Source organism: Bradyrhizobium sp. UFLA05-89, assembly GCF_059803475.1.
Map to the genome: position 1 here is coordinate 1 of NZ_JBANBA010000086.1, position 41,517 is coordinate 41,517.

Annotated in this window: 34 protein-coding genes and 1 pseudogene; 14 read left to right on the forward strand and 21 right to left on the reverse strand. The window is 62.5% G+C overall.

Annotation, left to right across the window (positions count from 1 at the left end):
• Both SO139_RS32755 and SO139_RS32760 read right to left on the reverse strand, forming a co-directional pair.
• Positions 1–482, reverse strand: a pseudogene (locus SO139_RS32755) (IS630 transposase-related protein); the annotation flags it as partial.
• Positions 483–658: 176 nt separating this feature from the next.
• A complete protein-coding gene (locus tag SO139_RS32760) occupies positions 659–1,642 on the reverse strand; it encodes an AraC family transcriptional regulator (RefSeq protein WP_449383005.1) in 984 nt (327 codons plus the stop codon).
• Positions 1,643–1,796: 154 nt separating this feature from the next.
• On the opposite strand from SO139_RS32760, the gene SO139_RS32765 reads away from it, so the two are divergent.
• Complete coding sequence (locus SO139_RS32765) at positions 1,797–2,333, forward strand: carboxymuconolactone decarboxylase family protein (protein ID WP_449383003.1); 537 nt, start codon at positions 1,797–1,799, stop codon at positions 2,331–2,333.
• 41 nt (positions 2,334–2,374) lie between these two features.
• Entirely contained in the window at positions 2,375–2,893 is a 519-nt protein-coding gene (locus SO139_RS32770; protein WP_449383002.1) for a YkgB family protein, read from the forward strand.
• Between the two features lie 125 nt (positions 2,894–3,018).
• Here SO139_RS32770 and SO139_RS32775 read toward each other — a convergent pair whose 3' ends face one another.
• Entirely contained in the window at positions 3,019–4,218 is a 1,200-nt protein-coding gene (locus SO139_RS32775; protein ID WP_449383001.1) for an adenylate/guanylate cyclase domain-containing protein, read from the reverse strand.
• 281 nt (positions 4,219–4,499) lie between these two features.
• Here SO139_RS32775 and SO139_RS32780 point away from each other — a divergent pair, with 281 nt between their 5' ends.
• Together SO139_RS32780 and SO139_RS32785 are read left to right on the forward strand one after the other, a co-directional pair.
• Entirely contained in the window at positions 4,500–5,819 is a 1,320-nt protein-coding gene (locus tag SO139_RS32780; protein ID WP_449383000.1) for an aminotransferase class V-fold PLP-dependent enzyme, read from the forward strand.
• 119 nt (positions 5,820–5,938) lie between these two features.
• Positions 5,939–6,181 (forward strand): hypothetical protein, encoded by a 243-nt coding sequence (locus SO139_RS32785; RefSeq protein ID WP_449382999.1) that lies wholly within the window; start codon positions 5,939–5,941, stop codon positions 6,179–6,181.
• A 102-nt stretch (positions 6,182–6,283) separates the two neighbouring features.
• Here SO139_RS32785 and SO139_RS32790 read toward each other — a convergent pair whose 3' ends face one another.
• A complete protein-coding gene (locus SO139_RS32790; RefSeq protein WP_449382998.1) occupies positions 6,284–7,591 on the reverse strand; it encodes an MFS transporter in 1,308 nt (435 codons plus the stop codon).
• Between the two features lie 225 nt (positions 7,592–7,816).
• On the reverse strand, positions 7,817–10,138 hold the full coding sequence (locus SO139_RS32795; protein WP_498541259.1) for a molybdopterin guanine dinucleotide-containing S/N-oxide reductase: 2,322 nt from the start codon (positions 10,136–10,138) through the stop codon (positions 7,817–7,819).
• A gap of 310 nt (positions 10,139–10,448) precedes the next feature.
• Here SO139_RS32795 and SO139_RS32800 point away from each other — a divergent pair, with 310 nt between their 5' ends.
• From SO139_RS32800 to SO139_RS32820, 5 genes are all read left to right on the forward strand, one after another.
• Positions 10,449–12,239: a peptide ABC transporter substrate-binding protein gene (locus SO139_RS32800; RefSeq protein WP_449382996.1), complete on the forward strand. Its 1,791-nt coding sequence runs from the start codon at positions 10,449–10,451 to the stop codon at positions 12,237–12,239.
• 273 nt (positions 12,240–12,512) lie between these two features.
• Positions 12,513–13,970 (forward strand): SLC13 family permease, encoded by a 1,458-nt coding sequence (locus tag SO139_RS32805; RefSeq protein ID WP_498541260.1) that lies wholly within the window; start codon positions 12,513–12,515, stop codon positions 13,968–13,970.
• Positions 13,971–14,010: 40 nt separating this feature from the next.
• Positions 14,011–15,288: a CaiB/BaiF CoA transferase family protein gene (locus tag SO139_RS32810; RefSeq protein WP_498541261.1), complete on the forward strand. Its 1,278-nt coding sequence runs from the start codon at positions 14,011–14,013 to the stop codon at positions 15,286–15,288.
• A 21-nt stretch (positions 15,289–15,309) separates the two neighbouring features.
• On the forward strand, positions 15,310–16,143 hold the full coding sequence (locus tag SO139_RS32815; RefSeq protein ID WP_449382993.1) for a citryl-CoA lyase: 834 nt from the start codon (positions 15,310–15,312) through the stop codon (positions 16,141–16,143).
• Positions 16,140–17,216: an amidohydrolase family protein gene (locus SO139_RS32820; protein ID WP_498541262.1), complete on the forward strand. Its 1,077-nt coding sequence runs from the start codon at positions 16,140–16,142 to the stop codon at positions 17,214–17,216. Before SO139_RS32815 ends, SO139_RS32820 begins: the two co-directional genes overlap by 4 nt.
• Here SO139_RS32820 and SO139_RS32825 read toward each other — a convergent pair.
• Positions 17,170–18,168: a LysR family transcriptional regulator gene (locus SO139_RS32825; protein ID WP_449382991.1), complete on the reverse strand. Its 999-nt coding sequence runs from the start codon at positions 18,166–18,168 to the stop codon at positions 17,170–17,172. The two genes, SO139_RS32820 and SO139_RS32825, sit on opposite strands and share 47 nt — an antisense overlap.
• 129 nt (positions 18,169–18,297) lie before the next feature.
• On the opposite strand from SO139_RS32825, the gene SO139_RS32830 reads away from it, so the two are divergent.
• Positions 18,298–19,605 (forward strand): MFS transporter, encoded by a 1,308-nt coding sequence (locus SO139_RS32830; protein ID WP_449382990.1) that lies wholly within the window; start codon positions 18,298–18,300, stop codon positions 19,603–19,605.
• 121 nt (positions 19,606–19,726) lie between these two features.
• Here the strand turns inward: SO139_RS32830 and SO139_RS32835 are convergent, their stop codons facing one another.
• From SO139_RS32835 to SO139_RS32860, 6 genes are all read right to left on the reverse strand, one after another.
• Positions 19,727–21,724 carry an alpha-glucosidase gene (locus tag SO139_RS32835; RefSeq protein WP_449382989.1) on the reverse strand — a complete coding sequence of 666 codons (1,998 nt, stop codon included), beginning with the start codon at positions 21,722–21,724 and terminating at the stop codon, positions 19,727–19,729.
• Positions 21,725–21,738: 14 nt separating this feature from the next.
• Complete coding sequence (locus SO139_RS32840; RefSeq protein ID WP_449382988.1) at positions 21,739–22,515, reverse strand: SDR family NAD(P)-dependent oxidoreductase; 777 nt, start codon at positions 22,513–22,515, stop codon at positions 21,739–21,741.
• Between the two features lie 66 nt (positions 22,516–22,581).
• Positions 22,582–23,436 (reverse strand): carbohydrate ABC transporter permease, encoded by an 855-nt coding sequence (locus SO139_RS32845; RefSeq protein WP_449382987.1) that lies wholly within the window; start codon positions 23,434–23,436, stop codon positions 22,582–22,584.
• Entirely contained in the window at positions 23,433–24,380 is a 948-nt protein-coding gene (locus SO139_RS32850) for a carbohydrate ABC transporter permease (protein WP_449382986.1), read from the reverse strand. Before SO139_RS32850 ends, SO139_RS32845 begins: the two co-directional genes overlap by 4 nt.
• Before the next feature lie 102 nt (positions 24,381–24,482).
• Positions 24,483–25,727 carry an ABC transporter substrate-binding protein gene (locus SO139_RS32855; RefSeq protein WP_449382985.1) on the reverse strand — a complete coding sequence of 415 codons (1,245 nt, stop codon included), beginning with the start codon at positions 25,725–25,727 and terminating at the stop codon, positions 24,483–24,485.
• A gap of 75 nt (positions 25,728–25,802) precedes the next feature.
• On the reverse strand, positions 25,803–26,876 hold the full coding sequence (locus SO139_RS32860) for an ABC transporter ATP-binding protein (protein WP_449382984.1): 1,074 nt from the start codon (positions 26,874–26,876) through the stop codon (positions 25,803–25,805).
• A gap of 299 nt (positions 26,877–27,175) precedes the next feature.
• On the opposite strand from SO139_RS32860, the gene SO139_RS32865 reads away from it, so the two are divergent.
• Positions 27,176–28,162, forward strand: coding sequence for a LacI family DNA-binding transcriptional regulator (locus tag SO139_RS32865; protein WP_449383004.1), 987 nt, complete (start codon positions 27,176–27,178; stop codon positions 28,160–28,162).
• Positions 28,163–28,276: 114 nt separating this feature from the next.
• Here SO139_RS32865 and SO139_RS32870 read toward each other — a convergent pair whose 3' ends face one another.
• The 8 genes from SO139_RS32870 to SO139_RS32905 all read right to left on the reverse strand — a co-directional run bounded on the left by SO139_RS32870 (position 28,277) and on the right by SO139_RS32905 (position 36,835).
• Positions 28,277–29,452 (reverse strand): Gfo/Idh/MocA family protein, encoded by a 1,176-nt coding sequence (locus SO139_RS32870; protein ID WP_449382983.1) that lies wholly within the window; start codon positions 29,450–29,452, stop codon positions 28,277–28,279.
• Positions 29,453–29,466: 14 nt separating this feature from the next.
• Positions 29,467–30,522: a sugar phosphate isomerase/epimerase family protein gene (locus tag SO139_RS32875; RefSeq protein WP_449382982.1), complete on the reverse strand. Its 1,056-nt coding sequence runs from the start codon at positions 30,520–30,522 to the stop codon at positions 29,467–29,469.
• Positions 30,523–30,680: 158 nt separating this feature from the next.
• Complete coding sequence (locus tag SO139_RS32880) at positions 30,681–31,841, reverse strand: Gfo/Idh/MocA family protein (RefSeq protein ID WP_449382981.1); 1,161 nt, start codon at positions 31,839–31,841, stop codon at positions 30,681–30,683.
• A gap of 13 nt (positions 31,842–31,854) precedes the next feature.
• Positions 31,855–32,616, reverse strand: coding sequence for a sugar phosphate isomerase/epimerase family protein (locus SO139_RS32885; RefSeq protein WP_449382980.1), 762 nt, complete (start codon positions 32,614–32,616; stop codon positions 31,855–31,857).
• Positions 32,617–32,645: 29 nt separating this feature from the next.
• Entirely contained in the window at positions 32,646–33,731 is a 1,086-nt protein-coding gene (locus SO139_RS32890; protein WP_449382979.1) for an ABC transporter ATP-binding protein, read from the reverse strand.
• Positions 33,732–33,737: 6 nt separating this feature from the next.
• Entirely contained in the window at positions 33,738–34,631 is an 894-nt protein-coding gene (locus SO139_RS32895; protein WP_449382978.1) for a carbohydrate ABC transporter permease, read from the reverse strand.
• A complete protein-coding gene (locus SO139_RS32900) occupies positions 34,628–35,506 on the reverse strand; it encodes a carbohydrate ABC transporter permease (protein WP_449382977.1) in 879 nt (292 codons plus the stop codon). Before SO139_RS32900 ends, SO139_RS32895 begins: the two co-directional genes overlap by 4 nt.
• A gap of 75 nt (positions 35,507–35,581) precedes the next feature.
• On the reverse strand, positions 35,582–36,835 hold the full coding sequence (locus SO139_RS32905; protein WP_449382976.1) for an ABC transporter substrate-binding protein: 1,254 nt from the start codon (positions 36,833–36,835) through the stop codon (positions 35,582–35,584).
• Positions 36,836–37,012: 177 nt separating this feature from the next.
• On the opposite strand from SO139_RS32905, the gene SO139_RS32910 reads away from it, so the two are divergent.
• The 3 genes from SO139_RS32910 to SO139_RS32920 all read left to right on the forward strand — a co-directional run bounded on the left by SO139_RS32910 (position 37,013) and on the right by SO139_RS32920 (position 40,823).
• Positions 37,013–38,077, forward strand: a complete 1,065-nt coding sequence (locus SO139_RS32910; RefSeq protein ID WP_449382975.1) for a LacI family DNA-binding transcriptional regulator — start codon at positions 37,013–37,015, stop codon at positions 38,075–38,077.
• Between the two features lie 813 nt (positions 38,078–38,890).
• Positions 38,891–39,295 (forward strand): hypothetical protein, encoded by a 405-nt coding sequence (locus SO139_RS32915; protein WP_449382974.1) that lies wholly within the window; start codon positions 38,891–38,893, stop codon positions 39,293–39,295.
• Between the two features lie 439 nt (positions 39,296–39,734).
• Positions 39,735–40,823 (forward strand): ABC transporter substrate-binding protein, encoded by a 1,089-nt coding sequence (locus SO139_RS32920; protein ID WP_474802380.1) that lies wholly within the window; start codon positions 39,735–39,737, stop codon positions 40,821–40,823.
• A gap of 203 nt (positions 40,824–41,026) precedes the next feature.
• Here SO139_RS32920 and SO139_RS32925 read toward each other — a convergent pair whose 3' ends face one another.
• Positions 41,027–41,371, reverse strand: a complete 345-nt coding sequence (locus SO139_RS32925) for a YciI family protein (protein ID WP_449382972.1) — start codon at positions 41,369–41,371, stop codon at positions 41,027–41,029.
• Between the last annotated feature and the right edge of the window lie 146 nt (positions 41,372–41,517).

The window sequence follows — 41,517 nt, forward strand, 5'->3', positions numbered from 1 at the left end:
GCAAAGGCGCCATATCGGTTCTGGTCCAGGTCTCGTCGATGAAGACCAGCCGCTCAGCTTCGACGCGACCTTGATACTTTGTCCATTGGAGGCGCCGCCGCGCCACCTCGGGTCGATCGCGTTCGCCAGCCGCCACGCTTTTTTTTGAAGCTGAGCTTCTCGGCATGCACGAAGTCCCACACCGAGTGGTAGTCGACCTTCAGGCCGCGTCCGGCAAGCTCGGCAACCAGCCCCCGTATGGTGAAATCGCCGTCCTTGATCCGCTGCGACAGCCAGAGCGCGTGCTCGCCCGAAATTGCCTTCGGCTTGTAGCCGCCTATCTGACCAGGCTCAACGCTGCCGGTCTCATCGACCCGCTTCATCCAGCCGATGGCCGTGCTGATCGCCACACCAAACTGCTTGGCCGCCTGATTGCGGGACATCCCGCCCTCGATTGCCGCCACGACGCGCTTGCGAAGATCCAGAGAGTACGGCTTGCCCATCCATGCTGGCCTCCGTCCAGCCAGCATGGTGAATCAGAAACAAGCTGATTTGGGAATCCCAAATCGATTCAACCTAACCCCATCCCGCTTTAGTTGCTTGATGAGCGTTTCGAGACGCGAGGCCATGTTGACGGCAGGGCCTATGACGGTGAAGCCGGGAGCGCGAGCCGATACAGTTATCCCGAACGGCGGCGCTTGGCTCCATCCGGACTACGGCTTTCGGCAGCCTTCGCCAATCCCAGGTCGGCAAGGTTCGCTGGTTCCTGTGCCGCCTTTCGCCATTGCGCCGGCGTGATGCCCATGTGGCTCTTGAAGGCGCGCTGGAATGCGGCCTCGGATTGATATCCTGCTATCTCCGCAACGCCTGCGGTCGAGATCGAGGATTTCCGCAATTCGTTCGCCGCGCGCGCCATGCGGATGTCCGTCAGGAGATCGCTTGCAGACCGTCCCAGTTTCTCCTGGAATTGACGGGCGAGCGTGGCACGCGACATATTGCACAGGCGCGCAAGCTCGGGCAGCGACCACGCGCGCGCCGGCTCGTTGAACAGAACGGCGACGGCCGGGGCCACGCGAGGATGACCAGCCAGCGCGAGGAGACCCCGCGGCGCATCTTCGGTCTCACTTGCAAGGCGCAGCACGAGCGCGAACATCGCCGTTGAAAGCGCGTTGAGCATTGCACGGCCACCCAAGTGATCGTCCGCCGACTCGCTGCGCATCAGCGCAACGAGACCGCCAAGCTGCGCACCGGTGTCCCTTTGCACCGCGCGCGCGCCGGCATGCACGACCAGGCGTGGAGGGAGATAGCTGCGCAAAAACCGATCGTGCGGGGGCGCGATCGCGAAATGTCCGCACAGCAAGTCAAGCCGTTCGCCTCCGCCAGCGTTTTCACTGATCACGAGATTGAGCTCTCGGCGATTTCGTGCCGGCTTCGGCCGCGCGCCGCTCCCGTCGTGCATCACATGGCGCGGATTGCCGGGAAGCAGCAGGATGTCGCCCGTTTCCAGGTGAAGCGACCGTCCGCCCGCTGGATCTTCGAGCAGCGCCGAACCGCCGACAACCGCGTGATAGGGGATTTCGTTCGCCTCGCCCGGCCCCTGGTCGATGCGCCAGGGCGCACCGTAGGCGCAGCGCAGATCGAGGCGACCGTGCACCGGTATCATCTCGAACAGCCGGCTAAGCCAATCCACGACGACCTCCCGACCGGGAAATGAGATGATTGAGCATATATATGAGTTATTGCGACATTCAAAGACTCAAGCCGCGATCATATTGTCACTCCGCAATCGTTCACGAACCCAACGAAGGAGTGTCACCATGTCTCGTCTTACTGTCCCCAACCTCGAAACCGTCGCCGGCCCGTCCGGTCAGGTCTATGCCCAGATCAAGAAGGCCGTCGGCAGCGTGCCAAACACGTTTGCGGCCATTGCCGCCCACGGTCCCGCTGCGCTCAAGTCGGTTCTCGCCGCCGACGCCGTGCTCGCTGCGGGCAGCCTGACCAAGCGCGACCAGGAAGTGATCAAGCTTGTCATCAGCGCCGCCGGCGGCTGCGACTACTGCGTCGCCGCCCACAATTATCTCGCCAAGCTCGCCGGCGTGAAGCCGGAGGAGCTCAGGCAGATCCGCGAAGGCCAGCCCACCGGCGATGCCAAGCGAGACGCGCTGGTCGAGTTCGTGCGCAAGCTCGCTCGGTCCAGCGGCACCGTCAGTGACGAGGATTTCGCCGCGATCAAGGCTGCCGGCTACAGCGACGCCCAACTGGTCGAGATCAGCCTGGCTTTCGCAACCACCGTCTTCACCAACGTGTTCAACCGCATCAACGACACCGAGATCGACTTCCCCGCAGTCGCGTGAAGCGACCATGCAGTCAGATCTTGAATGAAGGACTCGCGACCATGACCGTGCTTGCCAAGACCACTCAAAAGACCACACAGAATTCCCTTGTCCGTGTGCTGCACAGCTCCGGCCTGCTCGCGGACGATCTCGACTATCACGTCGTCCGCGCCTCGATGGTGATCATGTTCTTCTTCTTCGGATATCAGAAATGGTTTCCGTACGAGTTCGAACGCCTGGTCCCGTTCATCAGCAACGGGCCGCTGATCTGGTGGCTGTACCCGGTGTTCGGCCACGCCGGCGCCAGCTACTTCCTGGGCGTTTCCGAGTGGACGTTCGGGTCCCTGCTGCTCGCGGGCTTCTGGGACAAGCGGCTCGGCATTCTCGGCGCCCTGGGCTCGACCGGCACGTTCATTGCGACGGTCACCATCATTCCGTTCATGCCGGAAGGCTGGGACATGGCCGCAGGAGGTTTCCCTGCGATGACGGGCAACGTGCCCTTCCTGATGAAGGATGTCGTTCTGCTCGCCGTCTCGCTCTACGTGCTGAGGCAGGACGTGGTTCGCCTGACGCGGCAATAAGGTGGCACTCTGCTGATGGCGATGCGTCGCCGGCCAGCTTCCCGCTCGCCGGCGATTGCGCGTCTTCGGCCACGCCGAACCGCGCAGCGAAATCCGGGAGGCCGACGCAAGTGGCCGGTCAATCTTCAGCCGTGATACGCAAACAGCTCGACCGGCTCGTTGAAGCCGCGCACCGGATGCTCGCCGACGCGCTCCAGCTCGAAGTCGTTCTTCACGAGATCGGCGAAGGCGCGCGAGAGCAGCACGGTTCGCCCAAATTGCTTGGTGAGAGTTTCGAGACGCGAGGCCATGTTGACGGCAGGACCGATGACGGTGAAGTCGAGCCGGGTGCGCGAGCCGATATTGCCGTACATGACGTCGCCGACATGGGCGCCGATCCCGTAATGCAGCGGCGCGCGGCCGGTGACGCTGTTGTTTTCGTTCAGCACAGCCATCGCCTGCCGGGCCTCGCTCACGGCCCGCAGCAGATTTGCCCCAGCCGAGGGCTGGCTGAGCGGGAAGATGGCGAGCAGGCCGTCGCCGATGAATTTCAGGATCTCACCGCCATGCCGCACGATCGGCTCGGACATCGCGTCAAAATAGTCGTTGAGGAGATCGATGACGTCGTCGCGCGGCCAGTTGTCCGAGATGCGCGTGAAATCGCGCAAGTCGCAGATCAGGATCGCGGCTCGCACCGTCGTGCCGCTGCCGCGCCTGGTGGCGCCCGCGAGAATGAGCTCGCCGGCATGCGATCCGACATAGGTCTCGAGCAGGGTGCGCGCCAGCCGGTTCTTGACCCGGATCTCGCTGACCAGCGCGAGGACCGGCATCAGTCTCCTCAGGGCTGCGATATGCGTATCGTCGAAACCACCGGGACGATCGGTTGCGAAGGTGACGAGATGCTGCTTGCCGAGCGTATGATAGAGCGGCCACGCCACATAGTCAGTCAGGCCCTTCGCCCGCATCTCGTCGTAGACGGCGTGCTTGCGCCGCTCTGACGGGTCCCGTTCGAGATGCTCGCGCACCTCGGTTGCACCGTCGTAGATTTCGTTGGCGGGACTGCCGATATATTCGGACCGCCCGCGCACATCGTAATCGACCCGCGAAATCTCCGCGCCCTGCATCCCATCGGCCCACATCATGCGCGCGCCCAGCCATTGCGGATGGTTGATCACGACATGCAGCGTCGCCCGCGCGACCGGAATGCCGGCCTGCTGGAGGCGGATGCACATCTCGGCAAAGATATTGTCGATGAAGCGCTGATCGCGCGTCTCGTTGGTCAGCCAGTGCAGGACCTCGCTGCCCGGAAGCGCGGCAGCAGGATCGATGTTTTGCGGCGCGTTCATGAGGTGCTCCTGGGCCGAGGGGCGGGTCGGGGGTGCAGGATATGTCGTGTCTCGGGCAGGCGACGTCAATGGAGGCTGCCAACCCGTAGGATGGGTAGAGCGGTCGCGAAACCCATCGAGGTTTGTCCGACGATGCAGCATGATGGGTTTCGCTAGTGCTCAACCCATCCTACGGGCGCCTGAGCCCTGGATCGACGCCACATCAGTGGACGGTCACCGTCTCGTCATCTCGGCTTCGTCGATCATTGCTCTGGTCGCCGCGCTAAATTTGGGGGCTCAAGATGCATTTGTTCAAGATGTTGTCGTCCGACCGCCGGTCGATCCTGAAGGGGCTCGCGGCCGCTGCGGTTGCGCCGCTGGCGGGGCCGGCCTTGGCCGCCGAAGGCTTGCCGAAAGCGCCGACGGGGCCGGCGGCTGCGATCGCCACCGACAAGGCCTATTGGGACGCGGTGCGCGGGCTCTATGCCGTGACACCTGACGTCGTGAACCTGGAGAACGGCTATTGGGGTGTCATGCCCGAGCCCGTCCGGCGCGAGTTCATCCGCCAGACCGACATGGTCAACTCCCAGAATTCCTATTATGCGCGGCAGCGCTTTGGTGCCGATTTCGAGGCCGTGCGCGTCAAGGTCGCGGAAGCCGTCAGCGCGGCGCCCGAGGAGATCGCGCTGACGCGGGGGGCGACGGAGGCGCTGCAGCTCCTGATCGGCGGCTACAACAGGCTGAAGGCCGGCGACACCGTGCTCTATGCCGATCTCGACTACGATTCGATGCAGTATGCGATGAACGCGCTGAAGGCGCGACGCGGCGTTGACGTCGTCAAGTTCGACGTGCCGGAGCCGGCGACCCGGCAGGCGGTGCTGGACGCCTACGCAAAGGCGATCGAGGCCAATCCAAAGACGAAGCTGCTGCTTCTCACCCATGTCAGCCACCGCACCGGCCTCGTGATGCCGATCGCGGAGATCGCGCGCATGGCAAAAGCGAAGGGCATCGACACCATCGTCGACGCGGCGCATTCGTCGGGGCAGATCGAGTTCAAAGTCGGCGAGCTCGAGGCCGATTTCGTCGGCTTCAACCTGCACAAATGGATCGGCGCGCCGCTCGGCGTCGGCTTCCTCTACATCAGGAAAGACCGCCTCGCCGACATCGACCGCGACATGGGCGACGAGGACTATCCGGAGAGCGATATCCGCTCCCGCGTGCACACCGGCACCGTGAATTTCGCGACCGTGCTGACGGTGCCGACGGCGGTCGCGCTGCATCAGGAGATCGGCGCACCCGCCAAGCAGGCCCGCCTGCGCTATTTGCGCGACTACTGGGTGAGCCGCGCCCGCGCGTTCAGGGATATCGAGATCCTGACGCCGGACGAAGCCGGCTCCTACGGCGCCATCACCTCATTTCGCCTCGCCGGCAAGACGAGCAAGGCAGACAACGACGCCGTCGTGACCAGGCTCCGGGACGGCTTCAAGGTGCACACCGTGCGCCGCGCGGGCGTTGCCAAGGGGCAATGCATCCGCGTGACGCCGGCGCTCTACACCACGGAGGCCGATCTCGACCGCCTGGTCGAGGCGCTTGCAATCATCACCGGCACGAAGGCGGGCTGAGGCCCGCCATCAGGCTTGGGGAACCTGAACATCCATTCAACAAAGTTTCTGCCGCGTTCCTGCAACGGCTGATGCTGGCGGTCGTTGACCCCTGCACGAACGATGCAAAGGAGGAACCGATGAGGAAGCTCACTTACGCGCTTGCAGCGGCAGCGACGCTTGCAATCAGTGCCCCGACCATCGCCAATGCAGCCGGCTTCGGGGTCTATATTGGCGGCGACCGAGACTACTACGGCGACCGCTATGATGGTCCGCGCATGCGCTTCTACGATCACGACCGCGGCTGGCATCATGGCTGGTACCATCATGACCGCGACTACGACCGCGGCGTTGTGATCCGCCGACACTACTGGGACGATTAGCGCAGACCCGGCATGGTCGAACAAGGAAGGCCTCGCTTCGGCGAGGCCTTTTTGTTTTGCGAAGTTTGGTCGAAACTTCTCGGGCGCAGCCCGAACCAGATCTCAGCTGACCGATACCAGCCCCCCGTCGGTCGCCACCATCGAAGCCCTCGTGCGCGGCAGGACGAAGTGAATGATCGCGGTTGCGATCAGGTAAACGCTGGCACAGGCGAAGAACACGAAGGTGTAGTTGTTGCCCGTTGCGTCGAGCACGCGGCCGATGGCCGCGGCGGAAAAGGCGCCCGCCACGGAACTGATGCCGCCTCCGAGCCCGACCGCGGAAGCGACCGCTCCGCGCGGCATGGTGTCGGATACCAGCGTGAACAGATTGGCGGAAAAGCCCTGGTGAGCCGCCATCGCGATGCCGATCAAGACGACTGCGGCCCACATGCTGTCCAACTGTGGCGCGAGAAACACCGGCACGGTGCAGGCTGCGCAGACCAGCAAGGTGATCTTGCGGGCGGTGAACACTTCCGTGCCGCGCTTGATCAGGGTCGACGAGATCCAGCCGCCCGCGATCGAGCCGATATCAGTGAGCAGGTAGATCACCACCAGCGGCAAGCCCACCGCCATCAGCGACACGTGAAACTTGCTGTTGAGGAAGGACGGAACCCAGTTGTTGTAAAACCACCAGGCCGGGTTGGTGAGCACACCACCAACGATGTAAACCCAGGTGCCGGGATAGGCCAGCAACTTTGCCCAGGGGACCTTTTCCGTCGCGACTTCGGGGTCGCTGTTGATATAGGCCAGCTCGCTCGGCGACACGCGGGGGTGTTCGGCCGGGCTGCGGTAGGCGATCAGCCAATACGCGACCCAGATCAGCCCCATCGCGCCGGTCACGTAGAAGGCTGCCTGCCAGCTGGACAGGCTCACGACCAGTGCACCGATCAGCGGCGCCAGCATCGCGCCGACATTGCTGCCGCTGTTGAAGATGCCGGTTGCCAAGGCACGGTCCCGCACCGGGAACCATGTGGCGATCGTCTTGATGCACGTCGGGAAGTTGCCACCCTCACCGAGGCCGAGCACGATGCGGGCGACCATGAATCCGGCGACCGATGCGACCAGGCCGTGCGCCATGGATGCGAGGCACCACAGGATGGCGGCTGCGGCAAGACCGAGGCGAATTCCGATCTTGTCGGTCAGCCACCCCATGCCGGCATAACCGAAAGCGTAGGCGAACGAAAAGCAGAAGATGATGTTGCCGAAATCTGTTTCGCTGAAATGCAGATCGTTCTGGATCGTCGGCTTGAGCACGCCGAGGATATTGCGATCCATATAGTTGATCGTGGTCACGGCGAACAACAAGGCGCAGATGACCCACCGATAGCGGGTGGACGCCTTGGTGAACGCCTGCAGGTTCGACTCGCGCATCAAATCCTCCCTTGAGCTGGCGCCTCGGCATTTTGCCCAGCCTCTGGCCCGGCCCCGGTTTTCCCGCGGCTCGTTCCGCCATCGCCTCGAACCTAGAAGACACCCCGCGTGCGATCGACTAGTTATTGGGCATCGATCAATTCAATTTCGACATTGAATGCAACCGATGGCGGTCGGCGTCTTCCATGCCGATCCGCGGCTTTGACCTGTTGGCAGCGGCGTCCGCTAGATCGGGTCGAACGCGCGGATCGGGGGCAGGTTGCCGGTGAACCGCTCCACCTCGACGGTCGTGAGCTGGCCGGTGCAGCCTTGCGCGAAGGACGAGGTGCCGATGTCGCGGGTGAGCACGTTCGGATTGCCGTGAACGCAAAGCGGCGCTTCTTCCTCCGGATCCATCGGGTCGTACCAGGCGCCGGTCGGCAGCTGGACTACACCGGGCGCGATGCCGTCGGTGACATGGACCGCGGCAAGGCAGGCGCCCCGCGCGTTGAACAGGCGGATGATGTCGCCGTCCTTGATCCCGCGAGCATCCGCGTCACGAGGGTTCATGCGCGCGGCCTCGCGGCCACGATGTTTTGCGCCTAGCGAATGTCCGCCGAAGTCGAGCTGGCTGTGCAGCCGCGTCACCGGCTGGTTGGCGACGAGGAAGCACGGCGAGCCGGGCGTCGGCACGTCGGTCTTCTCGAGCCAGACCGGATGGCCCGGACAATCCGCATCGCCATGGCCTGCGATCTTCGCCGAAAAAACCTCGATGCGCCCGCTCGGCGTCGGCAGAGCGTGTGCGACCGGATCCTCGCGGAAGCGGCGCAGCCTGCCGCCGTCGTCGGGCTGCTGCGGCACGACCAAGCTGCCGCGCTGCCAGAACTCCTCGAAGCTCGGCGCTTCGAGGCCGCGCTTGGCCAGCGAGGCACGGGTCGGCTCATAGAGATGTTGCAGCCATTGCCGCGCGTTGCGCCCCTCGGTGAAGGGTTCGCGCACCCCGAGACGATCGGCGAGATCGGCAAATATCTCATAGTCGTCACGCGCCAGCCCAAACGGCTCGGCGATCCCGTGCATGGCGACCATCAAGGGATCGTTGGCGGAATAGCCGATGTCCTCCCGCTCGAGCGTCATTGTCGAGGGCAGGACGATATCGGCGTGGCGGGCCGTCGCGGTCCAGGCGAGCTCGTGCACGACCAGCGTATCGACTTTCGCGAAGGCCTTGCGCAGGCGGTTGATGTCCTGGTGGTGATGGAAGGGATTGCCGCCGGCCCAATAGACGAGACGGATGTCCGGATAGATGCGCGTCTCGCCATTGTAGCGATAGGTGCTTCCAGGATTGAGCAGCATGTCGGCGATGCGCGCCACCGGAATGAAATCGGCGACACCGTTGCGCCCCTGCCCCAGCGTCGGCCCCGGCACGTCGTTGACGCGCCGGCCGTAATAGCCGATCGCCCCTAACGAATAGGCGTAGCCGCCGCCGGGAAGGCCGATCTGGCCGAGCGCTGCGGCCAGCACCATGCCCATCCACACCGGCTGCTCGCCATGCTCGGCGCGCTGCAACGAATGGGAGACGGTGATGAGCGCCCTTTTTCCGGCAAGGCGACGCGCGAGCTTGCGGATCGTGGGCGCATTGACGCCAGAGATCACGGCGGCCCATTCGGCGCTCTTGGCTTGCCCGTCGCTCTCGCCGGTCAGGTAGCGCAAGAAGACCGGCCAGCCTTCGGTGTAGCGATCGAGGAAGGCCTGATCATGCAAGCCCTCGGCTACCAGCGTGTGGACGATGCCGAGCATCAGCGCAGTGTCGGTGCCGGGCACGCACGTCATCCATTCGGCACCGGCCTCCACCGGCAGATCGTCGCGGAGCGGGCTGACCAGGATGAACTCGCAGCCGCGCCGGCGCGCAGCGTCCATGGCGCCGCGCTCGACGTGCTTGCTGATCGAACCGCCCGCCACCATGGAATTCTTCAGCGCCATGCCGCCGAACGCCAGCACGATTTTGGTCTCGGTCGCGATCTGCTCCCAGGTGACGTTGCGCTTGGTGATGTCTTCGTAGCCCGCCAAAATCTGCGGCAGCAGCACCGAGGACGCGCCTGAGGAATAGGAGTTGACCGACCGCACATAGCCGCCCATCGCGATGTTGAGGAAGCGATGCACCTGGCTCTGCGCGTGATGGAAGCGGCCCGCGCTCGCCCAACCATAGGAGCCGCCGAATATAGCCGAGGGCCCGCGCGTGTCGCGGATGCGCGTCAGCTCGTCCCCAAGGAGGTCTAGCGCCTTCTCCCAGCTGACGGAGACGAACTCGTCGCGGCCGCGGCGATCGTCGGGGCCGGGCCCGCGCTCGAGCCAGCCGCGGCGGATCGCGGGCTGGGCGACGCGCGCCTGGTGGCGGAGCGCGCCGGGGAAATTGTCGATAATGCCGCTCGGATCGGGATCCCCCGCATAGTGCCTGACTTCCAACCCGGCCTCGCCGTTGCGCGCCGAGAACACGCCCCAGTGCGAGGTGTGCGGCTTGAAACCGTCCGACAGGTCGAGGCCGGGATCGGGGTAGCCAATCGTATCATCCATCGCGTGGTCCTCGCCGGGGGGCGCCGAGCAGGCTGCTCCGGTCGCAATTGCCGAGACAATATAATGAAGCGCGGCTGTGAAGGGCAACGGATTAGCGATGTCGGGAACCGAGAGCATAGCGGCCTCGCGCAGATTGCACAGCCTTCATGCGTCCGGTCTCAACGTCGTCATGGCTGCGCGAGTTCACTCATTCGCTGATCGCCGTTTCGCCGCAGGGTTTCCCGGCCTTGTCGGCATTGCCGCCCCCGCCTTGATGAAACATGATGGGATTCAACCGGTGACGGGTTTTCTTTGAGGTGGAGGTCATCCGATGAACGAAAACGAAATCCGCGGGCTCATCTCGGAGGTGAAGCAAGGCACGCTGTCGCGACGCTCGTTCATCCAGTCAATGACTGCGATCGGCATCGCAGCGCCGGCCGCGAGCCAGATCCTGGCCTGGAACGACGTGGCGATGGCGGACGCCACGCTTGACTACAAGCCGACCAAGGCCGGCGGCGGCGGCCCGCTCAAGATCCTGCTTTGGCAGGCCCCGACGCTGCTCAATCCGCATTTCGCGCTCGGCACCAAGGACCAGATCGCCTCGCGCATCTTCTTCGAGCCGCTCGCCGGCTGGGACAAGGAGGGCAACCTCATCCCCTGCCTCGCCGCCGAGGTCCCGAGCAAGCAGAACGGCGGCCTTGCGCCGGACGGCATGAGCGTGACGTGGAAGCTGAAGCAGGGCGTGACATGGCACGATGGCAAGCCCTTCACCGCCGACGACGTCGTCTTCACCTGGACATACGCCGCGGATCTCGCGACCGCGGCGTACACCACGGGATCCTACACGAACATCACCGTCGAGAAGATCGACGACCACACCGTCAAGGTGAAGTTCAAGAGTCCGACCCCGTTCTGGGCCGACCCCTTCGTCGGCGCGGTCGGCCAGATCCTGCCAAAACACCATTTCGGCAACTATGTCGGCGCGAAGTCGCGCGAAGCGCCAGGCAATCTGAAGCCGGTCGGCACCGGCCCATACAGGTTCGTCGAGTTCAAGCCGGGCGACATGATCCGGGCCGAACGCCACCCCGACTATCACGTCAAGAACCAGCCGCATTTCGACACGCTCGAGGTGAAGGGTGGCGGCGACGCGGTCTCCGCCGCACGCGCAGTGCTGCAGACCGGCGAATACGACTATGCCTGGAACCTGCTGGTCGAGGATGAGGTCCTCAAGCGCATGGAGGCCGGTGGGAAGGGCAAGGTCGACGTCACGCCCTCCGGCAACGTCGAGTTCATCATCCTCAACACGACGGACCCGTGGACCGAGGTCGACGGCGAGCGTTCCAGCATCAAGACCAGGCACCCGACGCTGTCCGAGCCGGCCGTTCGCCGGGCGATCAACTTCTTGATCGATCGCGAGGCGATCCAGAAATTCATCTACGGCCGGGGCGGCATCGCGACGGCGAGCTTCGTCAACCAGCCTGCGCAGTTCAAGTCGGGTAAGCTCAAATACGCGTTCGACGTCGACAAGGCGAACAAGATCCTCGACGAGGCCGGCTGGACAAAGAGCGCGGACGGCATCCGCGAGAAGGACGGAAAGAAGCTCAAATTCGTCTTCCAGACCTCGATCAACGCCCCGCGCCAGAAGACGCAGGCCATCATCAAGCAGGCCTGCCAGCGCGCAGGCATCGAGATCGAGCTCAAGTCGGTCACCGCATCGGTGTTCTTCTCGTCGGACGTCGGCAATCCCGATACCTACTCGAAATTCTATGCCGACATGGAGATGTACAACACGACGCAGCCGCAGCCCGATCCGGAGCGGTTCTTGAACCAGTGCGTTTCGTGGGAGATCGCCAACAAGGAGAACAAATGGCTCGGGCGAAACATCTCGCGCTGGTCCGATCCAGAGGCCGACAAGGCCTACAAGGCCGCGCAGAACGAGCTCGACCCGGTCAAGCGCGCCGCGCTGCTGATCAAGGTCGACGAGACCTTCTGCGAGGCAAACGTGTTCCTGCCGCTCCTCTCACGCAACATCGTCGGCGCCGGCGTCAACAACCTCATGGCCGACATCTCGGGTTGGGACGTCACGACGTGGAATCTGGCGAGTTGGTATCGCAGCACGTAGCTCGAGCCGGTATCGCGATCAATCCAACTCAAAGGAGGACTTGACTGCTACCGATCCCATGCCCGGCTCGGATCGCCTCCATCTGCGCGATGACGCTGCCGCACTCGTAGCGGCGAGACATCGGCCGGCCGAGCACATTCCCGCCAGTTATGATCTCCTGAAAACTTGCAATTGGACGCAGGTTTGGTTCGCGAGTTAATCCCACGGCGAAGCACGGCCCCAAATCCGTGATGGCACCGATCCATCGCCGAATGCTTCGACAGGGAGAAACACGTGTCATCTCACGCTCACGCGGCGGGCAGCGAGCACGCGCCTCGATCGCTGGAGGCCACGCTCAGGGCGATCGGCGTTCCCCTCGCCATCGTGATCGCGGCCGCCATCTGGTTCAGTCCCACGCCGGAATCGCTGTCCTTGCAGGGACACAAGGCGCTTGCGCTCTTTGGCGGCATTTTCGTTCTTTACCTGACCGAGGCAATGCCGTTGGCCATTGCCAGCCTGATGGTTGTACCGCTTGCGGTCCTGACCGGAACGGCTACGCTTCGGACCGCGCTTGACGGCTTCTCCGCCTCGCCCGTGTACCTCATCGTGGGCGCCTTCATTCTCGCGACCGCCATGGTGAAGACCCGGCTTGCGGAGCGCATCACTTACATCATTCTGGCGCGGTTCGGCAGTGAACCGACACGGATTACGCTCGGGGTGACGCTCGTCAATATCGCGCTTGCGTTTCTCGTTCCGTCATCGACGGCGCGCACGGCAATCCTCCTGCCGGAGTGCCTCAGCATTCTGACGATCTTCGGAGCCGGAGCGCGTTCGCCATTTGCAATCAATCTGCTCCTGACCCTGACGATGACGAATGCGACGATCGGTGCCGGCGTGTTGACGGCGACGGTGCCGAACCCCGTGACGGTCGAGTTCGTCGCGAAGACGAGCGGCCATACGATCACCTACGCCGAATGGCTGCTCTACGGATTCCCTCCGGCGCTGGTCATGACCATGTTCACCTGGTGGTTCATCCAGCGTGTCTTTCCGCCGGAATTCAAGGCCGGTCATGAGCAGGCCGACGCGCGGATTTCGCAGAATCTCGCCGCAATGGGGGGGATGTCTTCCGCCGAATGGCGCGCCTTGACCGTCTTCGCCCTGGTGACCTGTCTGTGGGCGACGCAGGGCTTGACCGGGCTCGACACGACAGTCGTCTGCCTGATGGGCGCCTGTCTGCTGTTTCTGCCTCGCTTCGGCGTGATCGACTGGAACGATGCCAACAAGGGCGTCTCCTGGCAGGTGCTGCTCATCGCGGGCGGCGGAGTCTCGCTCGGCGACATCCTTCTGAAGACAGGCGCCGCCAACTGGCTGGCCAATTCGATCTTCCTCGCGCTCGGCCTGGCCGGTTCGTCGGCGCTGATCGTCATCGTGGTCGTGATGTTCATCGTGCAGTTCATGCACGTGATGTTCGTCGGCACGACCGCCATGGCGACGGCCCTGCTGCCGATCATCCTGGCGATGGCGGGAACAGCTGGTGTCAATCCGGTCGCGCTGGCGCTGCCGGCCGGCATGATCATCGGCGGCTATCCGCTCCTCATGTTCTACAACACCCTGCCAAGCATCCTCGTCTATGGAACGGGCCGATTGCGCGTCGAGGATTTCCCGAAAGTCGGTGTCGTCGTCTGCATCGTCGCCTGCCTTCTCTACGCCCTGTGCGCCGCGACCTGGTGGCATTGGCTTGGACTGGTCTGATTTCTGTCGAGCGTCAATTCACATATCCGGAGCACAACACATGACATTGCCACTCGCCGGCATTCGCGTCCTCGATCTCTCGAACGTGCTCGCCGGTCCGTTCTGCGGCTATCAGCTTGCACGTCTCGGCGCCGAGGTCATCAAGATCGAAAATCCAAAGGGCGGCGATCTTGCGCGCCGACTCGGCGCCGACCCGGCGATGGCGAAGAATCTCATGGGGTTGTCGTTCGTCGCCGTCAACGCGGACAAGCAATCCGTCGCCATCGATTTCAAGGCCGATCAAGGCAAGGAGATATTCCTTCGTCTCGTCGAAACGGCCGACGTCGTGCTGGAGAATTTTCGCCCGAAGGTCATGGAACGGCTGGGGCTCGGCTATGAGGTGCTGGCAAGGCGCAATCCGCGCATCATCTATTGCGCGATCTCCGGCTTCGGGCAGGACGGACCCTGGGCGGGCCGACCCGCCTACGATCAGATCGTTCAAGGACTTTCGGGCGTCATGAGCGTCACGGGCGATGCCAACACCGCCCCCTTGCGCACCGGCTTTCCGATTGCCGACACGATTGCCGGTCTCACCGCATCCTTTGCGATCACGGCCGCTCTCGTGGAACAACGGCAGACCGGACGCGGGCGGCACATCGATGTCTCGCTGCTTGAATCAACCCTGGCTGCGATGGGCTGGGTGGTTTCCAACCACCTCAACGGCAATGTCGATCCGCAACCGATCGGCAACGAGAACTTCACGGCAGCTCCGTCCGGCACTTTCACGACGGGCTCCGGGCCGCTGAACATCGCGGCAAACGAGCAGAAGCAGTATGAGGCGCTGTGCGACATCGTCGGAAAACCGGAGCTGAAGTCCGATCCGCGGTTTAGCGAGCGGCAGGCGAGAAAGGACCATCGCGCGGCTCTGAAGCAGGAGCTTGAAGTCGCCCTCGCCGCCAAATCCGCGGCCGAATGGGAGACGCTTTTCAACGCCAACGGCGTTCCGGCTGGATGCGTTCTGAGCGTGCCGCAGGTGCTCAAGGAGGAGCAGATCGTCGGCCGCAAGTTCGTCGAAAGCCTGAGCGCGAAAGTGTCAGGCGGCCAGACGATGCGTGTCACCCGTCCGGGCTTCCGACTCGAGACGGATTATCCGGAACCGTTGCCGCCACCCCGCCTCGGCCAGCACACCGAGAAGTGGCTCAGGCAGCTCGGCTTCGAGCACGGCGACATCGAAGCGTTCGGCCAGCACGGCGTTGTCGCCTTCGACAACCGGCCGACGGTCAAGGAGTCGGTCAAGATGCCGGATCTGAAGGCACGCGCCGAGACGTCGAGCACCTGACAAGCGATCGAGGAGAGACTCATGACCGATCAAGGCTCCGCAGACCTGCTGCAAACGGCGACCCAATGGTGGTCGACCGGCATTATCGACATGAAGCCGGGCGTGATCCGGTTTCGCGGCTTTCCGATCGAGCAACTGATTGGCCGGGTGTCGTTCCCGCAAATGATATGGCTGATGCTGAAGGGCGAGCTGCCGTCCCCTGAGCAAGGAGCACTCCTGGAAGCTGCGCTTGTCGCCGCCGTGGACCACGGTCCCCAGGCGCCGTCGATCGCGATCGGACGGATGGCCGTGACATGTGGCCTTCCTCTGAATGGCGCGATGGCCTCGGCCATCAACGTGCTCGACGACGTGCACGGCGGCGCCGGCGAACAATGCATGGAGCTGTACGCCGAAATCGCGCGTCTTCAGGATGATGGTGCCGAGTTGAAAACAGCCATCGAACAGGGCCTCGACGCCTTCGTCGCAGCGAACGGAAAGATCGTGCCCGGCTTCGGACACCGCTTTCATCCGATCGATCCCCGATCACCCCGGCTACTCGAGCTGGTCGATGCAGCGCGAGGGCATAACGTGGTCACCGGGCGCTTTGCAGAGATCGGCCACGGGGTCGAAGACTTGATGCAGCGGCGCAAGGGTCGGAAGATCCCCATGAACATCGACGGGGCCACCGCCGTCATCTATTCGGAGCTGGGCTTTTCGCCCGCGCTGGGTCGTGGCCTGTTCATTCTCTCGCGTTCGGTCGGCATCCTCGCGCATGCATGGGAGCAATCGCAGCAAGGCGGACGGATCAAGGGACCCATGCCGCCGGGTATTCCCTATCGCTACACCGGGCCCGCTCCTCGGGATTTCGCAAAATGACTCAAAACCAAACCGAAGGCAGCGGCTCCGCCTCTCGGTCGGGAGGCGGCAACTATCTCGCCGTGCGGCCGGACTGGCTGGCGCGCGGCTTCGAGGAGGCGCTCGAACCTGATCTGCCCATCATCGACGCCCATCATCATCTCTGGGACAGGCAGAACTGGAGATACCTGTTCGACGAATATCTCGCCGACATCGCCGGAAGCGGTCATAACGTCACGGCAAGCGTCTTCATGCAGTGCCAGGCGATGTACAGGTCCGGCGGACCAACTGCGATGCGGGTCGTCGGCGAAACCGAGTTCATCAATGGTGTCGCGGCCATGAGCGCGAGCGGCAACTACGGTCCGCGGCGCCTTTGTGCCGGAATTGTCGGTCACGCGGATCTGCGTCTCGGAGACGAAGTGACGGCGGTGCTCGAAGCCCACGTCGCCGCCGCTCCCGACCGATTTCGCGGCATTCGGCACGTAGCCGCGTGGGACACCGATCGAAGCCTGATGAATCCGCTGAGCGCCGGTCCGCCCGGCCTCCTCGGCGACAGCGCGTTTCGAGCCGGGTTTGCGCGACTGGCGCCATTGGAGCTCGTCTTCGACGCATGGCTGTTCCACCCGCAAACCCCCGAACTGACCGAGCTCGCGCGGGCGTTCCCGCAAACAACGATCGTGCTCGATCATCTCGGCGGGATCGTCGGCATCGGAGCTTACAAGGATCGGCGCGACGACATTTTCGCCGCGTGGTCGGGCGCGATCCGCGATCTTGCAAGATGCGAGAACGTCTGCGTCAAGCTCGGCGGCCTCGGAATGCGTATCAACGGATTCAGATTCGACATGCGGGAGATCCCGCCGACGTCGGAAGTCCTCGCCTCAGTCTGGCGGCCCTACATTGAGGTTTGCATCGAAGCATTTGGCCCGCAACGATGCATGTTCGAGAGCAATTTTCCGGTCGACAAGGGCTCGTATGGATATGGATCGGCGTGGAATGCATTCAAACGCCTGACGCGTCACGCAAGCGAGAGCGACCGCCAGAGCCTGTTCAGTGGGACTGTCTCACGCGTTTATGGACTCGCTCCGCCCGACTGACCACGATGGGCGGCACTGCGTCGGAGGCGTCCGTCATGCCCGGCAACGTGACCTGCTCGAGGAAATCGCGCCCTTTGGATTTGAGCAGGCCGACGACCCGCTGCGCGGCCGGAGAGAGATAGCCGTCCCTGCGCGTGACGAAGCCGAGCGGCCTTCGCATCGTCGTGGTGTCGATCATCAAACGGTCGAGCTGGCTGCCCAGTCGAAGCGGATGAAGGTTTCGCGTGGACGTGAAGCTGAGCAGCGCCGTGTCGGCGATCAGCTTGGGCAACGTCGTGATCGAGTTGGTCTCGATCTGGACGATCGGCGGCGGCAAACCATGCGCTTCGAATACGTTGTCGAGCCACTGACGCATGGCGACGGTACGGGCCGGCAGCACCCATTTCGACGCGACCAGATCCTCAATGGCGAGCCGCTTGCCGCAAAGTGGATGATCCTTTGCTGCGACGACGACCACTTCGTCCATGCCGAACGCTTCGTGCCTGAACTCCTGCTCGTCCGAGGCAAGTATCGGTCCAATCGCGAGATCGAGGGTCCGCTCGCGAAGCGCTGCCCTGACGACGCCACTCATTCCAATCTGCACTTCGATCGCCAGTCCAGGCGCATCGGCGATGATGGCCCGGCATATCTGCGGCAGCAGGTATTCCCCCATCGTGGCGCCACAGCCGATACTGACGCGACCTGCCGCGCCGGCGGCGAAATCGGTGACCTCGCGCAGCGACTCCTCCATCGCCTCGCGCATTCGTCGCGCGCGTGCCAGGAGGACCTCTCCGACGCGCGTGAGGGTGATCCCACGCCCTGTTCGCTCGAACAGATCGGCGCCCACGGCTTCTTCGAGACGCTGGATACATTTTGTCAGAGCTGGTTGAGTGCGGCCGAGCTTGTCGGCAGCTCGGCCCATATGGCCCAAATCGGCAATCACCTCAAAATAGGTGAGGTCGCGAAGGTCCACTTCTTCCTCCCGGTTATCGGTTCTTGAACATTAGCGATTGGACCCTTGTCCGCTCGATCTGGCATGTCGAGCCTAACACGGCTGGGCCCCGTCAGGGTAACCGGCCCGGATAGCAGGGAGGACCAGCGGATGACCGAAATCACGGCCAACAGATCATTCACGGATGGAAGTCCCGATGCGGGACTGCTGGCAAGTGCCATTTCCAAGAACACCTGGCGTTTGGTCCCGCTTCTGGGTCTCGCCTATCTCTTCAACTACCTCGATCGCACCAGCGTCGGCTTTGCTGCACTGCAAATGAACAAGGATATCGGATTGAGCGCCACTCAATTCGGCTGGGGCGCCGGAATCCTGTTCTTCAGCTACTGCCTTCTGGAAGTCCCGAGCAACATGATGATGTACCGGTTCGGTGCGCGTCGCTGGCTGGCCCGCATCATGATCACGTGGGGCCTTGCTGCGGCGGCGACTGCGTTTGCGACGGGACCGTACAGCTTCTACCTGATCTGCTTTCTCCTCGGTGTATTCGAGGCCGGCTTCTTTCCGGGCGTGATCTGGTACATCTCGATCTGGTTTCCCGCGAAGCACCGGACGAGCGTGCTCGCCCTGTTCATGGCTGCGACGCCGCTATCCTCGCTGCTGGGCAGTCCGATCTCGGCGGCCCTCCTCGGCATGGATGGATTCTGGGGGCTTGCAGGCTGGCAATGGATGTTTCTGATCGAAGGCCTTCCAGCATGCGTGCTCGGAATTCTGTGCCTCGTTCTGCTCGCCGACAGGCCCGAGCAGGCTCAATGGCTCACGCCTCAGGAGCGACAAGCGCTTCTGTCCGCTCTTGCCGGCGACAAGCACGACAAGCCAAAAAAGAACCTGTGGGCCGCAATGAAAGATTCGCGGGTGCTGATGCTCACGGCGGTCACCTTCGCCTTCACGATCGGCTCCTACGGCATAGGCATCTGGTTGCCCTTGATCCTGAAGGGGCACGGTCTGAGCAACATGGAAGTCGGGTGGCTTTCGGCTGTTCCCTACCTCTTCGCAACGATAGGCATGCTGTTTTGGGCGCGTCTCGTGGATCGCAAAGGTCAGAAGGTCTACAATCTCATGGCCGCTTTGATCCTTGGCGCCCTTGGACTGACCCTCTCGGTCGTCTTCACCTCGCTCGCTCCGGCCCTGGCCTGCCTGACACTGGCGCTGGTCGGAACGATCTCCGCGCGGACTGTCTTCTACACGATCCCGCAGAGCTTCCTGACGGGCGCCGCGGCGGCCGGGGGAATAGCGTTCATCAACTCTGTCGGTGCGTTCGGCGGTTTCGTGGGTCCCTATATGGTCGGCCTTTTGAAGGACGCAACCGGCTCCTTCAACGCCGGCATGATCGGGATGGCGGTGATCCTTGTCGTGGCGACAGGAATTGCCGGCGCCCTCAAACTGGTCGCGGAGGAGATCTGAGTTGCAGCGAGCGCATGTTGGCTCGGTCGTCGACCGGCTTCACACTGTGGTTTCCGGGCGGCCGCGCGCTTCATACAAATGCTGGTGCTGCCGATGGGTTACCTCGACGTACAAAGCGGAACTATAAGTCCCGAAGTCCAACAAACAGCGTTTCGAATTCGGTATCTGCCCTATAGAAGACCGCGGGCCGTCCCAACGGCGCCTCGATCGATATTTCCTGGCCGCCAGCAAATGACTGGCCCGTCCAGAGGTGAATCCAGTCAGTCCCCGCCGGAAGGTAGAGTTTCCGCTCAACTTGTGATGCCTGCCAGACGGGCGCAACCAGCACGTCCCGACCATAGAGATAGCAATCCTGAATGCCGTAGGTGCGCCGGTCTTCTTCGTGATGCAGGAACAACGGACGCTGCACCGGGAGGCCCCGGCGGGTTGCTTCCAGCGACAATCTCCTGAGATAGGGCGAGAGTTGAACGTAGATCGCCGTCATTCTTGCAAAATGCGAAAGGACCACGGGGTCGCCGTCGATCTGCAAATTGTCACGGGGCCTGTTGCCTTCGTGACTACGCATCACCGGCGTGAATGCCGCCATCTCGGTCCAGCGCATGATAAGTTCGGGCGTGCGGACATTTCCGAACAGGCTCGTGTAGCCGCCGATATCGGAATGGTGAAACGCATTGCCGAGCAGTCCCGACGACAACGCGGCGCAGATGACCGTGACCAACCCGTCATGCCGCGAAAAGTCAACCGATTGATCGCCGGCCCAGAGCAACGGGCACGACCTCTGTATGCCTGTGAAGCCAGCCCGCATGAAGAACACTGCCTCACCTGTCCGGCCGCGACTCGCCACCGCCTTCGCGTTGACTTCTGCCCATAGCGTTGGCCAATGGTTGTGCGCCAGCCTTGCGTCGACACCGCTGGCGAGACGCGCCTCAACCGGTAGATACTCGCCAAAATCGGCCATCCACCCGGACAAGCCATAGTCGAGCATCCTCGCGCCTATGACCTCTTCGGAAAACCACGCCGCGGCGTCTGAATTGGTGAAATCAACGATGCCGCAGTGAAATTCGCCAAAATCGATCAGGGCAGTTCGCCCTGAAGCATCTTTGACGAAGTAGTCCGCATCCTCGGCCTCCTTGAACAGGGCACCATCGTCGCAAAGATACGGATTCACGTAACCGAGGAAGTGGATGCCCTCGCTGTTCAATTCAGCGATGCGCTGTCGCAGGCCCGGATACCGCGTCTCGTTTGCCTGCCAGTCCCAGAACAGCCGCGCGCCGAATGCAGTCGGCCGAATCCCGACCCAGTCTTCGCACCACAGACCAGCGACCTTGACGCCCGCCTCACGCATCTTCGCGAGGCGATCGAACGAGTTCGCTCCATCCTTTAAGCCGATTATCGCACCGCTGTAGATCCATTCCGGGAGTGGCGGCTGACGCCCAAAACGGCTGGACAGGATCTCCACCAGTTCGACGAACGAGGGTGCGGCAAACAGCTCAATGCGCTCCGGAACGGCCCAGACTTCAATCTCGTGAAACGAATCATCGCGAAAATCGAGCGCGCTAAAGGCGAATGTCGTGACGTGCAGCGCATAGCGCGCCGATGAGAGATAAGTCGGCTGGGGATAGTACGTGTGATAGTAGTCGCCGCCCGCGTGGCCCGCCACGTCCGCCTTGAATGTGATTTCGGTGTTCTTGTCGCGCCCGACGCCTGGCTCCGAGCCCCACAACGGAAAGCGCCGCCCGCGCAGATCAAAGTAGGAGAACTGCTCGCCTCCGCCCCAGACGTTCTCATCCCGGTCGGCAACGACACGCAGCCAAAATCGATTCACGGATGGTTCAAGGGCCTGCAGCACCAGCGCATTGCCCTCGAGCGTGACAGCCAGGCGCGGGGGCTGCCCCTTGGCAGCGGCAAACACGATCATTTCGCCATCCGTCTCGGCATGCGCTAGCGGACAGCGTTCAGCAAGGCGATCTTCGATCTCGAAGTGACCGCGATGCATCGCGATGCTATCGTGCCCTTGACCGACGAAGAAACATGGCGCTGCGGCACTGTGTGCAAGAACCCGGTGGCCACCAATGGAGATTGCGAAGCCGGATTGGGTCGTCTCAAGTTTTAAGTCCATTCCCCTTCATCCCTTCAGGTCAGGCCAGCATCGACGACGAAGTTCGCCCCTGTGCAGCCTGCGCTCTCGTCAGAGGCGAGGAACAGCGCTACGCGCGCAACGTGCGTGGCATCGAGTCGAATTTTGAGCGCCTGACTTTCGATGAACTTCCGATTGCTTTCGGGTGTCGCCCACAACCGAAGTTGGCGCTCGGTCACGATCGCACCCGGCACGATGCAGTTGACACGAATGCCCGCTGGGCCCAGTTCGCGGGCAAGCGTCTTGGTCATGCCGTTGATTGCCGCCTTCGCTGTTGTATAGCCGACCATTCCCGGGATTCCACGCATCCAGGAGACCGATCCGAACATGATGATCGCCCCGCGGCCGGCCTCAATCATCCGTCCACTCACGGCCTGGCTGGCGAAAAACTGATGATCGAGGTTTAACGCCAGCGCGCGCCGCCAAGCCTCAGGCCCAACGTCGGCCATCGCGTGGCGGTCATCGCGGGCGGCATTGTTGATGAGCACTGCGACCGGTCCATGCTTGTCTTCCACGCCCGCGATCGCAGAGCGGAGCGCTGCAATGTCGGTGATGTCGCAAGCAATGAACTCCGCTGCCGTCGCGGCCGCGGTCTCCGACCCCGCCGCCTCGTCGATATCGACGAAAGAGACGATCGCCCCTTGGGAAGTAAAGGCCCTCACCATTTCGGCGCCGATTCCAGATGCTCCGCCAGTAATTAGCACGCTGCGACCAGCCAATGAGGCGTAGCGAACCGAATCGTAAGCTGCCATCTTGGTAACCTCGTTAAGCATTAGACATCCGGATCGAAACGCGGCTTCTCGATATCGGGAACGTATGTTTGCGTATCTTTGACACGCTCATCCCTTGAGGCCGCCCGCCGTCAGCCCCGAGACCACACGCTCCTGGAAGATCACGATCAGGATCGCCACCGGTACGATGCCGACGACGAGCGCGGCCGAAATCACCGGCCAGGGGAAGGCAAACTCGCCCTGATAAAGCTGGATTCCGACCGGAAGCGTACGCAGTGCCGGATTGGAATTGAACGAGAGCGCGAGCAGAAACTCGTCCCATGAATTGACGAAGGCAAGGATACCCGCGGTAAATACGCCCGGTGCGGACAGCGGCACCACCACCTTGAACAACGCGCCAAAACGCGTGCAGCCATCGATCATGGCGGCATTCTCCAGATCGCGCGGAATGCCCTCGAAGAACGAAGTCAGCACCAACGTACAGACCGGCAGGCTCAGCACCGTGTAAGGCAAAATCAGCGCCACCCAGGTGTTGAGCAGATCGAGCGCGCGCATCGTCTCGAACAGCGGCACCAGGAGCGTCACCAGCGGGAAAGTCGAGACCGCGATGATCAGCGACATGATGAGGCCGCGAAATCTCAGATTCAGCCGCGCCAACGCATAGGCCGCGAGAACGGAAACAAGCAGCGTCAGAGCGGTCGACAACAGCGCAACCATGAAGCTGTTGAATAGGAACGTGAGCAGCGGTTGATCGGAGAACGCCTGGACGTAATTCTGCATCGTCGCCGCTTGCGGCAGCCAGGTGATCGGCTTCTGCGTGAGCTCCGCCTCGGTCTTGAACGAGGTCAGCAGAATCCACAGCGCCGGGAACAGGCCGTTCACGACGAGAATGAGCGCGGCGATGGCGCGCAACGGTTTGCCGGACAAGGCCGAGCCGAGAGTGGAGAAGGCAGCCGTGCTCATGATGCGCTCCCGCTGCCGCGGATCATGCGCAGGTAAAGCGCCGTGACGCACATCGAAAGGCCGAACATCACCACCGCAAGCGCCGATCCATAACCAAGGTCGAGGAACGACACGGTGTTCTGATGGATGTACATGGCCAACGTCGCGGTTGCTGTGCCCGGCCCGCCTCCCGTCATCATGTAGGGGATATCGAAGGTCTGCAGCGCGGTAATGGTGCGGAAGATCAGCGCGACCACGATCGTGGGCTTCAGCAGCGGCAGCGTGATCTCGAAGAACTGCCGCACACGCCCTGCCCCGTCGACGTCCGCCGCCTCGTAAAGCGAACGCGGAATGGTCTGCAATCCGGCGAGAATGATCATCGCCATGAAAGACGAGGCCTTCCAGATGATGGCGAGACAGATCGCGGCGAACGCGAGACGCGGCGAATTGAACCAGATCACGCCAGGCAGGCCGATCCGATTGAGCACGTCGTTGACGACGCCGTATTCCGAATGGAAGAACCAGGCGAAGATCAGGCCCGCGAATGCAAGCGGCAGCGCCCACGGAATCAGAAGCGAGAGCCTCACCGGCCATCGCATCTGGAACGGCAGATTGGCGAGCAGCGCAAGTCCGAGCCCGACCAACAGCGCGCCGGGCACTGTGATGAGCGTGATCAGGATCGTGTTCCAGGTCGCCTGCCAAAAGACCGGATCTTCCAGCATCTGCTGAAAGTTCGTGAGCCCGGCGAATCGCGCCGGCAGGCCCGACGTCAGCGAGAGGTCGAGGAAGCTCGTGTAGATGAGCCGGCCCACCGGATAGACGATGATCATACTGAGCAGGATCGCGGCGGGCGCGAAGAGAAGAACGGCGAGCGTCGTTTCGTCCGGATCAAACCAGCGCGACAGCCTCGCGCGTCGCGCATCGACGCGACCGGCTGCGTTCTTGGACGTGGATGTCATCGTCATTAGGTCCGGTCCGGATTGCGCACGAGGCGACCGCAAGAATTCGCGACCACGAGCGGGCTGCGTACGTAGGAGAAATACACCCACTCGTCGCCGGAACGTGCCTTAGCGGAGGATCCGCTTCAGGCGAGCCTCGATCTGGGTGGCGCCGTCCGCCGGCGTGGTCACGCCCGCGAGCACCGCGTTGACCGTGGTCCGGATCGCTTCACTGACCTCGTTGTAACGCGGCGTCACCGGACGCGGCTTAGCGGTCTCAACGATCGGCTGAGCGTCGGCGAACCACGGCACCGCCTTGGTCACGTCCGCGTCCTTGTAGAGCTTGCCGTAGGTCGGCAGCAGCGAGCCGTTGATGGCCATGAATTTGGAGACTTCGGAGCTCGACAGATATTCGACGAGCTTCTTCGCCTCCTCCTGATGCTTGGAAAAGGCGGAAACGCCCCATTCCCAACCTCCGAGGCAAGTCGCCTGTTCGCCGCCCTCGACCGCCGGGAGCCGCGCGACGCCGACCTTGCCGACCACGGCAGAGTCCGCGCCCTGCGTCATGGCCCACGCGTAAGCCCAGTTCACCGCGAATACGACGTTGCCGGCCTGAAACTCCTTGCGCGTGTCGTCGGTCGCAACCTCGGCAATGTTCTTCTTGGCAACACCACTATCGGCGAGGCTCTTCCAGAGCGCGAGCGATTTCGCGGCGGCCTCACGATCGAAGTCGAGCTTGCCGTCCTTCACGACCACCTTGCCCTGGCTCCAGTATGGTACGAGGAAAGTGCAGACTGCACCTTCGATCGCCTTGCCCTGGAACGAAAGGCCCTGCAGATTCGGATTGTGCTCACCGTCCGCGATCTTCTTCGCCGCGGCAGCGAGCTCGTCCCACGTCTTTGGCGGCTGGAGCCCGTATTTGTCGAGCAGGTCCTTGCGATAATAGAGGAACATGGAATCCGCAAAAGCGGGGAGCGCCACCACCTTGCCGTCGACGGTGTTCGCCTCGGCATAGGCGCGGAGATAAGCCGACATGTTTTCGCTTGCGAACGGGCTGGTCCAGCCAGCAGCCGCAAACTGCGCCGGCCGTATGACGTCGAGCATCAGCACATCGAGCGAAGCGTCCTTTGCCGTGAGGACCGTGTTGAGATATTGCGCCTGCAGATCCGAGGTCGCGCCGCCCAGATCGATAGCGACTTTGACGCCCGGATTGCGCGCTTCGTATTGATCGAGCACCGTGCGCCAGATGCCGGGCTGACCCTGGCTTGTGATGAAGACCTTCAACGTGGTTTCGGCGGACGCGGCGGCCGCGAATGCGAATGCTCCGAATCCGAGCAGCAGTCCTGTTATCTTTGAAATGCGTCCCAAACTCATGCCGTCCTCCCGATTAAGATCGCCGCTTGCTCGCGACATTTCTAGCTTGTGGTCGAAGCCCTCGCAGCGCAGCTCTCACTGCAGGGCACGCTCCGTCTCCGCATCGAACAGATGAATCTTCGCAGGGTCGAGGCCCAGCTTGAACGCCTCACCGGTTCGCGGGCGCAACTCGGGCGGCAGCCGCGCGGTCAGTGTCGCGCCGCCCACCGAAAAATGCACCAGCGTATCGGAGCCGAGCGGCTCGACGACCTGAACCTCGCAATTCAGTCCGACGTCGGACGTCCCCGATGTGAAATGCTCGGGCCTGATGCCGACGATGAATTCGCGCCCGTCAGCCGCCGAGATCCCGGTGCCAGGCAATGTCGCAAGCGGCAGACGGTTGCCGTCGGCGAAATCGAGATAGCCATGGGCAGCCCTGGCCTTGGCGAAGTTCATCGACGGAGAGCCGACGAAGCTACCGACGAACACGCTCGCCGGATTGTTGTAGACCTCATCGGGCGTTCCGATCTGCTCGATGTCGCCGCCGCGAAGGATGACGATGCGATCGGCCAACGTCATCGCCTCGACCTGATCGTGGGTCACATAGACGATGGTGGTCTTTATTGTCTGGTGCAGCCTCTTGATTTCCGTGCGCACCTGACCGCGCAGCTTCGCATCGAGATTGGACAACGGCTCATCGAACAGGAACACCTGCGGCCGCCGAACGATGGCCCGGCCCATCGCAACCCGCTGGCGCTGTCCACCGGAGAGCTGTCCCGGCCGCCGGTCGAGAAGATGGGTGATGCCAAGCATCTCCGCCGCGCCCCTGATCTTGGCGTCCGCTTCCGCCGCGTTCGCGCCCCGCACCTTCAGGCTGAACCCCATGTTCTCGCGCACTGTCTTGTGCGGGTAGAGCGCGTAGTCCTGAAACACCATGGCAATGTCGCGCTCGCGCGGCGGCAAATCGTTGACGACACGATCGCCGATCCGGATCTCACCGCCGCTGATGCTTTCGAGTCCGGCGATCATCCGCAGCGTCGTCGATTTGCCGCAGCCCGACGGGCCAACCAGCACCACGAACTCGCCGTCGGCGATCTCGAGGTCGATGGTCTTGACGACGCGAAACGCGCCATAGCTTTTCTCGAGCTTGCGCAGGCTGACCGAAGCCATGAGACCTGTTCTCCCGTCCCGCATCCTTGAAGCCGCGGTAGCCAATGGTAGCGCTACGATTTTCGCAAATCAACGGCCACAAAAAGGCTCACAGACTCCAGCTCTGTACGGCGAGTTAGGAGATGGAACACTATCGTATGCATCTGACTATAATCATAGTATTCTTCTGATAAGGAGAAATAGATTGTATCGCGACAAAGCCTCGGCTACATAATAGCGCTATTATTGTTGGAGCCATCAAGGGAATGGCGGCACCAAAGCCCACACGCACCCGGCGCAAGATGCAACGGGTCACGATCATGGACGTGGCGGCGCGCGCCGAGCTCTCGCCGTCCACGGTATCCCTCTATTTCAGGAAGCCCGCTGCGGTTTCGGCGGCGGCGAGCGAGTCGATCGCACGCGCCATCGAGGCGCTCGACTACGTGCCGAACCTGATGGCCGGCGGCCTGGCCGCGGCCTCATCGCGCGTCGTGAGCATCATCGTGCCATCCGTCCGCAATGCGTTCTTTGCCGAGACCGTCGCCGCCATGCAGGAAGAGCTCGGCAAGCAGCGACTGCAGGTGATGCTCGGCCACACCGAGTACAAGGAGCATGACGAGGAAAGTCTGGTGCGCACGGCACTGTCCTGGGCCCCCGCCGCCATCGTTTTGACCGGCCTCTCCCACAGCGCCGCAACGCGCAGGCTATTGCGCGACAGCAAGGTGCCGGTTGTCGAAATCTGGGAGCTCGGTTCCCAGACCATGGACATGGCGGTCGGTTTTCACCACGACCAGGTCGGTCGCGCCGCCGCGTCGCATCTCGTTCAGCGAGGACGCAAGCGATTGCTGTTTCTTGGCGCCCGCCTGCACGAGGATCGTCGCGCTGCGCGGCGCGCCCAGGGCTTCGTCGAGACGGCGCGGAACGTACCGGACGTCACTGCGGAGATCATTCAGCATCCCGCGCCGGCGAGCGCCGAGGTCGGCGCCATGCTGCTCGGCGAGGCCCTGCATCGCTTTCCGAACGTGAACGGGATTGCCTGCTCCAACGACCACATCGCCCTCGGCGTGATCTTCGAGTGCCAGCGCCTCGGCATCGCAATCCCCGAGCACCTGTCGGTGGTGGGCTTCGGCGACATGAGCTTCAGCGCGGCCGCCAATCCGTCGCTGACGACCATCCGCCCGCCTGGCGACCTGATCGGGAAGGAAGCCGCGCGGCTGATCATCGCAAGGATCTCTCACCCCGACGGCGAGCGGGAGCAGGCCGTCATCGACACGCGTTTCACCCTGCTGCATCGGCAGAGCAGTTAATTGGAACTACCTAAGGTCCTCGAACCTGGCCAAAACCAACCACTGTATAACGGCAAACACCATAGCGGCCGAAACCCCAAACATGAGGGCTCCGTTCGTTGCACGCGCCGGCAGTTATGTCATTCGAACCCACGCGCCTTTGCACGCTGAGGACTTCACCGCAGCATCGATGAACTTCACGCCTGCCAGGCCATCCTCAACGGTCGGGAAGATCACCTCAGGATCCGGTTCTTCGCCGGCCCTTGCCGCGCGGATGGCGCGGGCTGCCTCAGCATAGATTGTTGCGAAACCTTCGAGATAGCCTTCGGGGTGACCGGAAGGAACGCGGGTAACGCGGGCCGCCTCGCCCTTGGCGCCGGCGCCGCCGCGGGTCAGAAGCTGCCTGGGCCCGCCGTAAGGCGTGAACCAGAGGTGATTCGGGTTCTCCTGCGTCCATTCGAGTCCACCTTTGCTGCCGTAGACGCGCAGTGTCAGGCCGTTCTCGTTGCCGACGGCGACTTGACTCGCCCACAGCATGCCCTTGGCGCCGCCTTTCCACTTGAGAAGGATCTGGACATCGTCATCGAGGCGCCGTCCCTCGACGAAGGTCGACAGTTGCGCGAGCAGTTCGTCGAGCTCGAGCCCGGTGACAAAGCAGGCGAGATTATAGGCGTGGGTGCCAATGTCGCCGATGCATCCGCCGGCGCCGGCACGGGTGGGATCTGTGCGCCACGCCGCCTGCTTCTGGCCGCCGGCCTCCAATCGCTCCGTCAACCAATCCTGCAGATACTCCGCCTGGACAAGACGGATCTCGCCGAGATCGCCGTTCGCGACCATGGCCCGCGCCTGTCGGATCATGGGATAGCCCGTGTAATTGTGCGTCACCACGAAGACCCTGCCCGTCTTCCTGACCAGCGCCACCAGCTCCTCGGCTTCAGTGACGGTCGTCGTCAGTGGCTTGTCGCAGATCACATGAATTCCGGCTTCCAGGAAGATCTTCGCGACCGGACCGTGCATGTGGTTGGGCGTCACGATCGAGACCGCCTCGATGCCGTCCGCTCGCGCGGCTTCCGCCTTCGCCATCTCCTCGAAGGAGCCATAGGCACGGTCGTCGGCGATACCGAGTTCCTTCGCGGAGGCTTTGGCTCGGACCGGATCCGACGCGAGCGCGCCGGCCACAAGTTCGAACTGGTCGTCGAGGCGAGCGGCGATGCGGTGGACTGCGCCGATGAAGGCTCCCTGGCCGCCGCCGACCATGCCGAGCCGGATACGACCGCGATCGACGGCTTCGTGGCTTGCTTCGATAGTCATTTTCTTCTCCTCGCTCAGAAGATGCCGAGCATCCTGCGGTTCGCTGCGGCATCGGCGCCGGAGCCCGCATAATCGTCGAAGGTGTTCTCTGTAACCCGGATGATATGGCTCTTGATGAACTCGGCCCCCTCGCGCGCGCCTTGCTCGGGATGTTTCATCGCACATTCCCACTCGAGCACCGCCCAACTGTCGTAATCGTATTGCGTGAGCTTCGAGAAGATGGCGCCGAAATCGACTTGGCCATCGCCGAGCGATCGGAAGCGGCCGGCACGGTCGACCCAGCTCTGAAACCCGCCATAGACACCCTGGCGGCCCGTCGGGTTGAACTCGGCGTCCTTGACGTGGAATGCCTTTATGCGCTGGTGGTAAATGTCGATGTAGTCGAGATAGTCGAGCTGCTGCAGCACGAAGTGCGACGGGTCGTAGAGCAGGTTCGCGCGCTTGTGGCCCTTTACCCGCTCAAGAAACATCTCATAGGAAACACCATCGTGAAGATCTTCGCCCGGGTGGATCTCGTAGGCGAGATCGACGCCATGCTCGTCGGCATAGTCGAGGATCGGCCGCCAGCGCCTGGCAAGCTCGTCGAAGGCAGTCTCGATGAGGCCGGCCGGACGCTGCGGCCAGGGGTAGACATAGGGCCAGGCAAGCGCGCCTGAGAAGGTCGCCTGTGCAGTGAGCCCGAGCCGCCTGGAGGCCAAGATCGCGCGCTTGACCTGATCGACTGCCCACTCGGTGCGGGCCTTGGCGTTGCCACGCACTTCCGGCACGGCGAAGCCGTCGAATGCCGCGTCATAAGCAGGGTGAACGGCAACGAGCTGGCCCTGGAGATGGGTCGAGAGCTCGGTGATCGCAAGCCCGTGGCGAGCCGCGATCCCCTTCACCTCTTCGGCGTACTCCTGCGACTCCGAAGCTTTCTTCAGGTCGAAGAGCCGCCCATCCCAGCTCGGAATCTGAACCCCCTTGTAGCCGAGCGAGGCTGCCCAACCGCAGATCGAGTCGAAGGAGTTGAACGGCGCCGCGTCGGCCGCGAACTGGGCGAGGTATATCGCCGGTCCCTTGATCATCTTCATCGAATGCTTCCTTCCATCCTGGACGCTCCAGCAGCACGCGCCCGCTGAGCTCGATACCCCACCAAAACTCGCCTCCCTTGCTCGTTCCAGGAGACAGAGCGGGCATTTCATCCCAATGCCCAGACCGGGCGGCAATCACATCCTGGGACTGTCCCGCGTCAGAACGTCTCCCCCGCCCACAACGCCATCGCATCGACATCGGACAGCGGCGCCGGTCGCTCGACGCGCGAGCGCACCGCGATCTCTCCACCTTCGACGCTGGCCTTGAGGATCGCGTGCTTCACCTCCAGCGCGTGGCCCGCCAGAGCACCGGAGGAGCGGTGTGGCGTGCCACTCAGCACAGCACTCGCGAGTTCGGCGACACCCAGACAACGATAGTTGGCCTGGTTCGGCATGTGATCGGCCCAATTCGGCGAGCGCCAGTTGGGCCTGCCGAACGGCCGGTCGTCGGCCAGGACCGAGATCCAGTCGCCGCCCTTCTCGGTGTATTGCACCGCGCCGCCGAAGAAGTTGGGATCCGGCACGCGCAGCGAACCCTCGGTGCCGTAGAGCTCGATCGGCGGATGTCCGTGCTTCCAGACGTCCCAACTCATCGCGAAGATGATATCGGCACCAGACTCGAAATGCAGCAACGACATCACCGTCGTCGGCGTTTCCACCGCGATGGTCTTGCCGTTCATTGGCCCCTTCGAGGTGACGAGCCTCGTGGCGAAGCCGGCGCTCGCACGCCCCTGCACCAGCGCAACGGGACCCAACAGGTTGATGAGGGCCGCAAGGTAATACGGACCCATGTCAAGGATCGGCCCTCCGCCCCGTTTGAAGAAGAAGGTCGGATCGGGGTGCCAGTGTTCCATGCCATGCGACATGAGAAAGCAGGTGCCATAGAGCACTTTGCCGATCCGCCCCACATCCACGAATTCGCGCGCCATACGCCCGCCGCCGCCAAGGAAGGTATCCGGCGCGCAGCCGAGCTTCAGGCCGCGATGAGCCGCCTCCGCCACCAGCGTCGCCGCATCGTTGGCCTCGACCGTAATCGGCTTCTCGCCGAACACGTGCTTGTCTGCAGTCAACGCAGCGTGGCTTATCGCAAAATGTGCATCCGGCGTGGTGAGATTGACGATGATCTGGATATCGGGACGCGCCAGCAGCGCGTCGATCGACAACGCCTCGATCTCGAACTTCGCCGCCTGGGCTTGTGCAGCCTCTGGCCGCTGATCGGCGCAGGCGACCAGCCTTAGATCGCGGAATTTCGGCATGTTGTGCATGTAGATCGTCGAGATGTTGCCGCATCCGACGATGCCGACTCCGAGCTTGCTCATGATCCGCTCCCCATCACGTCCACGACGACACGGTCTCGCGCGCCCGACGCGCGAAGCGGGCAACGTCGTTCGGCTTATCGTGTTCGGCGACGAGCAGGCGGACCCCGGCCTCCTTCATCGCAGCGCGCAGCGCCGGCCAATTCATGGTGCCGTGGCCGGGATCGGCCCAGCCATCCTCATCAGTGCATTGTCCCAATGGCGCGAGATCCTTGATGTGGCAAGCGACCAGACGCTGAGCATGCTTCTTGATCTCGGCGACCGGATCGCCGCCACCGCGCACGATCCATGCGAGATCGGCCTCCCAGACGAGGTCGGGCGCCTCTTCGAACAGGCATTCGAGATAGGTCTTGCCGCTCCCGCTGCGGCCATATTCCCAATGATGGTTGTGCCAGCCGAATTTGAGCCCCTCGCCGGTCACTGCCCTTCCGATCTCGGCAAGCTCGCGCCCGATGCCGCGCCATTGCTTTTCGTCGCCCTCGCGTTCACCCAATGGCGGAGCCGGGGCGAAGATGGTCCCGATGCCAAGCTCCTTGCACATCCTCGCCGTGCCGACCGCATCCTCGCGCAAGCGGTCGAGACCGACATGGGCGCTCGGCGCGGTCATGCCGTGGCGCCCGAGCAGCCGCTTCAGGCTCTCGGGTTCGTTGAACAGCCCACCCCAAGGCTCGACCATCGTGTAGCCTAGGCTGGAGAGCAGCGCGAATTGCGCTTCGAGCGGGGCGATGGAGCGAGCGGAATAGAGCTGGATGGATAATTGGTCGATGGGCCTGGTCATGTCTTGCTTTCGTCAGGGATAGATGGATTTCAGAGGCGCTGTCCGCTCGTCTCATCGAACAGCGACAGGGTATCGGCGGGGAAGCGGACGGTGAGCGTGTCGCCCACATGTACCTGCGCGTCGGCGTCATGGCGGAAGGAGAAGGCGGTGCCGTCGGCGAGGCGACACCAGATCAGCGTGTCGGCGCCCATCGGCTCAACCATCTCGACGCGCGCGGACACGGAGGATGGGTCGTCGGATGCGGCAACCTCGATATGCTCGGGCCGAATGCCGAGAACGACCGGCGCGTCCGTCGGCTGGCCGCGGAACACGTAGCCGTTCAAGCCAAACCGGTTTACACCGGCGATGAATCCGACCTCGCTGCCGCGCGCGAGCCGACCGGGAATGAAGTTCATCGCGGGCGAGCCGACAAAGGAGGCGACGAACCGGTTCACCGGTTCGCGATAGATCTTCTTTGGCGTGTCGAGCTGCTGGATCACGCCGCCCTGCATGACCGCGATGCGGTCCGCGAGCGTCAGCGCCTCGATCTGGTCGTGCGTCACGTAGATCATGGTTGCGCCAAGCCGTGCATGCAGCCGCTTGATCTCGACCCTGAGCTCGGCGCGCAGCTGGGCATCCAGATTGGAGAGCGGCTCGTCGAACAGATAGACTCCGGCATGGCGCACCAGCGCCCGTCCGATCGCGACACGCTGACGCTGGCCGCCGGAGAGCTCGCTGGGACGGCGGTCGAGGAGACTGGTGAGCCGCAGCATCTGCGCGGCCTCACTGAGGCGGCGCTCGATCTCGCTCTGCGGCGTGCCCGCGACCTTCAGCCCGAACGACATGTTTCCTCGCACGCTCATGCGCGGATAGAGCGCGTAGCTCTGGAACACCATCGCGATGCCGCGATCCTTCGGTTCTGCCCAGGTGACATCGCGGCCACCGATATGGATTTCGCCACCCTTGACGTCGATTAATCCTGCGATCGCGTTGAGCAATGTCGACTTGCCGCAGCCGGACGGCCCAAGCAGCACGAGGAACTCGGACGCCTCCACGTGGAGATCAAGATTCTCCAGCACCTTCAGGCCGCCAAAGCCGATCTGCAGGCTCCTGATGTCGACGTTCGACTGCTGCATGTTGCGTTAGCCCTTTACAGCGCCAGCGGCGATACCGCGCACGAACCAACGGCCGGAGCCGAAATAGACGGCGAGCGGCAACAGCGCGGTCAACAGCGTCGCCGCCATGTCGACATTGTAGGCGCGCTCACCTTGCGTCGAATTGACGATGTTATTGAGCTGCACAGTCATCGGCAAATTGTCGCGGCCGGCGAAGACGAGCCCCAGGATGAAATCGTTCCAGATGCCAGTGGTCTGCAAGATCACCGCGACCACAATCATGGGGGTGGCCATCGGCATCATGATCTGCGCGTAGATCTGGTAGAAGCCGGCGCCGTCGACGCGGGCGGCCTTGAACAACTCGACCGGCAGCGACGCGAAGTAGTTGCGGAACAGCAGCGTCATGGTGGGAAGGCCGAAGATCGTGTGGACGATCACGATGGTCAGGAGCGACTGCCCGAGCCCTGTGAAGGAGAACACGCGCACCAGGGGGTAGATGAACACCTGATACGGAATGAAGGCCACCACCATCATCGCGCCGAACAGGATGTTGGCGCCGCGCACGCGCCAGAGCGACAGCGCATAGCCGGTAAGCGAGCCGATCAGGATAGAGATGAAAACTGACGGCACCAGGATGCGCAACGAGTTGAAAAAGCCGACCTTGATGCCCTGGCAGGTCAGCCCGGTGCAGGCCGAGGTCCAGGCCTTGATCCACGCCTCGATATCAGGGGCTGCCGGCAAGGCCAGCAGATTGCCCTGCCGGATCTCCGCCATCGGCTTCAGCGAGGTGACGACCATCACATAGAGCGGCAGCAGGAAGTAGAGCGCGGTGATGAGGATAAAGGCATAAAGGCCCCAGCGCGCCGGGCTCATGCGCTTCGGCCGCCGCGCCGCGGGCAGAGCCTGCGCCACCGCGGTCATCGCATCTCTCCCCTGCCCGCACGCCAGTAAAGATAGGGGGCGACCACCGCGATCACCGTGATCAGCATGGTGGTCGCCGCCGCCGTTGCAAGACCAATATTGGCGCGCTCGAACAGATGATCCATGACAAATTTGGCGGGTACCTCCGAGGCAATGCCGGGGCCGCCATTGGTCATAGATACCGAGAGGTCGTAGAGGCGCACCACGGCCGTCGACAGCAGCACCGCGGCGGTCGCAAAGCTAGCACCCATCATCGGAATGATGATCGACACATAGACCCGCCATTTCGGCAGACCATCGACCCGCGCCGCCTTCCAGATCTCGTCATCGACGCCGCGCAGCCCGGCGAGCATGATCGCCATCACCAGTCCGGAAGCCTGCCAGACGCCCGCGATGACCAGGCAGTAGATCGCAGTCTCCGGCCGCACGATCCAGTCGAAGGTCGCGCCTTCGAAACCCCAACTGCGCAGCACATGCTGGATGCCGAGCGTCGGGTTGAGCAGCCATTGCCAGACCAAGCCCGTGACGACGAAGGACATCGAATAGGGGTAGAGATAGATCGAGCGGATCGTGTCTTCGGCCCTCACCCGCTGGTCGATCGCAACCGCCAGCAGGAAGCCGATCAGAAGCGCGAGCGAAACGAACAGCACACCATAGATAACGATGTTGTGGACCGAGGTGATCCAGCGATCGTTATTGAACAACATCTCGTATTGCCGAAGCCCAACGAAGTTGCTGTTCGGAAGCATGCGCGAATTGGTCAGCGACATCCACACGGTCCAACTGGTGGCACCGATATAGACGATGAGCATCACCATCAGCGCCGGCAAGAGCGCAGAGAGCGCGGAAAGTCGGGAGTTCAGCGAAAGACGCATCGCATCGCCGGATTGAAGAGAGATCGACAGGAAGGAAAGGCGGCCGACGGTTCGTCGGCCGCCTTCTGTGGTACATCACTCCTGGGACTTCAGCACTGCAGCGACCTTGCCGGTGAATTCATCGGCGCTCATGTTGGTGTTCCAATATTGCGAGATGGCATCCTGGAGCGCGCCGATCAGCGCCGGCGGCGCCAGCATGTCGCCGGACGGCATTTGCTGAGCCTTGTCTGCGACGTAGCGCATGCCTTTTTGGGCGCAAGCGTCCAGTGCGGACGTATCGACATCGTTGCGCACCGGGATCGAGCCCTTCTTCAGCGCGAACTGGATCTGAGTCTCTGGCGCCAACATCAGTCTCGCCAATGCCATCTGCGCCTTGGTGGTGGATGGGTCCTTCGCCTTCGGAAATACGAACACGTCACCGCCCATCACATAACCGCCGCTGCCATTAGACAACACCGTGCAGCCATAGTCCTTGTCGGCGACCTTGCCCGCCGCGACGAATTCGCCCTTGGCCCAGTCGCCCATGATCTGCATTCCGGCCTTGCCCTGGATGACGAGGTTGGTCGCGTCATTCCAGTTGCGGCCGGGCGCGCCGGCATCGACATAGTCCTTGAGCTTCTTGTAGGTGACAGCGACCGTCTTGAACTCGGCGCTCCGCGCCAGCGACACATCATGCTTGCCGAGAATGCCGGTCCACATCTGCGCGCCGCCGACGCCGATCATGACCGAGTTGAACAGGTTTTGTTCCCAGTTCTTCTGGCCCGAGAAGGCCAGCGGGATCACCTTGCCTTCCGCCTTAAGCTTGTCGAGAATGGCTAGAGCGTCATTCCAGGTCTTCGGCTCGGCGGCGCCGACGGAGGCGAGCACAGCCTTGTTGTACCAGAGCCAATTCTGACCGTGGATGTTGATCGGCACCGCGTACATCTTGCCGTTGCGAGTCGCCGCGGCAACGATCGCGGCGGGCATCACGCCTTTCCAGTTGCCCTCAGTTGCAACCGCGTCGACATCGGCGAGCAGGTCGCCCTCCACCAGCTCGTCGAATTGCTTGCCGGTGTTGAGCTGCATCGCGGTCGGAGGATTGCCGGCGACGGTACGGCTGATCGCGGCGTTTCGCGCATTGGCGGCACCGGCCACGGCGCTATCGATCCACGTCCCACCGGCCTTGGTGAACTGATCGGCAAATACTTTCACTGCAGCGGCCTCGCCACCGGAGGTCCACCAATGAATGACCTCGGCTTTCATCTCTTCTGCGGAGACCGGCACAGAGGCCAATGTCATCGAAAAGGTCGTGGCGACGATCGCCACCGATGCGAACAGCGTGCGCTTCATCATTCCCTCCCGGATGCGCCTTTTGCAGGCGGTGTATTCGGCTTGCGGCCCTTACGGGCTCGTTGTTGCTCTACCGAATGTAATCGATTACATATTCACGATAGCAGAACCCTGGAATTTTGCAAGCCCGGTCATGGCAGTGAGATTGCGAGCCTCTCTATGGCAAAACGAAACAGAGTGACGCGCCAAAAAGTGACCAAGATCGCCGATGTCGCCCGGCTGGCGGGAGTTTCGGTGGCGACCGTCAGCCGGACGCTGGCGCGCCCTGAGATCGTGATCGAGGAAACCCGCACACGCGTGCTCGCTGCGGTGCGCGAGACCGGCTACACGCCGAACATTTCTGCAAGGAACCTGCGCGCACGGAAAACCATGGTGGTCCTGGTGGCGGTGCCGGACATCGCCAACCCGTTCTTTGCCGAGGTTTTGCAGGGCATCGACGACACCCTGTCGACCGCCGGCTATGGACTCATCATCGCCAGTCTGGCCGGATCGCCGGAGAAGGAGGCGCGCTATGTCGACCTGGTTTGCGCCGGCCAGGCCGACGGCGTGCTGCTCTTGTGCGGCCACGTGATGCGCAGCCCCGACCGCGACCTGCGCGACGCGCGCGTGCCGCTCGTCGCAGCTTGCGAGTACATTTCCGGCGAAAGCTTCCCCCAAGTCACAATCGACAATGTCGGCACCGCCAGCGAGGCGGTGCGACATCTGGTCGAACTGGGACACACAAACATCGCCTATTTGTCGGGACCAAAATCCAATATTCTGGAGCAGCAGCGTTTCGAAGGCTATCGGCAGGCCTTGCGCGAGGCGGGGATTGCGGCTGATTCAGGCTTGATCCTGCCTGGCGATTTCACCTTCCGCACCGGTGTCGAGGCCGGCCGGACGATGCTGGCGCTCGAGTCCGCAGCGCGTCCGACCGCGCTGTTTGCGGCCAACGACGAAATGGCGATCGGCCTGATCAAGACCGTGCAGGCGGCCGGCCTCCAAGTCCCGACCGATCTCTCCGTCTTCGGCTTCGACGGCATTGCCTATGCCGACTATTGCGAGCCGACCTTGACGACCGTCGTCCAGCCGCGCCGCGACCTCGGTGCCGCAGCGGCCGCCGAATTGATCGCGCTGATGACGACCGGCAGGGCGGGTCCACGGAAGAACATCCAGCTTCCCGCCACGCTGGCGTTGCGCGACAGCACGCGCCCGCTGCGGAAGAGTCCTGGCCATTCATCCCGGGGCGAGAGGTCCGGCTAGGACGGCGAAGAAACGGTGTAAGACCATCGCAGGCGGATGTGCGCCAAGAAGGGCCCTCCCCGCTAATTCGCAGTTTGATCCCAAGGCCGACATTGGCATGACACGTAGCAGTCGATAGATTGCGTTAGGTTCCTTTGCGCGAACTCGACGGCGTGCCCGCGCGGCGGTGGGCGCCGATACATGCAGACGTCGATTGGCGATCCTAGGCGTCAGGCCGTTATTTGGTCTGAATTGCAAGTCAACGTCTCTGACAATTTATCTCCGTCTGCACATCGGCCACTGATTTTAGTTCGCGCTCGGCAACGATCGAGGACGACAAATTTCAATTGTGTAACAGGAGTAATTTCAATGAAACGATGGGCAATTGTAGCCTTTGTAAGTGTTGGTCTTGTTGGAGGGGCATTCGCTCACCCGCTCGACCCTCCCGGCACCGTTTACATCGATGGGGTGCCGTGCAACCTCCCATGCCAGTCCTATATGGCGTGGAGCCGGCGGACGCTTAAGGCGAGCCAGGCTTCTGCCAAGGGGGCCGCGAACACATCCGTCGGCAAGGCGTCGATGGAAGCTCCCCGCAAACGCATTTCGAAGCGCGGTGAGTCGACCTCGGTCGATGCGCAGTCTCGGAAGAAGACCCGCGATTTTCGGGCCTCGCTCGCCGCGACTCCGAAACCGCCGCCTCCTCCAAGGCCGAGAACCCCTCCGCCGTGGCTCATCACAACTCCGGAGTCTCCGCCTGTTCCCGAAACCGGAAATGCTCCGCCTGCCGTGGAGACCAGCAATCCTCCAAAAGAGAGATCTCCTCAGGAGTTGATCATGGCTGCGTTGGCGATCGCCGAGCAAATCACGAACGCCGAAACGCCGAAGGCGCCGGGCAATGATCGCGCGGATGAGACCAAGGCTGGCGACGTCAATGTCTCGATACCTTTGGTCGCGCTCCTGCTCTCCCGACCGGATGTAAAATCGGTCGCCGCGCTCAAGGGCCAAAATGTTGCAATCGACAAGGCTCAGTCCGCGGTTGAGCAGGACATCCGCTCCGCTTTGGAGGCCGGCGGTGCCATGAACGCTCAGCTTTCGGTTGGCGACGGCGCCTCGCTAGATCGACTTATCAGCGGAGACGTACAAGCCGTAGTATTAAAACTAGTTTCCGCCGACGCGGCAGAAGCATTCCCTGAAATTAAGGGCTTCAAGGTTCTCCGCGTTCCCCTCTTGGCCCGTTGACGGCGTGCACATTACAACGGAACCGGTCGCGACCGTCCCCGAAAACGGGATAGTCGGTGCCGGCCGTTGGCCTGCCGGTGGGCGAGCCGTCTTCGGGCGGAATGTGATCGGCGTCACGGCGCATCAACGCCACATCTTACACTAGATGGCATGTGCTAATCGACGACATCAAAGATCGGAAGGTACGGCGGAGGTAACCGGCCTGATGATCTTGAAGGCCCCGACGTGCAACATCGTCGGGGCCTTTTGTTCAGGCCGTCTTGACGCTTAGGGCGGCTCTCGAAAGCGACGCCGAACTTATATACTCGGCCTGGCCCTACCGTTTTAACCCACTTCAGACATCGGCAACCCAACAATATTTGCTGCGGCCGAACCCGCACGTCTTTCAAGTTCAAGTTTGGACAATTAAACTGTCGCGTTGAAATCCGTGGAGGTCCGCATGCACCGGCGTGATTTCATCGGACTGATCGGCGCGACCGCGCTGAGTATTCCTCGACCGGGCTATGCCCAGAAGAAAACGGACATGCCGTTGGTCGGGTTTTTGCTGGTGCAACGGCTGGAGACCTCAAACTCCAAAGATAGAATTACCATGCTCCGGAAGGGCCTTCAGGAGGAGGGTTTCGTCGAAGGGACGAACTATTCCCTTGCCGTGCGGTCCGCCGAAGGAGACGTAGATCGTTATCCTCAGTTTGCTAGGGAATTGGGCGCGCTCAATGCACGCGTCATCGTCGTGAATGGCTCTCTCTATGGCTTGGTAGACTCAGTGTTGTGCACGGAAGGATCATACCGCGGAGAAAAGACACCGCCGAATATTGTGCGTCAGTGCGAAGTGTTTCATGAGTTTCGTCGATCTTTTCCAGCGCTGCCGCTTGTTTTTTGCAACGTTGCTGCCGACCTCGTCGCGCTAGGCATAGTCCCAAGCTATACGCACCCGGGCGGGTTGCTCACCGGAAACGTCATGAACGCAGCCGGTGGCGAAGAAACGATCACCCAAAAGCGGATCGCGTTCTTCAAGGAGCTTGTCCCAAATCTGGTGCGCCTCGGCATGATAGCGCCCGCCAACGGGGTATTGGCGATGCAGGAGAAAGATGCGCTGCAAAAGGTGTCCGCCCAGTTGGGCTTTGAGGTCGTTCACTACGATCTCAACACCTTTGACGATCTGGACAGCGCCGTTGCAGCGGGGCTTCGGGATGACGTGAGCGCGTTCTACATCTCGGGCGAGCCTCTGATGAGCGCTGATGTTTCACGCGTCATAAATTCCGTCACGGCCTCCGGAAAGCCAAGTGTCGCTCCCTATCCGTTCTGGGGACAGGCCGGAGTTCTGATGAGCTATTCGCCCGACCCGCTCGATGGTGTGCATCATGCGGGCACCTATGCCGGGAAAATATTGCATGGCGCGAAGCCCGGCGATCTCCCGATCGAGCAGGCGAGCAAGTTTACCCTCGTTATCAACCTTAAGACCGCTAAAGCGCTTGGCATTAGCGTGCCTCCCACGTTGCTGGCCGTCGCCGACGAGGTGATTGAATAGCACCCGGTCTACTGCAATGCGTGAGTCCGGAAGTGGCCCCAGGCCGAACAGCGCTTATTGCGATGTCGGCTGTCGGCGGTAAAACCGGACGCCGGGGTGTGCTTGCCTTGACCGCTGCTTGTGACCCAAGCCAGTCATCATGAACGACGCGAAACGTTCAGCCATCGATCTCAGCGTAGGTTCGGACTCACATCGTGCCGCCGTCACACATGGAGTGGCCGGACCTCTTGCGGCCAGCCACAAGCGATTGCGAGCTTGCCGGCCCAAAACTTCGCCGACTCTTGTTCGGAGACATCAACGACCGTGAAGCCACCGAGATATTCCGGGGCGTTGGAATACCGACCTTCGCTAAACCTCAGTTCGCCGCTGATGTTATTGGCATTGAAAGCCTTGCTCAGATCTTCATCTACTCCCGCGGCGAAGATGAGCACGCCCGCTTCCTTCATCTCGGCCACGACTGCCCTAGCCAATGGTCCGCGAGACCGAAACCACTCTTCGGAGTGATCGCCGACCCATTGCTGGTTGAAGTAGATAATGTAATGCGTCATGTGACCTTCCTATTATCTGCGGCTAGGAACATACTACCCCAGATCATCGGTGTTTGGCGTATTCCGCTTCTGTGAAGGGTTTCGGATGCCGGCCGCATGAGGGACGGGGCGGCGTATTCGGCGGCCGGCGTCCGAAAGCCTCCAAG

Bases quoted from the DNA above. Each gene is read 5' to 3' on its own strand.
- SO139_RS32760 (WP_449383005.1), bottom strand. From the start codon at position 1,642: ATGATACCGGTGCACGGTCGCCTCGATCTGCGCTGCGCCTACGGTGCG.
- SO139_RS32765 (WP_449383003.1), top strand. From the start codon at position 1,797: ATGTCTCGTCTTACTGTCCCCAACCTCGAAACCGTCGCCGGCCCGTCC.
- SO139_RS32770 (WP_449383002.1), top strand. From the start codon at position 2,375: ATGACCGTGCTTGCCAAGACCACTCAAAAGACCACACAGAATTCCCTT.
- SO139_RS32775 (WP_449383001.1), bottom strand. From the start codon at position 4,218: ATGAACGCGCCGCAAAACATCGATCCTGCTGCCGCGCTTCCGGGCAGC.
- SO139_RS32780 (WP_449383000.1), top strand. From the start codon at position 4,500: ATGCATTTGTTCAAGATGTTGTCGTCCGACCGCCGGTCGATCCTGAAG.
- SO139_RS32785 (WP_449382999.1), top strand. From the start codon at position 5,939: ATGAGGAAGCTCACTTACGCGCTTGCAGCGGCAGCGACGCTTGCAATC.
- SO139_RS32790 (WP_449382998.1), bottom strand. From the start codon at position 7,591: ATGCGCGAGTCGAACCTGCAGGCGTTCACCAAGGCGTCCACCCGCTAT.
- SO139_RS32795 (WP_498541259.1), bottom strand. From the start codon at position 10,138: ATGGATGATACGATTGGCTACCCCGATCCCGGCCTCGACCTGTCGGAC.
- SO139_RS32800 (WP_449382996.1), top strand. From the start codon at position 10,449: ATGAACGAAAACGAAATCCGCGGGCTCATCTCGGAGGTGAAGCAAGGC.
- SO139_RS32810 (WP_498541261.1), top strand. From the start codon at position 14,011: ATGACATTGCCACTCGCCGGCATTCGCGTCCTCGATCTCTCGAACGTG.
- SO139_RS32815 (WP_449382993.1), top strand. From the start codon at position 15,310: ATGACCGATCAAGGCTCCGCAGACCTGCTGCAAACGGCGACCCAATGG.
- SO139_RS32820 (WP_498541262.1), top strand. From the start codon at position 16,140: ATGACTCAAAACCAAACCGAAGGCAGCGGCTCCGCCTCTCGGTCGGGA.
- SO139_RS32830 (WP_449382990.1), top strand. From the start codon at position 18,298: ATGACCGAAATCACGGCCAACAGATCATTCACGGATGGAAGTCCCGAT.
- SO139_RS32835 (WP_449382989.1), bottom strand. From the start codon at position 21,724: ATGGACTTAAAACTTGAGACGACCCAATCCGGCTTCGCAATCTCCATT.
- SO139_RS32840 (WP_449382988.1), bottom strand. From the start codon at position 22,515: ATGCTTAACGAGGTTACCAAGATGGCAGCTTACGATTCGGTTCGCTAC.
- SO139_RS32845 (WP_449382987.1), bottom strand. From the start codon at position 23,436: ATGAGCACGGCTGCCTTCTCCACTCTCGGCTCGGCCTTGTCCGGCAAA.
- SO139_RS32850 (WP_449382986.1), bottom strand. From the start codon at position 24,380: ATGACGATGACATCCACGTCCAAGAACGCAGCCGGTCGCGTCGATGCG.
- SO139_RS32855 (WP_449382985.1), bottom strand. From the start codon at position 25,727: ATGAGTTTGGGACGCATTTCAAAGATAACAGGACTGCTGCTCGGATTC.
- SO139_RS32860 (WP_449382984.1), bottom strand. From the start codon at position 26,876: ATGGCTTCGGTCAGCCTGCGCAAGCTCGAGAAAAGCTATGGCGCGTTT.
- SO139_RS32865 (WP_449383004.1), top strand. From the start codon at position 27,176: ATGGACGTGGCGGCGCGCGCCGAGCTCTCGCCGTCCACGGTATCCCTC.
- SO139_RS32870 (WP_449382983.1), bottom strand. From the start codon at position 29,452: ATGACTATCGAAGCAAGCCACGAAGCCGTCGATCGCGGTCGTATCCGG.
- SO139_RS32875 (WP_449382982.1), bottom strand. From the start codon at position 30,522: ATGAAGATGATCAAGGGACCGGCGATATACCTCGCCCAGTTCGCGGCC.
- SO139_RS32880 (WP_449382981.1), bottom strand. From the start codon at position 31,841: ATGAGCAAGCTCGGAGTCGGCATCGTCGGATGCGGCAACATCTCGACG.
- SO139_RS32885 (WP_449382980.1), bottom strand. From the start codon at position 32,616: ATGACCAGGCCCATCGACCAATTATCCATCCAGCTCTATTCCGCTCGC.
- SO139_RS32890 (WP_449382979.1), bottom strand. From the start codon at position 33,731: ATGCAGCAGTCGAACGTCGACATCAGGAGCCTGCAGATCGGCTTTGGC.
- SO139_RS32895 (WP_449382978.1), bottom strand. From the start codon at position 34,631: ATGACCGCGGTGGCGCAGGCTCTGCCCGCGGCGCGGCGGCCGAAGCGC.
- SO139_RS32900 (WP_449382977.1), bottom strand. From the start codon at position 35,506: ATGCGTCTTTCGCTGAACTCCCGACTTTCCGCGCTCTCTGCGCTCTTG.
- SO139_RS32905 (WP_449382976.1), bottom strand. From the start codon at position 36,835: ATGAAGCGCACGCTGTTCGCATCGGTGGCGATCGTCGCCACGACCTTT.
- SO139_RS32915 (WP_449382974.1), top strand. From the start codon at position 38,891: ATGGCTGCGTTGGCGATCGCCGAGCAAATCACGAACGCCGAAACGCCG.
- SO139_RS32920 (WP_474802380.1), top strand. From the start codon at position 39,735: ATGCACCGGCGTGATTTCATCGGACTGATCGGCGCGACCGCGCTGAGT.
- SO139_RS32925 (WP_449382972.1), bottom strand. From the start codon at position 41,371: ATGACGCATTACATTATCTACTTCAACCAGCAATGGGTCGGCGATCAC.